Annotated in this window: 54 protein-coding genes; 35 read left to right on the top strand and 19 right to left on the bottom strand. The window is 69.3% G+C overall.

All coding sequences use genetic code 11. From position 1 onward, the window contains the following. Window positions 1-96: 96 nt before the first annotated feature. Window positions 97-1428 carry a diguanylate cyclase domain-containing protein gene (locus tag NS4_RS21265; RefSeq protein ID WP_063061280.1) on the bottom strand — a complete coding sequence of 444 codons (1332 nt, stop codon included), beginning with the start codon at window positions 1426-1428 and terminating at the stop codon, window positions 97-99. 155 nt (window positions 1429-1583) lie between these two features. On the opposite strand from NS4_RS21265, the gene NS4_RS21260 reads away from it, so the two are divergent. Then, entirely contained in the window at window positions 1584-2756 is a 1173-nt protein-coding gene (locus NS4_RS21260; protein ID WP_245665607.1) for a beta-ketoacyl synthase N-terminal-like domain-containing protein, read from the top strand. Window positions 2757-3143: 387 nt separating this feature from the next. Continuing rightward, window positions 3144-6176: an excinuclease ABC subunit UvrA gene (gene uvrA, locus NS4_RS21255; RefSeq protein WP_063061279.1), complete on the top strand. Its 3033-nt coding sequence runs from the start codon at window positions 3144-3146 to the stop codon at window positions 6174-6176. A 324-nt stretch (window positions 6177-6500) separates the two neighbouring features. Here uvrA and NS4_RS21250 read toward each other — a convergent pair whose 3' ends face one another. Both NS4_RS21250 and NS4_RS21245 read right to left on the bottom strand, forming a co-directional pair. Further along, window positions 6501-6842, bottom strand: coding sequence for a DUF1844 domain-containing protein (locus NS4_RS21250; protein ID WP_030523712.1), 342 nt, complete (start codon window positions 6840-6842; stop codon window positions 6501-6503). A gap of 9 nt (window positions 6843-6851) precedes the next feature. Further along, complete coding sequence (locus tag NS4_RS21245) at window positions 6852-7400, bottom strand: DinB family protein (RefSeq protein WP_063061278.1); 549 nt, start codon at window positions 7398-7400, stop codon at window positions 6852-6854. A gap of 334 nt (window positions 7401-7734) precedes the next feature. Between NS4_RS21245 and infC the strand changes: the two genes are divergently transcribed. The 5 genes from infC (at window position 7735) to NS4_RS32335 (ending at window position 9971) form a co-directional block, all read left to right on the top strand. Then, on the top strand, window positions 7735-8376 hold the full coding sequence (infC, locus tag NS4_RS21240) for a translation initiation factor IF-3 (RefSeq protein WP_063061346.1): 642 nt from the start codon (window positions 7735-7737) through the stop codon (window positions 8374-8376). A 143-nt stretch (window positions 8377-8519) separates the two neighbouring features. Further along, window positions 8520-8714, top strand: a complete 195-nt coding sequence (gene rpmI, locus NS4_RS21235) for a 50S ribosomal protein L35 (protein WP_063061277.1) — start codon at window positions 8520-8522, stop codon at window positions 8712-8714. Window positions 8715-8827: 113 nt separating this feature from the next. Then, a complete protein-coding gene (gene rplT / locus NS4_RS21230; RefSeq protein ID WP_039823954.1) occupies window positions 8828-9208 on the top strand; it encodes a 50S ribosomal protein L20 in 381 nt (126 codons plus the stop codon). 154 nt (window positions 9209-9362) lie between these two features. Beyond that, a complete protein-coding gene (locus NS4_RS21225; RefSeq protein ID WP_169811791.1) occupies window positions 9363-9755 on the top strand; it encodes an SRPBCC family protein in 393 nt (130 codons plus the stop codon). Window positions 9756-9773: 18 nt separating this feature from the next. Then, a complete protein-coding gene (locus tag NS4_RS32335) occupies window positions 9774-9971 on the top strand; it encodes a hypothetical protein (protein ID WP_157106156.1) in 198 nt (65 codons plus the stop codon). Here NS4_RS32335 and NS4_RS21220 read toward each other — a convergent pair. After that, window positions 9968-10339 carry a winged helix-turn-helix transcriptional regulator gene (locus NS4_RS21220; protein WP_063061275.1) on the bottom strand — a complete coding sequence of 124 codons (372 nt, stop codon included), beginning with the start codon at window positions 10337-10339 and terminating at the stop codon, window positions 9968-9970. The two genes, NS4_RS32335 and NS4_RS21220, sit on opposite strands and share 4 nt — an antisense overlap. Further along, window positions 10336-10725: a hypothetical protein gene (locus tag NS4_RS21215; protein WP_157106155.1), complete on the bottom strand. Its 390-nt coding sequence runs from the start codon at window positions 10723-10725 to the stop codon at window positions 10336-10338. The genes NS4_RS21220 and NS4_RS21215 overlap by 4 nt, the downstream gene beginning before the upstream one ends. A gap of 94 nt (window positions 10726-10819) precedes the next feature. Here NS4_RS21215 and NS4_RS21210 point away from each other — a divergent pair, with 94 nt between their 5' ends. Next, window positions 10820-11647, top strand: coding sequence for a TrmH family RNA methyltransferase (locus NS4_RS21210; protein WP_063061345.1), 828 nt, complete (start codon window positions 10820-10822; stop codon window positions 11645-11647). A gap of 49 nt (window positions 11648-11696) precedes the next feature. On the opposite strand, the gene NS4_RS21205 is transcribed toward NS4_RS21210, so the two are convergent. Continuing rightward, window positions 11697-12266 carry a TetR/AcrR family transcriptional regulator gene (locus tag NS4_RS21205; RefSeq protein ID WP_063061273.1) on the bottom strand — a complete coding sequence of 190 codons (570 nt, stop codon included), beginning with the start codon at window positions 12264-12266 and terminating at the stop codon, window positions 11697-11699. A gap of 98 nt (window positions 12267-12364) precedes the next feature. On the opposite strand from NS4_RS21205, the gene NS4_RS21200 reads away from it, so the two are divergent. Then, the gene (locus tag NS4_RS21200; protein WP_245665605.1) at window positions 12365-13681 is read left to right on the top strand and encodes a DHA2 family efflux MFS transporter permease subunit; all 1317 of its coding nucleotides are present in this window, start codon (window positions 12365-12367) and stop codon (window positions 13679-13681) included. A gap of 215 nt (window positions 13682-13896) precedes the next feature. Here NS4_RS21200 and NS4_RS21195 read toward each other — a convergent pair whose 3' ends face one another. After that, complete coding sequence (locus tag NS4_RS21195) at window positions 13897-15183, bottom strand: glycosyltransferase 87 family protein (RefSeq protein WP_084487559.1); 1287 nt, start codon at window positions 15181-15183, stop codon at window positions 13897-13899. Between the two features lie 168 nt (window positions 15184-15351). Between NS4_RS21195 and pheS the strand changes: the two genes are divergently transcribed. The 4 genes from pheS to NS4_RS21175 all read left to right on the top strand — a co-directional run bounded on the left by pheS (window position 15352) and on the right by NS4_RS21175 (window position 20688). Then, the gene (gene pheS, locus NS4_RS21190) at window positions 15352-16425 is read left to right on the top strand and encodes a phenylalanine--tRNA ligase subunit alpha (protein WP_063061272.1); all 1074 of its coding nucleotides are present in this window, start codon (window positions 15352-15354) and stop codon (window positions 16423-16425) included. Between the two features lie 30 nt (window positions 16426-16455). Beyond that, window positions 16456-18957, top strand: a complete 2502-nt coding sequence (pheT, locus tag NS4_RS21185; RefSeq protein ID WP_063061271.1) for a phenylalanine--tRNA ligase subunit beta — start codon at window positions 16456-16458, stop codon at window positions 18955-18957. A gap of 68 nt (window positions 18958-19025) precedes the next feature. Beyond that, on the top strand, window positions 19026-19538 hold the full coding sequence (locus NS4_RS21180) for a hypothetical protein (RefSeq protein WP_063061270.1): 513 nt from the start codon (window positions 19026-19028) through the stop codon (window positions 19536-19538). 106 nt (window positions 19539-19644) lie between these two features. Further along, window positions 19645-20688: a hypothetical protein gene (locus tag NS4_RS21175; protein WP_063061269.1), complete on the top strand. Its 1044-nt coding sequence runs from the start codon at window positions 19645-19647 to the stop codon at window positions 20686-20688. Window positions 20689-20850: 162 nt separating this feature from the next. On the opposite strand, the gene mscL is transcribed toward NS4_RS21175, so the two are convergent. Then, window positions 20851-21285, bottom strand: a complete 435-nt coding sequence (mscL, locus tag NS4_RS21170; RefSeq protein ID WP_063061268.1) for a large conductance mechanosensitive channel protein MscL — start codon at window positions 21283-21285, stop codon at window positions 20851-20853. A gap of 260 nt (window positions 21286-21545) precedes the next feature. Here mscL and NS4_RS21165 point away from each other — a divergent pair, with 260 nt between their 5' ends. The 7 genes from NS4_RS21165 to NS4_RS21135 all read left to right on the top strand — a co-directional run bounded on the left by NS4_RS21165 (window position 21546) and on the right by NS4_RS21135 (window position 29185). Further along, window positions 21546-21902, top strand: a complete 357-nt coding sequence (locus tag NS4_RS21165) for a PNPOx family protein (protein ID WP_063061267.1) — start codon at window positions 21546-21548, stop codon at window positions 21900-21902. A 264-nt stretch (window positions 21903-22166) separates the two neighbouring features. Continuing rightward, window positions 22167-23327, top strand: a complete 1161-nt coding sequence (locus NS4_RS21160; RefSeq protein ID WP_063061266.1) for a Cmx/CmrA family chloramphenicol efflux MFS transporter — start codon at window positions 22167-22169, stop codon at window positions 23325-23327. Window positions 23328-23685: 358 nt separating this feature from the next. Beyond that, the gene (locus NS4_RS21155) at window positions 23686-24255 is read left to right on the top strand and encodes a GNAT family N-acetyltransferase (RefSeq protein ID WP_169811790.1); all 570 of its coding nucleotides are present in this window, start codon (window positions 23686-23688) and stop codon (window positions 24253-24255) included. Window positions 24256-24438: 183 nt separating this feature from the next. Then, entirely contained in the window at window positions 24439-25119 is a 681-nt protein-coding gene (locus NS4_RS33690) for a hypothetical protein (RefSeq protein ID WP_063061264.1), read from the top strand. A gap of 125 nt (window positions 25120-25244) precedes the next feature. Further along, window positions 25245-25664: a VOC family protein gene (locus NS4_RS21145; protein WP_063061263.1), complete on the top strand. Its 420-nt coding sequence runs from the start codon at window positions 25245-25247 to the stop codon at window positions 25662-25664. A 125-nt stretch (window positions 25665-25789) separates the two neighbouring features. After that, complete coding sequence (ppc, locus tag NS4_RS21140) at window positions 25790-28591, top strand: phosphoenolpyruvate carboxylase (protein ID WP_063061262.1); 2802 nt, start codon at window positions 25790-25792, stop codon at window positions 28589-28591. A gap of 102 nt (window positions 28592-28693) precedes the next feature. Beyond that, window positions 28694-29185: a pyridoxamine 5'-phosphate oxidase family protein gene (locus NS4_RS21135; RefSeq protein WP_063061261.1), complete on the top strand. Its 492-nt coding sequence runs from the start codon at window positions 28694-28696 to the stop codon at window positions 29183-29185. A gap of 34 nt (window positions 29186-29219) precedes the next feature. On the opposite strand, the gene NS4_RS21130 is transcribed toward NS4_RS21135, so the two are convergent. Both NS4_RS21130 and NS4_RS21125 read right to left on the bottom strand, forming a co-directional pair. Next, a complete protein-coding gene (locus NS4_RS21130) occupies window positions 29220-29543 on the bottom strand; it encodes an AzlD domain-containing protein (RefSeq protein ID WP_063061260.1) in 324 nt (107 codons plus the stop codon). Beyond that, complete coding sequence (locus NS4_RS21125) at window positions 29540-30214, bottom strand: AzlC family ABC transporter permease (protein WP_063061343.1); 675 nt, start codon at window positions 30212-30214, stop codon at window positions 29540-29542. Before NS4_RS21125 ends, NS4_RS21130 begins: the two co-directional genes overlap by 4 nt. A 16-nt stretch (window positions 30215-30230) precedes the next feature. Here NS4_RS21125 and NS4_RS21120 point away from each other — a divergent pair, with 16 nt between their 5' ends. Continuing rightward, complete coding sequence (locus NS4_RS21120; RefSeq protein ID WP_084487571.1) at window positions 30231-30860, top strand: helix-turn-helix domain-containing protein; 630 nt, start codon at window positions 30231-30233, stop codon at window positions 30858-30860. Between the two features lie 22 nt (window positions 30861-30882). Here the strand turns inward: NS4_RS21120 and NS4_RS21115 are convergent, their stop codons facing one another. Next, the gene (locus NS4_RS21115) at window positions 30883-31683 is read right to left on the bottom strand and encodes a crotonase/enoyl-CoA hydratase family protein (protein ID WP_063061342.1); all 801 of its coding nucleotides are present in this window, start codon (window positions 31681-31683) and stop codon (window positions 30883-30885) included. Window positions 31684-32205: 522 nt separating this feature from the next. Between NS4_RS21115 and argC the strand changes: the two genes are divergently transcribed. Genes argC through NS4_RS21085 form a run of 6 tightly spaced genes read left to right on the top strand, consistent with a single transcriptional unit; the run spans window position 32206 to window position 38041 of the window. After that, window positions 32206-33258, top strand: a complete 1053-nt coding sequence (gene argC, locus NS4_RS21110; RefSeq protein WP_063061341.1) for an N-acetyl-gamma-glutamyl-phosphate reductase — start codon at window positions 32206-32208, stop codon at window positions 33256-33258. After that, window positions 33255-34466, top strand: coding sequence for a bifunctional glutamate N-acetyltransferase/amino-acid acetyltransferase ArgJ (gene argJ / locus NS4_RS21105; protein WP_063061258.1), 1212 nt, complete (start codon window positions 33255-33257; stop codon window positions 34464-34466). Before argC ends, argJ begins: the two co-directional genes overlap by 4 nt. Then, entirely contained in the window at window positions 34463-35377 is a 915-nt protein-coding gene (gene argB, locus NS4_RS21100; protein WP_063061257.1) for an acetylglutamate kinase, read from the top strand. The genes argJ and argB overlap by 4 nt, the downstream gene beginning before the upstream one ends. Further along, a complete protein-coding gene (locus NS4_RS21095; protein ID WP_063061256.1) occupies window positions 35374-36573 on the top strand; it encodes an acetylornithine transaminase in 1200 nt (399 codons plus the stop codon). The genes argB and NS4_RS21095 overlap by 4 nt, the downstream gene beginning before the upstream one ends. Beyond that, the gene (gene argF / locus NS4_RS21090) at window positions 36570-37535 is read left to right on the top strand and encodes an ornithine carbamoyltransferase (protein WP_063061255.1); all 966 of its coding nucleotides are present in this window, start codon (window positions 36570-36572) and stop codon (window positions 37533-37535) included. Before NS4_RS21095 ends, argF begins: the two co-directional genes overlap by 4 nt. Beyond that, the gene (locus NS4_RS21085; RefSeq protein ID WP_063061254.1) at window positions 37532-38041 is read left to right on the top strand and encodes an arginine repressor; all 510 of its coding nucleotides are present in this window, start codon (window positions 37532-37534) and stop codon (window positions 38039-38041) included. The genes argF and NS4_RS21085 overlap by 4 nt, the downstream gene beginning before the upstream one ends. Before the next feature lie 27 nt (window positions 38042-38068). Here the strand turns inward: NS4_RS21085 and NS4_RS33490 are convergent, their stop codons facing one another. After that, the gene (locus tag NS4_RS33490; protein WP_157106153.1) at window positions 38069-39577 is read right to left on the bottom strand and encodes a serine/threonine-protein kinase; all 1509 of its coding nucleotides are present in this window, start codon (window positions 39575-39577) and stop codon (window positions 38069-38071) included. Window positions 39578-39718: 141 nt separating this feature from the next. Next, the gene (locus NS4_RS32330) at window positions 39719-39865 is read right to left on the bottom strand and encodes a hypothetical protein (RefSeq protein ID WP_157106152.1); all 147 of its coding nucleotides are present in this window, start codon (window positions 39863-39865) and stop codon (window positions 39719-39721) included. A 310-nt stretch (window positions 39866-40175) separates the two neighbouring features. Between NS4_RS32330 and NS4_RS21075 the strand changes: the two genes are divergently transcribed. Together NS4_RS21075 and argH are read left to right on the top strand one after the other, a co-directional pair. After that, window positions 40176-41378: an argininosuccinate synthase gene (locus tag NS4_RS21075; RefSeq protein ID WP_063061252.1), complete on the top strand. Its 1203-nt coding sequence runs from the start codon at window positions 40176-40178 to the stop codon at window positions 41376-41378. A gap of 39 nt (window positions 41379-41417) precedes the next feature. Further along, complete coding sequence (gene argH, locus NS4_RS21070) at window positions 41418-42827, top strand: argininosuccinate lyase (protein ID WP_439955799.1); 1410 nt, start codon at window positions 41418-41420, stop codon at window positions 42825-42827. Between the two features lie 522 nt (window positions 42828-43349). Here the strand turns inward: argH and idi are convergent. Next, entirely contained in the window at window positions 43350-43919 is a 570-nt protein-coding gene (gene idi / locus NS4_RS21065; protein ID WP_245665603.1) for an isopentenyl-diphosphate Delta-isomerase, read from the bottom strand. Between the two features lie 165 nt (window positions 43920-44084). Between idi and NS4_RS21060 the strand changes: the two genes are divergently transcribed. Next, window positions 44085-47021 (top strand): AMP-binding protein, encoded by a 2937-nt coding sequence (locus NS4_RS21060; RefSeq protein WP_084487558.1) that lies wholly within the window; start codon window positions 44085-44087, stop codon window positions 47019-47021. A 21-nt stretch (window positions 47022-47042) separates the two neighbouring features. On the opposite strand, the gene rffA is transcribed toward NS4_RS21060, so the two are convergent. Continuing rightward, window positions 47043-48179, bottom strand: coding sequence for a dTDP-4-amino-4,6-dideoxygalactose transaminase (gene rffA / locus NS4_RS21055; protein ID WP_063061249.1), 1137 nt, complete (start codon window positions 48177-48179; stop codon window positions 47043-47045). Beyond that, window positions 48176-49189, bottom strand: a complete 1014-nt coding sequence (locus NS4_RS21050) for a glycosyltransferase (protein ID WP_063061339.1) — start codon at window positions 49187-49189, stop codon at window positions 48176-48178. The genes rffA and NS4_RS21050 overlap by 4 nt, the downstream gene beginning before the upstream one ends. Before the next feature lie 340 nt (window positions 49190-49529). Between NS4_RS21050 and NS4_RS21045 the strand changes: the two genes are divergently transcribed. Genes NS4_RS21045 through NS4_RS21035 form a run of 3 tightly spaced genes read left to right on the top strand, consistent with a single transcriptional unit; the run spans window position 49530 to window position 52512 of the window. Beyond that, window positions 49530-51809, top strand: coding sequence for a hypothetical protein (locus tag NS4_RS21045; protein ID WP_245665601.1), 2280 nt, complete (start codon window positions 49530-49532; stop codon window positions 51807-51809). Next, the gene (locus tag NS4_RS21040) at window positions 51806-52276 is read left to right on the top strand and encodes a GtrA family protein (RefSeq protein WP_063061248.1); all 471 of its coding nucleotides are present in this window, start codon (window positions 51806-51808) and stop codon (window positions 52274-52276) included. Before NS4_RS21045 ends, NS4_RS21040 begins: the two co-directional genes overlap by 4 nt. 5 nt (window positions 52277-52281) lie before the next feature. Continuing rightward, window positions 52282-52512: a Trm112 family protein gene (locus tag NS4_RS21035; RefSeq protein WP_063061247.1), complete on the top strand. Its 231-nt coding sequence runs from the start codon at window positions 52282-52284 to the stop codon at window positions 52510-52512. Window positions 52513-52521: 9 nt separating this feature from the next. On the opposite strand, the gene NS4_RS21030 is transcribed toward NS4_RS21035, so the two are convergent. Genes NS4_RS21030 through NS4_RS21020 form a run of 3 tightly spaced genes read right to left on the bottom strand, consistent with a single transcriptional unit; the run spans window position 52522 to window position 54730 of the window. After that, window positions 52522-53166, bottom strand: coding sequence for a TetR/AcrR family transcriptional regulator (locus tag NS4_RS21030; RefSeq protein WP_063061246.1), 645 nt, complete (start codon window positions 53164-53166; stop codon window positions 52522-52524). Continuing rightward, window positions 53163-54002 (bottom strand): ABC transporter permease, encoded by an 840-nt coding sequence (locus NS4_RS21025; protein ID WP_084487556.1) that lies wholly within the window; start codon window positions 54000-54002, stop codon window positions 53163-53165. The genes NS4_RS21030 and NS4_RS21025 overlap by 4 nt, the downstream gene beginning before the upstream one ends. After that, complete coding sequence (locus NS4_RS21020) at window positions 53999-54730, bottom strand: ABC transporter ATP-binding protein (protein WP_063061245.1); 732 nt, start codon at window positions 54728-54730, stop codon at window positions 53999-54001. The genes NS4_RS21025 and NS4_RS21020 overlap by 4 nt, the downstream gene beginning before the upstream one ends. A 177-nt stretch (window positions 54731-54907) precedes the next feature. On the opposite strand from NS4_RS21020, the gene NS4_RS21015 reads away from it, so the two are divergent. Both NS4_RS21015 and tyrS read left to right on the top strand, forming a co-directional pair. Further along, on the top strand, window positions 54908-55528 hold the full coding sequence (locus tag NS4_RS21015; protein WP_063061244.1) for a DNA-3-methyladenine glycosylase: 621 nt from the start codon (window positions 54908-54910) through the stop codon (window positions 55526-55528). A gap of 309 nt (window positions 55529-55837) precedes the next feature. Further along, window positions 55838-57127, top strand: coding sequence for a tyrosine--tRNA ligase (gene tyrS / locus NS4_RS21010; protein ID WP_063061338.1), 1290 nt, complete (start codon window positions 55838-55840; stop codon window positions 57125-57127). The last annotated feature ends 326 nt before the right edge of the window (window positions 57128-57453 follow it).

Raw genomic sequence — 57453 nt, 5'->3', positions numbered from 1 at the left:
AGGCTCGGCGGGGCGCGGCGGGATGGCGTGCACAGAGTTGTCGAGTCTACTGCGGGTTCGTATCGGATGTTGTTCGCGCAGGTCACGCCGGTGCGATCACGAGACATGCGAGTTGTCGCCGCGCAATCCGCGCCCGCGCGTGCCATCGCGGCGGCTCGGCGATTTGGCCTCGTACATGGCCACATCGGCATCGTGCAGGACCGCTTCCGGGGTGCGCGTATCGCCGGGTTCCAAGGTGGTCACCCCGATGGACGCGTTCACCGCGATCCGGTGCCCCCGCGCCACGATCGGTTCGGCCATGGCCGCCCGCAATCGCCGGACCAGCGGTTCGAGCTCCTCGTCGCCGGGCCGCCCGGCCAGCAGGACCAGGAATTCGTCACCGCCGAGCCGGCCCACCAGATCCTCGCTGCGTAACGCGCGCTGTAGCCGGTGCGCGACGATCCGCAGCACCGTGTCGCCGATGGCGTGGCCCATCGTGTCGTTGATGGATTTGAAGCCGTCGAGGTCGATGAACATCACCGTCGACACCTGGTGGGTGCCCGTGGCCTCGAGTGCTCCGGACAGCTGGGACAGGATCAGCGACCGGTTGGCCAGTCCGGTGAGCGGATCGTGGGTGGCCTGGTATTCGAGCTGCCGGCGACTGGCCAGGTATTCGGTGATATCGGCGAACGAACACACCGCGGCCGTGCCCTGTTCGTCGGGGTTCAGCAGCCGGCTCGATACCGCCAGCCAGCGCCGCTGACCGTCGGGACGGACGACCGCGAAAACGTAGGCGATAACGGTTTCGCCGGTGGCCAGGGTGCGTGCCACCGGATGCTTCTCCTTGGGCATCGATCGGCCGTTGGAGTCCAGCAGTTCCAAGGGGAGCGTCGTGATATTGGAACCCACCAGCGGTGTCCGGTCGTCTATTCCGAAGATCCGGCGGGTGGCGGGATTGGCCGAGGCGATGGTGCCGTCCCGGTAGATGACCGCCACACCTTCCTCGAGCTGGGAGACCACCGTGGTGAAGTGCTGCTCGGCCCGCCGCTGGGCGCGTTCGGCCGCTTTCTGGGCCGTCAGATCGTGGATCACCACCTGGTAGGCGAGGCGATCGTGCCAGGCGGTGAGCACCGAGACGGTCTCCACCGGTACCTCGCGCCCGTCCAGTGCCAGTAACACCATCTCGGTGGGTTCGGACGCGTTACCTGTCGCGGTCAGACCGGCGATGCGCTCGTACATGGGCTGGCGGTAATCGGGGTGCACGAAACGGGCGATGTGCTGGCCGAGGACCTCGGCCAGGTTCTTGGCGCCCATGATCCGCAGGGCCGCCGGATTGGCGTAGACCACGATGCCGCGTTCGTGGACACAGATGCCGTCGGGGGAGTGCTCGACCAGGGAGCGGTACCGATGCGCGAGTTGCTCGGCGGCGGACGCCCTGCGCTCTCCCATACCAACCCCCATCGTCGGCGGACCCGGACATTCAAACACGGCTCTACTCCGGTATCCACACGCATAAAATCGGACATAGTGGACGTGATCTCGATTGATCACGCCAAGACGTGTTCCCGGCGGTGCCGAGGGCGGGGACCGGCGAGGAGATTGTCATGGCGGGGACCGGTTTCAGCATCGATCTTATGTCGATCACCGGGATCGGTGCGGTCACCGGATACGGCTGGGGGCGCGAGACCTTCTGGGAGGGAATTCTGAGCGGGCGTTCCGCGGCCCGGTTCGAGCCCGGCTACGGAATCGACCCCGCGACCGGGGGCTGGGCCGCGCTGGTGCCCGAGGGTGGCGATCCCGCCTACGGCACCCGGTACGGGCGCGCGGTGTTCGCGGCGGTCGGCGAGGCGGTCGCCGACGCCCGCGCCCGCGGGTGGGAGCCCGGCCCGCGAGTCGGACTGGTGCACGCGGCCGTCCTGGGCGATGTCCGGCATCAGCGGGACTTCTCCGGTCCCGCCGGTGCCGGGTTCGGGGGCCGGGACTTCTTGCGGCTGCTGCCGTCCACCCCGGTCTCGGTGGTGACCCAGGCGTTCGGCTTCACCGGCCCGGTGATGGGAGTCTCGGCCGCGTGTAGCTCGGCCAATGTGGCGATCCTGCAGGCGCGACTGTGGCTGGCTGCCGGTCTGGTGGACGATGTGGTGTGCGTGGCCTCGGATCTGTCGGCCACCCCGGAACTGGTGCGGCAGTTCGCGAAACTGGGCGCCGCGGCGGTCGACGTCGAATCACTGCAGGGATGCCGGCCGTTCCAGGAGGGCAGCCGCGGATTCAGTGTGGGGGAAGCGGCGGTGGGGTTCGTGCTGAGTCGCGGCTCCGGCCGGGCCTACGCCCGGGTCCTCGGTGGGGCGATGAACAGCGAAGCCCACCACGTGGTCTCGGTGGAGCCGAGCCACGACCGGATCGTGGACTGCGTGCGGGGCGCCCTGTCCGACGCCGGCGTCGGCGCGGTCGATATCGGTTACCTCAACGCGCACGGCACCGGTACCGCCCAGTGCGACCGGGCCGAACGCGATGTGCTCGCCCGCGTGTTCGGCGACCGGCCCGCGGTGTACTCGATGAAGCCGCTGGCCGGGCATTGCCAGTCCGCGTCGGGTGCCGTGGAGATCGCCGCCGCGGCGCTGGGGTACGAGCGCGGGATCGTCCCGGCGCCGCCGACGGTGGCGCCGGCACATCCGCGGCTGCTGAACGGGCCGACCCCGGCGGGGCCGGGGCTGACCGCGAAGCTGTCGCTCGGGATGGGCGGGATCAACTCCACGATGATCCTGGGTCCGGCCGTCTGACGGCGGCCGGGACCGGGAGGAAGTGGCCGGTGCCACGCCCCCTGGACACCTCGGGTTGGCCTACTCTGGATTGGTGAGCCCGTCCGGCCGGCGCGTGCCGCCGACTGCCGGCGCCCGCTCCGGGACCTGGTAGGGGCGCCCCCGAGCGAGGGTGGGCGCGGTCGTCGTGCCACGCTCCGTGAACCGTCAAGGTCGGCTGTCCGGCGAAACTTGTCGGTGGTCGGTCCTACCATCACCGCGGGCCCGCTCTGTGGCCCGGGCCGCGGATACCGGCCGGGCGGATCGGGCCGTTCACCGCGCTGTCGCGGACACGGTGTGACCCCACACGGTGCGAACGGGCGCGGCGGCACTATCGACGACGAACGATGACGAGAAGGGACCGACCTGGTGGCGGAACGCCTGACTGTGCGCGGAGCACGGGAGCACAACCTCAAAGGGGTCGACCTCGACCTGCCCCGCGACAGTCTCATCGTCTTCACCGGTTTGTCCGGGTCGGGTAAGTCCAGCCTGGCGTTCGACACGATCTTCGCGGAGGGGCAGCGCCGCTACGTGGAATCGTTGTCGGCCTACGCCCGGCAGTTCCTCGGCCAGATGGACAAACCCGATGTGGACTTCATCGAGGGGCTCTCACCCGCCGTCTCGATCGACCAGAAATCCACCAACCGCAACCCCCGGTCCACGGTCGGCACAATCACCGAGGTCCACGACTATCTGCGGCTGCTCTACGCCCGCGCCGGCGTCCCGCATTGCCCGGTGTGCTCGGAGCTGATCGCCAAACAGACCCCGCAGCAGATCGTCGACCAGGTTCTGGCCATGGAACCGGGTGTCCGGTTCCAGGTACTGGCGCCGGTTGTGCGCACCCGCAAGGGCGAGTTCGTCGACCTCTTCGACCAGCTGCACGCGCAGGGCTACGCCCGGGTCCGGGTGGACGGGGTGGTGTATCCGCTCACCGATCCGCCGAAGCTCAAGAAGCAGGAGAAACACGATGTCGAGGTGGTGGTGGACCGCCTCGCCGTGAAACCGACCGCCAAACAGCGGCTCACCGATTCCATCGAAACGGCGCTGCGGCTCGCCGACGGCATCGTGGTGCTCGATTTCGTCGATCGCGACGAGCACGCGCACGACCGCGAGCGCCGTTTCTCCGAGAAACTGGCCTGCCCCAACGGCCATCCCCTCGATATCGAGGACCTGGAACCGCGCTCGTTCTCCTTCAACTCGCCCTACGGCGCCTGCCCCGACTGCACCGGTCTGGGTATCCGCAAGGAGGTCGATCCGGAACTGGTGGTGCCCGATCCGGAGCTGAGTCTGGCCGACGGGGCGATCGCGCCGTGGTCGCGCGGGCAGAGCGCCGAATACTTCCTGCGGCTGCTGTCCGGATTGGCGGCGGCGCAGGGTTTCGATCTGGACACCCCCTGGCGGGACCTGCCCCCGCGGGCGCGCAAGGCCGTCCTCGAGGGCAGTTCCGACCAGGTCCATATCGTCTACACCAACCGCTACGGCCGCAAACGCTCCTACTACGCCGATTTCGAAGGGGTCATGCCGTTCCTGCAGCGGCGGCTGGACTCCACCGAGTCCGAGCAGATGAAGGAGCACTACGAGGGCTATATGCGCGATGTGCCGTGCCCGGTCTGCAACGGGGCGCGATTGCGGCCGGAGATCCTGGCGGTCACCCTCACGGCGGATTCGGAGCGGAAGTCGATCGCCGAGGTCAGCGAACTGTCCATCCGCGACTGCTCGCAGTTCCTGAACGCGCTGACGCTGGGCGAACGGCAGGCGGCCATCGCCGGCCAGGTGCTCAAGGAGGTGCAGGCGCGCCTGGGCTTCCTGCTCGACGTCGGCCTGGACTACCTGACCCTGTCCCGGGCCGCGGCCACCCTCTCCGGCGGGGAGGCGCAGCGTATCCGGCTGGCGACCCAGATCGGGTCGGGCCTGGTCGGGGTGCTCTACGTGCTCGACGAGCCGTCGATCGGTCTGCACCAGCGCGACAACCGGCGCCTCATCGAGACGCTGACCCGGTTGAAGAACCTCGGCAACACCCTGATCGTGGTGGAACACGACGAGGACACCATCCGGGCCTCGGACTGGGTGGTCGATATCGGTCCGCTCGCCGGCGAACACGGCGGCCGGGTGGTGCACAGCGGCACCTACGCCGACCTGCTCACCGACGAGAACTCGCTGACCGGTGCCTACCTGTCGGGCCGGGAACGGATCGAGATCCCGCTGGTGCGGCGCCCGGTGAACAAGAAGCGGCGGGTCACCGTGGTCGGGGCGACCGAGAACAATCTCCGGGGTATCGATGTGGCGTTCCCGCTGGGTGTGCTCACCGCGGTCACCGGTGTTTCCGGGTCCGGTAAGTCCACGCTGGTCAACGACATCCTGGCGACCGTGATGGCCAACAAGCTGAACGGGGCCCGGCAGGTACCGGGCCGGCACACCCGGGTCAACGGCCTCGATCAGCTCGACAAGCTGGTGCGGGTGGATCAATCGCCCATCGGGCGTACGCCGCGGTCCAATCCGGCCACCTACACCGGGGTGTTCGACAAGATCCGCAGCCTGTTCGCCTCCACCACCGAGGCCAAGGTGCGCGGGTACCAGCCGGGCCGGTTCTCGTTCAATGTGAAGGGCGGCCGGTGCGAAGCCTGCTCCGGCGACGGCACGCTCAAGATCGAGATGAACTTCCTGCCGGATGTGTACGTGCCGTGCGAGGTCTGTCACGGCGCCCGCTACAACCGGGAAACCCTCGAAGTGCACTACAAGGGCAAGACCATTGCCGAGGTCCTCGATATGCCCATCGAGGAGGCCGCCGAGTTCTTCGAACCGGTGACCTCCATCCACCGCTACCTGTCGACCCTGGTCGATGTGGGGCTGGGGTACGTGCGACTCGGGCAGAGCGCGACCACATTGTCCGGTGGGGAGGCGCAGCGCGTGAAACTCGCCGCAGAACTGCAGAAACGCTCCAACGGGCGGACGGTCTACATTCTCGACGAACCCACCACCGGCCTGCACTTCGAGGACATCCGCAAACTGCTCGCGGTGATCAACGGCCTGGTGGACAAGGGCAACACGGTGATCGTCATCGAGCACAACCTGGACGTGATCAAAACCGCGGACTGGGTGATCGATATGGGTCCCGAAGGCGGCTCGGGTGGCGGCACAGTGGTCGGTGACGGGACACCCGAGGACATCGCCGCGAATCCGGACAGCTACACCGGTCAGTTCCTGAAGGAGATCCTGGCCGAGCCCGCCGCCCCGGCGCCCGCGGCCGCCGGTAAGGGTGCGGCGAAAAAGTCTGCCCCAGCGGCCCGCAAGGCCGCGGCACCGGCGAAGAAGAAGACCGCCGCCTCAGCGGAAGCCGCTGCGGGGGCGCCGGACCCACAGAAGGCGAAACGTCTCGCCCGCAAGGCCGCTGCCCTGCGCTGAGGACGGAGTCGGGCCCGTCCGGCACGATGCCGGGCGGCCCCAACAGCACCCGCTCCCGATCTCGCGGCGTCGGCGACTGCTCACACCGGGGCCGGTTGCGCCCATTCGCCTGGACCGGCGGAGAAGTCGGTTACCGGTGTCCAGCTCGGAGCGTCGAGGTACGCACTGCCGTGACCGGGTCTGGGACATGGCCCGGGTGCGGAGCCGTAAATCTTGGTCGTCGGTGGTCGCCGGGCCTATCGGGCAGCCAACGGATGGTCCCGGCGAGCGGCGATACTCGGTTGCCGCCCACCTGTCGGCCGACGCCGGGAGCATCCGTGGAGGTCAGTAGACCGGGCCGGTGTACTTCTCTCCCGGGCCGGCGCCGGGCGCGTCGGGGACGGCCGAACTCTCCCGGAACGCCTTCTGCAGTGACTGCAGCCCCTCCCGCAACGGTCCCGCGTGGGGACCGAGGTATTCCACCGAGGCGGTGATCAGCCCGGCCAGTGCAGTGATCACCCGCCGCGCTTCGTCCATATCGCGGCGCGGGCTGTTGTCCGGATCGTCGTCGCCGAGCCCGAGTTTTTCCGCCGCCGAGCTCATCAGCATCACGGCGGCACGGCTGATCACCTCCACGGCGGGGATTTCTGCCAGTTCGCGCACATCGCCTTCGGGCTGTTCGGTCATGATCCCAGGCTAGAGAACCGCCGACGGGGGCCGGTGCACCGGTCCGGCGGCGCGCAGCATCCGCAATTGGCCGATCTCGGTCACGTTCTTCATGAGTTCGGCGTCTACCCAGGCGGCCAGATGCGCGACGGTCAGGCCGGCCTCAGCCGGCCACGGGTAGGAGGTGGCGGCGTCGAGCTCCGCGTCGCCGGCGCGGTCGAACACCGCGAGCCATTGCTCACGCAGGGTGTGCAATCGGTCCCGCGCCGCGACGATATCGCCCGCCCAGTAGACCTCGGTTCGTTCCGGTACCGGCCTGCCCTCGGCGTGTGCGACGGCCGAACTCCACCACCAGTCGATATGCCAGGTGAGCCAGCCGATGGTCGGCACCGGCACGGGGTCGGGTTCGGTCTCCGCGAAATCCGGGCGCCAGCGGCCGTCGGCACCGCGGTGCACCGTCCAGCTCGCCGCGGCCGGCGTCCAGTGCGTATCGTCGTCGGTCAGGGGCTCGAGATGCAGCTGGGCCAACGACCAGACGAGGTCGAATTGCCAGCGCAGCAGGTCACGTCGGCTGCTCACGGCCGTCGAGCCTGGCACGGTGCCGGCGGCGGGGCAAGCGGTTTACGCCGGGGCCCGGGACGCGATTCGCCGGATCGAGACACCAGCTGTTAGAATTTTCGGCGACGACCGCCCCGGTCCTGTCCGGGGCAGACAAGTGGAGCCCGACTCCCACCGTTGCCGGCGAGTGATCGCCTGGTCAAACGGTCCGGTCACCCGCCTTTCACAGGTGGGTTCGCGGTCCGCCTCCGGCGTGCTCGCGGCGCAGGCGGGTACGACCTGCGCGGACCGGTCGACATCGGGCCTCGTGGCGGCGAAATACCGCAGCGGGGCCTTTGTGTTGAACAAGGGGTTCATTTCGAGCGGTCGTCGGACGACACCGCTAGACCTAGGAGGCCCCATCAGCACTGAGACCCGCATCAACGATCGCATCCGTGTTCCCGAGGTCCGGCTCATCGGACCCGGCGGTGAACAGGTTGGGATCGTGCGTGTTGAAGATGCACTACGCGTCGCCCTGGAAGCAGACCTCGACCTCGTAGAGGTCGCGCCGGACGCACGTCCGCCGGTCTGCAAGATCATGGACTACGGCAAGTTCAAGTACGAGACCGCGCAGAAGGCGCGCGAGTCCCGGAAGAACCAGGTCCAGACCGTGATCAAGGAACAGAAGCTGCGGCCCAAGATCGACGATCACGACTACGAGACCAAGAAGCGCAATGTGGTGCGCTTCCTGGAAGCCGGGTCGAAGGTCAAGGTCACCATCATGTTCCGGGGGCGCGAACAGTCCCGGCCCGAACTCGGTTTCCGGCTGTTGCAGCGGCTGGCCTCCGATGTGGCGGAATTGGGTTTCGTCGAGACCTCGGCCAAGCAGGACGGCCGCAACATGACGATGGTCCTCGCCCCGCACAAGGGTGCGAAGACGCGGGCCAAGGCCGCCGAGGATTCGGTCCGGTCGCAGCCCGGCGCGGCGCCGAATGCCGGTCGGCCGGTCGCGCAATAACAACGGCTTCTGCCGTGAACACTGCGGCGTCCCGCCGCACATATCGCGGCGAACGCCGCAGCGGTATTGCGTCGAGCCCGCAATAACGCTGATCAGTACACCTGGTCCGCCCCTGCGCGGGCACGACACAGATTGAGGTTGCCATGCCGAAGATGAAGAGCCACAGCGGCGCTTCGAAGCGTTTCAAGGTGACCGGTAAGGGCAAGCTGCGCCGTCAGCAGGCCAACCGCCGGCACCTGCTCGAGCACAAGCCCACCCGCCGGACTCGTCGTCTGGACGGCACGGAGTCGGTCGCCGCATCCGACATCCGCCGTGTGAAGAAGCTGCTGGGTATCTGATCCCCTTCCCGGGATCGATACCGTCCGGTACCGCCTCCGCGACCGGACGCCGAAGAACCGACCCACTCGGGTGCGCTCGACGGGGCACCCCCAAGATCGATTAGGACTGACCAGTGGCACGCGTCAAGAGGGCCGTCAACGCTCAGAAGAAGCGCCGTTCCATCCTCGAGGCCTCCAAGGGCTACCGCGGGCAGCGCTCGCGCCTGTACCGCAAGGCCAAGGAACAGCAGCTGCACTCGCTCACCTACGCCTACCGGGACCGCCGGGCCCGCAAGGGCGATTTCCGCAAGCTGTGGATCGCGCGGATCAACGCCGCGGCCCGCGCCAACGACATCACCTACAACCGTTTCGTGCAGGGCCTGAAGGCCGCCGGTGTGGAGGTCGACCGCAAGATCCTCGCCGAGCTGGCCGTCTCCGATGCCGAGGCGTTCGCCGGTCTGGTTGCCGTCGCCAAGGCCGCGCTGCCCGAGGATGTCAACGCCCCGGCTGCCTGAGTTGTGATTCCGGGTCCGGACCACTGTCCGGCTCGTTGCGGAAGGCCCCCTCCTTCGGGAGGGGGCCTTCCGCGTTTTCCGTGTCTGTGTCACCGATGGCGGTGGCCGAGTCGAACGGGTGGAGGTCTGCCCGGGCGGCGCCTTCGTGACCAGGATGAGCGCGGACGGCGGCGACTTCGCCCCGCATCTGGACGCCTGTTTCCCCGACGAACGGGAACGCCTGGCCTTCACCACCGCGCTCGACAGCAGCCGGCGGCCGGCCACCGGGGAGATCTGGATGACCGCGGAGATCACTGCGCGTGACGACCCGGACGGTACCGGCTATCGCGTCCTGGTCCGGCACGGCGATCCGGACACGCGGGCCCGGCACGAGGAGCTCGGTTTCGCGCGGGGGCACGGTCACCGATCAGCTCGCCGCGCTCGTCGAGAGCGAGGTGCGGGCATGAAACTCGTGCTCACCGAATTCCTCACCCTCGACGGTCGCGCCCGGGTCCCGAATCCGGGGCGGTGGGTGCGGCCGGGTTGGTACGGTGGCTGCTCGCGATGATGGGGCCGAGGAGTGACCATGAACCGTAGAGTGCGCAACGTTGTTGCCGCGGGCGTGTTTTCGCTGTCGATCGGCCTGCCGCCGGCCTCGGCGGCCGCGGAGGGAATCGCGGTGCGGCCCGCCCCGCCCACCGAGCGGATCGACGCGACGACGGCCCCGTTCGATCCGATCTGCCCGTTGTGTTTCGTCCGCGAATTCCTGGAGACCTTCTCCTAGTCCTCTCCGGGATGCTCGACGTCGAGTTCCGCGGACCAGCCGTCGGCCCACGCCGAGATCGGCCGGAGATGGCCGAGCAGCCGATTTCCGGACTCGGTGAGCGTGTAGCCCGCATCGGCCCGCTCCACGAGGCGGGTTTCGGTGAGTTCGCGCAACCGGCGGGTCAACAGGCTGGAGGACATGTTGTCGCACCGTGCCCGCAGATCGCGGAAGGTCACGGGATGTGCGGCCGAGTGCAGTTCCCACAGCACGCGCAGCGCCCAGCGCCGGCCGATCAGATCCAGTAGCGCCATGACCGGCCGGCCGGTGGACGATCCGCGTACCGGCCTTCCGGGGCCGGGGATCGAGGACGCCGATTCGGCTCTCATTCGGGCCGCACGGGCAGCGGTGCGCGCTCGAGCCGGGCGCGCATTCCGGCCATCGCCGTGCGCAGGACTGCGAACGGCCGCAGGAACAGTGTGATGTGGACGAGCCGGCCGGTCGAATCGCGCTCTTCGTGGAGGACACCGTGGAGCTCGTCGCCGCCTGTGGATGCGGCGAAGCGACTGAACGTGGTGGTCTCGCCCTCCTGTTGTTCGATCAGGGTGGGGTTTTCGATGACCTCGCCGATCAATCCGAGTATGTGCAGTGCCGCGTCCCGACCGCGATAGTCGGTCACCGGGCTGGAGAACACCACAGCGTCGGCGACGGCCGCCGCCAGGACGTCGATTCCGCCGGTCTGCCATGCCGTGAGCACAGGTGAAGTAGTCCGCATGCCTCTAAAATAGAGGCATGCGGACGGATTGTCACCGAGCGGGCGGCGGTGGCGGCTCGGTGAGGCGCGCGCCGGTACCCTCTACGATCTCCTGGTGCCCGACCGATATGAACCCATCGACGTGCGGAATCCCCGCGTGGTGGCCGCCGTCAAACTCCATCGTGGCGTAGCGCGCAAGCGGGCCGGGAGATTCCTGGCCGAGGGCGCGAATTCGGTCGGCGCGGCCCTCGGGGCCGGCCGGGTCCGCGAACTCTTCTACTCCGCCGAGGGCGCCACTCGCGAGCATGCGCTGATCGCCGGAGCCGAGGCCGGCGGTGTGCGCACCACGCTGGTCTCCGACCGGGCCGCGCAGGCGCTGGGGGAGACGGTCACGCCGCCTGGTCTGGTGGCCGTCTGTGATCTGGTCGATGTGCCGCTGGAGCGGATCGTGCCCACGGACTCCGAGGCGAGCGTTCCGCGCATCCTGGCGGTGCCGGTGGCGATCGCCGATCCGGGCAACGCGGGCACCCTGATCCGGGTGGCCGACGCGGTCGGCGTGGACGCCGTGGTGCTGGCCGGTGACAGTGTGGATCCGCACAACGGCAAATGCGTACGTTCCTGCGCGGGCAGCCTTTTTCACGTGCCGATCGTTCGCGCCCGCGATACCGCCGCGGTGCTCGACCGCATCGAGGCCGCGGGTATCACCACCGTGGCAACTGCCGCCGCCGGTGAGGTCGATCTCGAAGACGCCGGCGAACTGTTCACCCGGCCGGTCGCCTGGTTGTTCGGTAACGAGGCCCACGGCCTGGAGCCGGAGGTCGCTCGCCGGGCCCGGCACCGTATCCGGATCCCGATCCGGGGGCGGGCCGAAAGCCTGAACCTGGCCACGGCCGCCGCGATCTGCCTCTACGCGAACTCGCGTACCCGCTTCGGACCCGGCTGATCACGGCGTCGGCCGAGGTGCGCCGATCCCGGTCCGGAGCGGCGCGGATTCACATTCCGTGCTCGTCCAGATCGGTGAGGATGTCGCGGGCCCAGTCGGCCGCGATGGCATCCGGGCCGGTGACCCGCAGCGCGGCCATCACGGTGAGCAACATGCCGGTCGAGAGGAATCGTCGGGTGTCGGCGATCGAGGCGCCGGTGAGTTCCCGGACGAGCCGGTAGATGCGGCCGTACCGGTCGCGGATGACCGGGCCGATCTCGGGATCGCCGGCTGCCGCGAAGGCGTGCAGGAGCACCTGCAACAGTGTGCGCTCGGCGAGGAAGTGTTCGTAGGCCTCCGACAGCGCGTCCAGGGCGGTTTCGGGTCCGGCACCCGCGGCGGCCCCGGAGAAGACCTCCTCGATGCGATCGCAGACCTGGGCGACGGCGGCGAGAAATAGGCGCTGTTTGGAGCCGAAGAGGCGGATGACGTACGGCTGGGAGACGCCGGCCCGGCGGGCGATCTCGTCGGTCCGGGTGGCCGCGTAGCCGGCTTCTGCGAAAGCCTCGATCGCCGCGGTCAATACCTGAGCCCCCCGTTCACCGGCGGTCATCCTGGTCCGGCTCGTCGATTCCGGCATGGTCCTCCTCGTCGTTCCGTGCGCTCTTGACAGGTTATCAGTCGATGCATACCGTCGTGACAAGACTAGTTATCAGTCGATTACAACAAGGACTGGATATGACCGAGATACTGAGCCAACCAGCTGCGCCACCACCCGCGGCGGCCTCGGCGATCACACCGCCGGCCGACATCGGTCGGCGGCCACTGGCCGCCGTGCTCGCCGCGGTCGGTATTCCGATGTTCATGGTCACGCTCGACAATCTGGTGGTCACCAACGCGCTTCCGGTGATCCGTGCCGAACTGAACGCCTCACTCGGCGACCTCCAGTGGTTCGTCAACGCCTACACCCTCTCGTTCGCCGCCCTGCTGCTCACCGCCTCCGCCCTCGGCGACCGGCTGGGCCGCCGCCGCGTGTTCCTGGCGGGTATCGCGGTGTTCACCGCCGCCTCGGCGGCCTGCGCGCTCGCCACCGATCCGGCGATGCTGGTCGCAGCGCGGGTGGTGCAGGGCTTCGGCGGCGCCGCGGTGATGCCGCTGTCGTTGACCCTGCTCTCCGACGCGGTACCGGAGCGGCTGCGCAGTGCGGCCATCGGGATCTGGGGCGGTATCGCCGGGCTCGGCGTGGCCGTCGGACCGCTGCTCGGCGGCGCCGTGGTCGACGGATTGAGCTGGCAGTGGATCTTCTGGGTCAATGTGCCCATCGGCGTCCTGGTGCTGCCACTGGTGGTCTGGGCGCTGCGTGAATCACCCGGCGGTGGCGGGCGCCTGGACCCGATGGGACTGGTCCTGGCTTCGGCGGGCGTGCTGGCGGTTGTCTGGGGCATCGTGCACGGCGCCGACGACGGCTGGGGGTCGGGCGGGGTGCTCACCGCACTGGTCGGCGGCGCGGTGCTGCTGGGCGCGCTCATCGTCTGGGAGCACCGGGCCGCGGCCCCCATGCTGGCGCCCCGGCTGTTGCGGATCCGCGCCTTCGGCGTCGCCAATGTGGTGGCCTTCGCCTTCTCGATCGGCGTTTTCGGGTCGATTTTCCTGCTCGCCCAGTTCTTCCAGGTGGTGCAGGGATACAGCCCGCTCGAATCCGGTATCCGGACCATGCCGTGGACCATGGCGCCGATGGTGGTGGCCCCGCTCGCGGGCCTGGTGATCGACCGTGTGGGTGCCCGGGTCCTGCTGGTCACCGGCCAGGCACTGCTCGCGGTGGCGCTGGCCTGGATGGCCGCCATCACCTCGGTGGACGTCGGCTACGGCACGTTCGTGGCGCCGCTGCTCCTCGCGGGAGTGGGGATGGGCCTGACCTTCGCGCCGCTGGCGACCGTGGTGATGGGGGCTGTACCGGATGCGGACCGCGCCGTGGCCTCGGGTACCAACAACACCGTGCGCGAGGTCGGCGTGGCGGTGGGTATCGCGGTCCTGGCCTCGGTGTTCGCCTCGTAAGGTGCGTATACGGACCCGCAGAGCTATGTGGACGGACTGGTACCGGCGGTCTGGGCCGGAGCGGGGATCGTCGCGGCCGGGGCGCTGGCCGCCGCAGGGCTCCCGGGCCGGGCAAGTGTGCGGGAACCGGTGAGCTGACGAGTACTGTCCGCCGCGGCGGGTGGAACTCCGGTACGGGATGGATCGGTCGGCGGCGCGCACCGGCGCGTCGCCGCTCAGCGTTCGCGGACCGAGACCAGCGATTCCGTGGCGCCCACAGCAACGGCCGGGCCGGGCGTGCGCTGCCGCCGGCTCGCCGTCGCGTACAGCACGACCAGCAGCAGGCTGAACCAGACGTAACCGTTGCCGATCACCTTGTCCCAGGCCGACCAGTCCAGCTCCCGGCCGTCGTTACCGGGCAGGTCGCTGTGTTTGGCCAGCACGAAGACCACCGCGGTGACAACTGCCGCGGCATACCAGCCACGCGCCCGCGGCCAGGGCCGGGTCGTCGCGTAGCCGATCATCGCCAGCAGCGCGGGTGCCACCCATACCCAGTGATGCGACCAGGAAATGGGCGAAACGAGCAGCGCCACCACCGCGTTCACCGCCAGCGCGATCACCGGGGGTGTCCCGGTGCGCCGGATGGCCGCCACCGCCACCGCCACGAGCGCGAGGGCGGCGAGCAGCCACAGCGCTGTTGCCAGGGTGCCGGTGACCTCGAAGCGGGCCAGGACGGCCTGAATCGACTGGTTGGTCTGGAACTCCGAGCCGCTCAATCCACCGACATTGCCGAACCCGCCGAACCAGTACCGCACCGACTCGTCGGGCATCACCGCGAAACCGATCGCCGTGGCGATCGCACCGCTGATCGCGGCCGTCACCGCGGCCTTGTAGTCCTTGCGGATCAGGAAATACAGGATGAAAGCCGCCGGGGTCAGTTTGATCGCCGCCGCGATACCGAGCAGCATCCCGCGCGGCCAGCGCGGATTACGGGTCAGGCAGTCGGCGGCGACCAGACCCATCAGGATCAAATTGACCTGGCCGAAATCCAGGGTGGACCAGACCGGCTCGAGCAGCAGCGCGAGCGGGGTCGCGGTTGCGGTGACCACCAGGGCGAGTTTGCGCTGGTCCTGACGCGGCCAGACCTGCCGGGCCACCAGGAACAAAGTGATCGCCAGCGCGCCGATCGAGACCACCAGATAGGTGACCACCGACGCGGCCCACGGCAGTAGTGCGTAGAGCCCGAGCGCCAGCGCGGCGAACGGCGGGTAGATGAACGGAAGGCTGATATCGGCGGCCGTCTCCGGGAGATGTCCGTAGAGATCGCCGCCTGCCCGCCACTGTTCGACCCCGAGCCGGTAGACCTCGAGGTCGATGTACTCGCCGCTGATGGCGCGGAACGGATCGATCGGGTGTGACATACACACCCACGTCACGACCACCGCCAGCGGCGGCAGCAGCCAGACCGCCTGCCGGCGGGCACGCCCGGCGAGCGTCTCGGTGCGGGTCAAGGCGTTCGTCATCGGAGGGGACTTTACCGGTTGACGGTGCCCGCGTACCGGGCAGTGAGCGGCGGGGGATATCGACGTGAGTCCGATCCCGGCCATCTAATACGATTCCACCAGCAGCAATACGGGCGCCGGAGCCGACCGGGCCCGCTCACCGATGCCCAGGGGAGAGACGAGTAGACCGTGGCCGACGACACCGACGCAGGCGCAGCGACCGGCGGGCAGGAATCCGCCCTCACCGAAGAAGCCCTGGCCGCCGCGGCCGCGGCAGCCGAGAAAGCCTTCGCGGCCGCCGCCGACCTGGACGCCCTCGCTACCGCGAAAACCGAGCATATGGGTGGCCGGTCGCCGATCGCGCTGGCCCAGCGGTCGCTGGGATCGCTGCCCAAATCGGAGAAGGCCGACGCCGGTAAACGAGTGAACAAGGCGCGGGCACGAGTCTCGGAGGCGTTCGAGGAACGGCAGCGGGTGCTGCTGGCCGAACGCGATGCCGCGGTGCTGGTCGCCGAGGCCATCGATGTCACGCTCCCGGCGAACCGGGGGCCGGTGGGTGCCCGTCATCCGATCACCGTCATCTCCGAGCAGGTAGCCGACGTGTTCGTCGGAATGGGCTGGGAGGTCGCCGAGGGCCCGGAGGTGGAGACCGAGCATTTCAACTTCGACGCGCTCAACTTCCTGCCCGATCACCCCGCGCGCACCATGCAGGACACCTTCCATATCGCACCGGCCGGTTCGCGCCAGGTTCTGCGCACCCACACCTCCCCGGTCCAGGTGCGGTCCATGCTGGCACGCGACCTGCCGATCTATGTGGTGTGCCCGGGGCGTACCTTCCGCACCGACGAACTCGATGCCACCCATACCCCGGTGTTCTCCCAGGTCGAGGGCCTGGCCATCGACAAGGGCCTGACCATGGCACATCTGCGCGGCACGCTGGACGCGTTCGCGCGCGCCCTGTTCGGGCCGGAGACCACCACCCGGATCCGGCCCAACTACTTCCCGTTCACCGAACCCTCGGCCGAGGTCGACGTATGGTTCCCGGACAAGAAGGGCGGCGCCGGCTGGGTCGAATGGGGCGGTTGCGGCATGGTCAACCCCAAGGTGCTGATCGCCAGCGGGATCGACCCCGACGAGTACAGCGGCTTCGCGTTCGGTATGGGGCTGGAGCGCACGCTGCAGTTCCGCAACGGCATTCCCGATATGCGCGACATCGTCGAGGGCGATGTGCGGTTCACCCTGCCCTTCGGTATCCGGTCCTGACCTTTTTCGAGCGAGAGAGCGAACGTCACAGTGCGAGTAGCGCAGTCCTGGCTGACCGAAACGATCCGCCGTACCGTCCCCGACTGGGAGGTGACGCCGGAGGAACTCGACGCCGGATTCGTCCGGGTCGGGCTCGAAGTCGAAGAGGTCGACGAGCTGGAACGGGTGGGCGGGGATATCGAACACCCGCTGGTGGTCGGCCGGGTCGCCGAGATCACCGAACTCACCGAGTTCAAGAAACCCATTCGGTTCTGCAAGGTCGATATCGGCGCGGAAGAACTCCAGGAGATCGTCTGCGGGGCCACCAACTTCGCGGTCGGTGACCTGGTCGTCGTGGTGTTGCCCGGCGGTGTGCTGCCGGGCGGTTTCGCCATCTCCTCCCGCAAGACCTACGGCCATATCTCCCACGGCATGATCTGCTCGGTCGCCGAACTCGGTATCGGCAAGGACCATTCGGGCATCCTGGTGCTGGAACCCGGCACAGCCGAACCCGGTACCGACGCCAACGAACTGCTCGGTCTCGGCGATACCGTGATCGAGCTGAACATCACTCCCGATCGCGGCTACTGCTTCTCGGTCCGCGGCCTGGCCCGCGAACTGGCCTGCGGTTTCGATCTCGAATACGCCGACCCGGCCGTGCGCACCCTGCCCGAGGGGCCCGAGGCGTGGCCGGTGGACGTGGCACCGGAATCGGGCTGTACCCGCTTCGGTGTCCGCCGGGTCACCGGTGTCGATCCGCACGCGGTGAGCCCGTGGTGGTTGCAGCGCCGGTTGCTGCTGGCCGGTGTGCGGCCCATCTCCCCGGCGGTCGACGTCACCAACTACGTGATGCTGGAACTCGGGCAGCCCCTGCACGCCTTCGACGCGGCGAAACTCAGCGGGGGTCTGGTGGTGCGCCGCGCGCGTCCCGGTGAGACCCTGCGCACGCTCGACGAGGTCGAACGCGAACTCGACGCCGAGGATGTGGTGATCGCCGACGACACCGGGGTGGTCTCCCTGGCCGGTGTGATGGGTGGCGCGTCCACCGAGGTGGACGCCGCGTCCACCGATATCGTCCTCGAGGCCGCCACCTGGGATCCGCTGTTCATCTACCGCACCGCCCGCCGCCACAAGCTGGTGTCGGAGGCGAGCAAACGCTACGAGCGGGTGGTGGACCCGGAACTGAACCTGGCCGCGCTGGACCGGGCCGCGTCCCTGCTCGCGGAGATCGCCGGCGGCACGGTGGAGCCCACGCTCACAGATATCCGGCTGCCGCTGACCCCGCCGGAACCGATCCGGATGGATATCGACCTGCCCGACCGGGTGGCCGGTGTCCAGTACGCCCCCGGCACGTCCGCGCGCCGCCTCACCCAGATCGGTTGCCATGTCGAGGTGGCGGTCGATGAGGCCAGCGGGCACGGTCAGCTGGTGGTGACCCCGCCGAGCTGGCGGCCGGATCTCGCCCAGCCGGCCGACCTGGTGGAAGAGGTGCTGCGGCTCGAGGGCCTGGAACAGATCCCGCTGGTGCTGCCGCAGGCGCCCGCCGGTCGCGGCCTCACCCCGGTGCAACGCCGCCGCCGTGCGGTGAGCCGGGCGCTGGCCTTCGCCGGCTGTGTCGAGGTGCCGCCGCCGGTGTTCCTGCCCGCGGGTGTCTTCGACACGTGGGGACTGGACGCCGACGATCCCCGCCGCATCACCACCCGGGTCCTGAACCCGCTGGATGTCGAACGCGCCGAACTCGCCACCACGCTGCTGCCGGGTCTGCTGGAGATCGCGGCCCGCAATATCTCTCGCGGCGCCCGCGATCTGTCGCTCTACGGGATCGCCCAGGTCGTACTGCCCGGTCCGGATACCGCACCGGTGGCACCGCTGCCGGTGGACCGCCGCCCGACCGACGCCGAGGTCACCGAACTGCTGGGCTCGCTGCCGGATCAGCCCCAGCACGTCGCGGTGGTGCTCACCGGTCGCCGGGAACCCCGCGGTCCGTGGGGTCCGGGGCGGGCCGCCGAGGCCGCCGACGCCTTCGCGCTCGCCGATGTGGTCGCCGAGGCCGCCGGGGTCGAACTCGAACGCCGGCCCGGCAAACACCTGCCGTGGCATCCGGGACGGTGCGCCGAGCTGACGGTGGACGGTGTGGTGATCGGCTATGCCGGCGAGTTGCATCCCGGGGTGCTGGAACGCTCCGGCCTGCCGCCGCGCACCTGTGCCCTGGAACTGGATCTGGACGCATTGCCGCTGCGCGAAGCGCGGCCCGCGCCGGCGATCTCGCCGTTCCCGGCCGTGCTGCAGGACGTGTCGGTGAGTGTCGCGCACGATGTTCCGGCGGCGGAGGTCGAGAGCGCGCTGCGGTCCGGCGGCGGGGAACTGCTCGAGGATATCGCGCTGTTCGACGTGTACGCGGGCGCGCAGGCCGGAGAGGGGCGGAAATCGCTCACCTACGCCCTGCGTTTCCGGGCCGCCGACCGCACCCTCACCGAGGACGAGGCCAGTGCGGCGCGCGATGCCGCCGTGGCCGCCGCAACGGATGCGGTGGGCGCGGTGATCCGTTCCTAGGAGAGCCGTTCTCGGGCAAGGTGGTCGGTCCGTCCGAACGGGGGGACCGGACGTCGTAGGCTGGTCGCATGACTGAACCCAGCACAGGCGATCCGGGCGCGCTCGCCGCGCGGTTGGCGGCCCTGCCCGACGAGCAGTTGCTGGCCGTCCTGGTGGTGGCCGCGGCGGGTCGCGACAAGCTGGCCCCGCTGTACGAAGCCGCCACCCGGCTGCTGTCGGAAACCGGGCGTAGCGCGTCGGTGCCTGCTGTGATTCCGGGCACCCCGGAGTCTCCCGGCTATGGGCCCGGAGCCGACCTGGGTTCGTCGTCGCAGGTGGACGGGGGTGTCGGCGCGGCAGCCGGGCCGGGTGGGAAGGCGGCCGGTTCGGTCGGCGGTTACAGCGCTTCCGGGGTGCCGACGTTCGGGTCCGTTCGCGATAAGGTCGAGCGGCGTTTCGGTACCGCGTTCGGTACGCGGGCACTGGGTAGGCAGAGTCCGGCCGGCCGTGGCGCCGACGAACAGTGGGAAGCGCGTGAACAGGCCGCGCGGGAACGTCTGGCACAGATTCGCACCTCCTTGCACGAGGGCGAAGGGTCCTGATCCCGCCCGGCCCGCGCCGGAGCGACAGGGTGGAGCCGATGATGCGATACCTGCGCCGACGCTGCGCCCCGCGCCGACCGCACGAAGCTGCTCCGAAGGAGAATCTGTGACCGAAACCGCCGCCGATACCGCACGCGTACTGGCCGGCCGGCTGCTCGACGCCCAGGTGCGCTGGCTGCTCGACGAAGTGAGCGGGGACCGGTTCGCCGAAGTCGTCGCCCGGGACGTGGCTGCCGCGCTCGAGATCGCGGACACGGTGCGCGCGGGCGAGGTCGTCGAAGTCGAACAGCTCGAGCAGACCGTGGCCACCCTGGTCGACAAGGCCGGCGGCAGCGCGGTGCTGGCCGACACCGCCGGTCTGTTCGCCGACGCGATCTACGACAGTATCGCGGCCAACGAGGACCACACTCTGGGCGAACTGGTCGAACGCGAACCGGTCGAAGCGCTGCTGCAGAAGATCGTGGATATGCACCAGACCCAGGAACGGGTCCTGCAACGACTGACCGACAGTCCGCTGGTGGCCACCGTCGCCTCGAAGTTCGTCGACAAACTGGTCGGTGATTTCGTAGAGGCCAACCGGCAGCGCGCGGAGAAGATCCCCGGTATGGGAGCGCTCATGTCGATCGGGCAGTCCGCCGCCGACCGCGCCCGCAAGGTCGCCGAATCCAACTCCATTCTCGGCGATATCGCGGGGAAGGGCGCCCTGTACGCGCTCAAACGCACCAACAACGCGATCCGGGAGATGCTGCGCGATGCCCCGGTGCACGACGCCACCATGGAGTTCTGGGATCTGCACGCCGACGAACCGATCAGTGGCCTGCGGGAGTACCTGACGAAACAGGATCTCCACGAGTTGGTCGGGCTCTGCTACCGGATCGCGGTGACGACCCGGGAGAAGGAGTATTTCGGCCTGCTGGTGGCCGAATGCGTGCAGGTGTTCCATGAGAAGTACCGCGACCACACGCTCGCCGCGCTGCTCACGGAACTCGGGCTCACCGGCGAGGACATCGTCACCGAGATCCTGCGCTACGGTCCGGCGGTGGTGGAGGCCGCGAAACGGGACGGTGTGCTGGCGGGGTTGATCCGGGAACGGCTGGAACCGTTCTACTACTCCGACGAGGTCCTGGCCCTCCTGACGCCGGCCGCGTAGGTACGCGGGCGTCACGACTGTGGGTCGTCTCCGAAGTCGAACCGGTATCCCGCGGGAGGAGTGCGCGGGTCCGCGGCTCTACGGACGGTGTGGCGTTCGCCCGGCCCGACAGGATGAGTCGGCGCGCCGAGAACCGGTGTGACCGGCGCGGAGGTCGTCGGCTCAGGAGGAGCGCACCTGTTCGGTGTCCTTCTTGTCCAGTTCGGCACGCTCGGCGAGTAGATCGCGGATCTCGGTCAGCAGGGCGATATCGGCCGGTGTCGACGGTTCGGCGTCCACGTTGTTCCGGGCGTAGAAGCGCTTCTGCATGGTCTTCATCGGCAGGATGAGCGCGAAGTACAGCACCGCCGCGACCATGACGAAATCGATGACGGCGCTGATGATCGGACCGAGCGCGATGAAGGTCGCGGGTTTGCCGGCGAGCAGCGTGACACCGAAACCGAACTGGCTGCTGCCGCCGAGAACGGCCAGCAACGGCTCCACTACGCCCTTGGTCACGGAGCTCACCACCGCGGTGAACGCGGTGCCCATCACGACGGCCACGGCCAGGTCGATGACGTTCCCGCGCATGAGAAAGTCTTTGAAACCTTTGAGCATCAATCCACTCCGTATCGAACGCTGCTGTTCACCGCCGTCCCGGCCCCGGCCGCTGATCGGTATCGCTGCGATCGAGGTCCCCGGCGCTACACCGCAGGTGATAGTGGCAGCCGGGATTGCGCCGCGCAAACCGACGGCGATCGGATGCGCGCTCTGCCCGCTGTGATTCGCCCCCTGAGGGGGCGTCGCCGAACCGCGGCCCGCGCCGCGCCGCGCTAAGGTCGAGGCATTGCCGGGGCGAACAGCTACCAGGAGGAACCGTGGCATCGACGTCACTGCTGGGCCGAGCGGTCCGGGGCTTCAACACGGGAGTGGTCGCATTGCTCGACGCCCCGGTGCTGGGCCCGCTGCTGGGCAAGGGGTTCGTGGAGATCGAGTACGTGGGGCGGCGCTCGGGCCGCACGTTCCGGACTCCGGTGAACTATGTGAAGAAAGACGGCGGCCTGCTGATCGGCGTCGCTATGCCCGACAAGAAGACCTGGTGGCGCAACTTCCTCGGCGAGGGCGCGCCCATTCTGCTGCACATGCGCGACGGTGATCGGCGCGGCCACGCGACCGCCCGGCGCGACGAGAAGGGGCGCGTCGGCGTGCGAGTCCGGTTCGACGAACCCGGCTGAGTCCGGGCGCGGGTATCCGGGCGCAGGTGGGAGGTTCGTCGCGGGGCGCGAAAACCGCGGTGCGGTAGAGCGAGCGAGCCGGTAGTCTTCCTGCCGTGTCGAGCCCCGAGGCATCCAGAGCAGGGCTGTCGGTCATCCCCGTCAGCCCCTGAACTTTCGCCACCCGATTGCCGTGCCGCCTTTCGCCGCACGGTCATCCGGTGATTCCCGGTCGCTGACCGGGGTGACGAGACGTTCCCTGTCTCTTCCACCTCGGAGTCCTTCATGCCTTTCGCTCTCTACCTGCTCGCCCTGGCCGTTTTCGCCATGGGCACTTCCGAATTCGTACTCGCCGGTCTCGTCCCGGACATAGCGGCCGATCTCGGTGTGGCCCTCGGTGCCACCGGTCTGCTGACCTCTGCGTTCGCAATCGGAATGATCGTCGGCGCACCGCTGATGGCGGGTCTCGCCCGGAACTGGCCGATCCGGACGAGCCTGCTGGGTTTCCTGCTCCTGTTCTTGGCCGCGCATATCGCCGGCGCGGTGACCGGTAGTTTTCCCTTCCTGGTGGCCACCCGGGTGGTGGCCGCCTTCGCGAACGCCGGATTCCTCGCGGTCGCGTTGACCGCGGCCGCCGCGCTGGTCTCCGCCGGGCAGCAGGGCCGGGCGCTGGCGATCCTGCTGGGCGGTACCGCCCTGGCCACCGTGGCGGGGGTGCCGGTCGGTGCGCTGCTGGGGGCGGTGCTCGGCTGGCGGGCCACCTTCTGGGCACTGGCGCTCTTGTGCCTGCCCGCGGCGGTCGGGGTCCTGGCCGGAATCCCCGGGCGTAGGCGAGGAACCGCCGCCCCCGACCTCCGTCACGAACTCGCGCAGTTGCGACGTCCGCGGTTGCTCGCGGTCATGCTGCTGGGGGCGCTCGTGAACGCGGCCACTTTCGGCAGCTTCACCTTTCTCGCGCCGTTGGTCACCGGGACGGGCGGTCTCGGCGCGCTCTGGGTGCCGGTGGCGCTGGTGCTGTTCGGGGCGGGGTCCTTCGCCGGTGTGACGGTCGCCGGGCGTTTGTCCGACGAGCACGCCGCGGTGGTGCTCGCGGTCGGGGGCCCGCTGCTGTGTGGTGGCTGGTTCGCGCTCGGGCTGATCGCCGACCGTACCGTTGCCCTGCTCGTCCTGGTGTGCGTGCTGGGTGCGCTGTCTTTCGGGGTGGGCAGCACGCTGATCGCGCGAGTGCTCTACGAGGCCGCGGGCGCTCCGACCATGGCGGGTTCCTATGCGACGGCGGCGTTGAACGTCGGTGCCGCGGCGGGGCCCGCGATGGCGGCGCTCGCCCTGCAGGCCGGTTGGGGTGATCGGGGGCCCATGTGGGTGAGCGGTGTCCTGGTGGGGGTGGCGCTGCTGCTCGCACTGCGGTTCCGCGCAATACTCACCGCGGCCGTGGCGACTCGGTAACCGGAGCCGTCCCCCGGCCGAGCGTCGAGGGGCTCGTATGTGCTGATCGCCGCGCCCGATCCGGCCGATCGGGCCGGTGTGCGGCTCCTCGATCCGCCGGGCGCGGATCGAGGAGCCGTGACCCTACCGGATGTCGCGGCACGTGTGACCGAGCCGGGCGAGCGGCAGAACCGTTGTGCGAGAGTGGTTATCGGAGGGTGAACGGCGAGTGGTGTGAACGGAACGTAACAGTGTCCAGAGTTCGACGACACGCGACCGGAATCGGTGTGCCGACCCCTGCCGTTCGTTAACCTCACCAGACCATCCGGATCGGCCGAATGGTGTGGCGCAACGGCCAAGGGTGATGGAGGTACCGAGCGTGGGTACACCGTCGGCGATCGGTACACGGGCCCGCGGCCCGCGGCTGTATCACGTACACCAGGATCATCCGCTGGCCGTCGCGCTGCTCGCGGAACTCGCCATCGACCACAGCATCCGCTACGGGGGCACCGCCGGTGCGATCCACCGGCGGCTCCGGGACTGCCCGGCCGCCGATTACTCCGCCCCCGACGGTGATCTGCTGGTGCTGGTGGATCACGGCGACCCGGTCGCGGGCGGCGGCTTCCGCCGCTTCGATACGACAACTGCCGAGATCCAACGCGTCTGGACCGCGCGCGAGCACCGGCGCGGCGGACTCGCGACCCGGGTACTCGCGGAACTGGAAGCCGAGATGGTGCTGCTGGGCTACCGGGAGGCTCTGGTCACGGCCGGAGACCGGCAGCCCGAAGCGCGTGCGCTGTACAAGGCGGCGGGCTATACGGAGGTGGGTTCCGCTGCCGCGCGTCTCGTCCGGTTCGCCAAAGCGCTCGGTGCCGGAGCGCGGCAACTCGGCCCGGCGGCGCCGGGTACCGGGACGCGAATCCGCGGCCGGGGTCGCCGCCGCGGGTGAGCCGAGCAGGCCACCGCCGACGTGGGCGCGCCGAGCAGGCTACCGCCGATGGGAGTGAGCCGAGCAGGCGACAGCGGCGCCGCGAATCCGCAGGGCCGGGACCGGCCGCGGGCGAGGTCCGATGGTCGCCGCGGCAGTATCCTGGCCATCGGTCCCGGCCCACCGCGGCCGGAAAGGATTCCCGTGCTCGCATCCGTACTCTTCGCCGTGCTCGCCGCCGGTCAGCTGGCGCTCGGCAGCCGGTGCGTTCTGCGGTTCCGGGCAACCGCCGACCGGCTGTTTCTCGTACCCGCCGTGGTGTGCGCGGCGTTGGCCTACGATAACGCGGTCCTTGCGGCGGGCCGCTGGGTCGGCGCCGGTACGACGCTGGAAAGCTGGTCGGCGCCCCGCTTCGTCGCCCATATCGTGCTCACCCCGCTGTTGATGCCGTGGGCGTGCGCCGCCGCGGCCCGGGCCGGCGTCGGGTGGGCGCGGATTCGGTGGGTACAAGCCGCGGTCGCGGCGGTGACGGCGGTGGTGATCGTGGTGGGGGTGGCCGGCGAACTGACGCCGCTCACACTGGAACCGCGGGAGTGGGCGGGCACCGTGCGCTACACCACCGCGCACGCGTCGGCGGCCGGCCTGCTGGCGCCGGTGGTGACGGTGGTGGTCGTGCTGTTGGCGGCTGTGGCGGTGTGGCGGGTGCGGGGTTACCGGCGCTGGACCGTGACCACCGTGATCATGACCGTGGTCTCGGCGGCGATGCCACCCATGCTGCTCACCAACTGCGCCGAACTGGTGTTCACGGCAGGCGTGGTCGCTACCGCCATCTGGCTGGCGGAGCAGTCCCGGGTGCCCGGCGCCGTGGCAGGCGCGGTGCGCTGAAGTATTTTCCGGCCGTGCGATGAATTCCGGTCCCGGGGCCCGTCGTGTGTGATGTCCATACCGGCCGGGGGCGAATCATCCGGCCGGACCCGGTACGGGCATGCCCCGCAGCGAAGGAGAATCGGATGGCCAACGGTAAAGACCTCGCACTGTCGCATATCGGTGTGCTGGTCGGCGATCAGCAGGAAGCGCTGGAGTTCTATCGAGACGTGATCGGCCTCGAGGTCCGCGCGGATCTGCCGCTGGGCCCACTGCGCTGGGTCACCGTGGGGCCGGCCGGACAACCCGGTATCGAGTTCATTCTGGAGACCCCGTCCATGGTGCCCGACCCCGAGCAGAGCGCCGAGGCACAGCGCCGGCTGGCCGCGGGGGCACACGGCACGCTGATCTTCGTCACCGAATCGGTGGACGAGACCTTCGCACGGCTGCGCGACGCCGGGGTCCGGGTCACCCAGGAACCCGCCGACCAGCCCTACGGGGTGCGCGACTGCGGTTTCGCCGATCCCTGGGGGAACTTCCTGCGTTTCTCCCAGCCACTGGGCTGAGGCGGTAAACGAAAGGCTTCACCTGTGCCGATAGCCGGGTTCCGCGGCATCCGGCGCATACAGTCGGGGTCCGGCCGTGTGCGTCGTCACAGCTACCGGCACGGTGGCCGTCCATACTTCTGATCATGGGCGATGCGCAGACCGGTGAAGGAAACGACGCGACCCTGCCGCTGCGCGAGGACATCCGGTTCCTCGGCGGCGTGCTCGGTGACACCATCCGCGACCACGAGGGCCCTGAGGTCTTCGACCTCGTGGAACGGGTCCGGGTGGAGGCCTTCCGTGTCCGGCGGGAGGAGGTGGAGCGCAGCGCGGTCGGTGAAATGCTGGCCGGGGTCGATATCACCGTGGCACTACCGCTTATCCGGGCGTTCAGTTATTTCGTTCTGCTGGCCAATCTCGCCGAGGACATCCAGCGTGACCGCCGCCGCGCCGCGCACGAGGCAGCGGGAGAAGCTCCGCAGGACTCCTCCCTGGCCGCGACCTACCGGAAGCTGGACGCGGCGGCGGTGCCGGGGGAGCGGGTGGCCGAACTGCTGGCCGACGCGCTGGTGTCCCCGGTGATCACCGCGCATCCGACCGAGACCCGGCGCCGTACGGTGTTCGACACCCAGACCCGGGTCACCGAGTTGATGCGCCGGCGGCAGCGCGCCCCCGAATCCGAACGGGAACAGCTCGAGCTCGAGATCCGGCGCCAGGTGCTCACCCTCTGGCGTACGGCGCTGATCAGGTTGTCGCGCTTGCGTATCCAGGACGAGATCGCCGTCGGCCTGCGGTACTACGAACTCACCTTGTTCGATGTCATTCCCGCGATCAACGCGAGCGTGCGCACAGCGCTGCGGTCGCGCTGGCCCGAGCAGCGATTGTTGCCGAAGCCCATGCTGCGTCCCGGTTCGTGGATCGGCGGGGACCGCGACGGCAACCCGTTTGTGACGGCGGAAGTGGTGCGTACGGCGGCCGCGCAGGCCGCGGGGGTGGCTTTCGCGCGCTACCTGCGCGAACTGGTGCAGCTGGAGAAGACGCTGGCGCTGTCGGCGCGGCTGGTCCCGGTGACCCCGGAGCTGCGCGCACTCGCCGATCGCGGTTATCCGGATCCGAAGACCTACGCCGACGAACCGTACCGGCGGGCGCTGTACGGCATCCGGGTCCGGCTCACCGCGACCGCGCGGCGGGCCGTCGCCGCGCTGGCTCCCGAGGCGGCGGGTCCCTGGGAGTTCGAAGCTTCCGCTGCCGGTGAGGGCGCCTCCGGCCCTCCCTACGGCACGCCCCAGGATCTGCTCGATGATCTCGACGCCGTGGATGCCTCGCTGCGCGCCGGCGGGGACGCACTGCTGGCCGACGACCGCCTCGCGGCGCTGCGCTGCGCGGTGGAAACCTTCGGGTTCCATCTGCAGGGCCTGGATATGCGCCAGAATTCCGAAACCCATGAACAGGTGGTCGCCGAACTGCTGGCCTGGGCGGGCGTGCATCCGGATTATCCGAGCCTGTCCGAGTCCGACCGGGTGGACCTGCTCACCCGGGAACTGCGTACCCGCCGGCCGCTGCTGGGACCGCGAGCGCGGATCGGTGAGCCGGCGGCCAAAGAGCTGGGGGTCGTGCGCGCGGGCGCCGCCGTGGTCGCCGCGCTGGGTCCGGACGCCGTCCCCAACTACATCATCTCGATGTGCACCTCGGTCAGCGACCTGCTCGAGGCCGCCCTGCTGCTCAAGGAAGGTGGGCTGCTGGACCCGGGGGACGCGGACAGCGGACCCTCCTGCCCGGCCGGGATCGTGCCGCTGTTCGAAACCATCGAGGATCTGGCAGCCGGGGCGGCGACGCTGGCCGCGGCGTTACGGGTGCCGGAGTACCACGAGCTGGTGGCAGCGCGCGGAATGCGGCAGGAAGTGATGCTCGGCTACTCCGATTCGAACAAGGACGGCGGATATCTGGCCGCCAACTGGGCGTTGTACCGGGCGGAACTGGACCTGGTGGAGCTGGCGCGCGAACACGGGATCCGGTTGCGGCTCTTCCACGGCCGGGGCGGCACCGTCGGGCGCGGCGGGGGCCGCAGCTACGACGCGATCCTCGCGCAACCCGCCGGCGCCGTGCGGGGTTCCCTGCGGCTGACCGAACAGGGCGAGGTCATCGCGGCGAAATACGCCGAGCGCGGGGCGGCGCACCGCAATCTCGAATCGCTCATCGCGGGCACCCTCGAATCGACGCTGCTGGACGTCGAGGGTCTGGGTGCCGACGCCGAACCCTCTTACGCGCTCATGGACGAACTCGCGGCCCGGGCCCGCGCCGCCTATGCGCGCTTGGTACACGAAACACCCGGCTTCGTGGCGTACTTCCGGCAGTCGACCCCGGTCGCCGAGGTAGGCGACCTCAATATCGGCAGCCGTCCCGCGTCCCGCAAACCCACCAACTCGGTCGCGGATCTGCGGGCCATCCCATGGGTGATGGCCTGGAGTCAGGCCCGGGTGATGCTGCCCGGCTGGTACGGCACCGGAACCGCGCTCGAGGAGTGGATCGACGGCGACCCCGAGCGGCTCGCCCGGCTTTCGGACCTGTACCGCAGGTGGCCGTTCTTCCGCACCGTGCTGTCGAATCTCGCCCAGGTGATGGCCAAGAGCGACCTCGATATCGCCGCCCGCTACGCCGAACTGGTCGACGATATCGATCTGCGTGAGCGCATCTTCGGGATGATCGAGCGCGAACACGCCCGGACCGTCGCCGTGCATGCCGCCATCACCGGAAACGATCACCTGCTGGCCGACAATCCGTCGCTGGCCGAATCCATCCGCAACCGGTTCCCGTACCTGGAACCGCTGAACCAGATGCAGGTCGAACTGTTGCGCCGGTTGCGGGCCGGGGACGATTCCGAACTGGTGAAACGCGGCATCCTGCTCACGATGAACGGTTTGGCCACGGCGCTGCGCAACTCGGGCTGACCACTGCCGGCCTACCGGGCCGGTACCGGTGCGGGCTGGTGCTCGTCTCGGAACGGGCTCGACATCACCCGCGGCGGCGCCGGTCGTCGTACCGTCGGCTGTATGACGACCTGGAGTGAATTCACCGCCGAGGCGCCGCGGATCAGCGAGATCTTCCGTCGTCGCCACGCCGCGACCAGCAATCTGTGCATGCTCGCCACCCTTCGTTCGGACGGGTACCCCCGGATCAGCCCGGTGGAGCCGCTCATCTTCGAGGAGAAACTGGTGATCGTCGGAATGCCACGCACCACCAAGTTCCGGGATCTCGCGCGCGATCCGCGCTTCTGTCTGCACACCGCGACCGAGGACACGATGGTGGCCGACGGGGACGCCAAACTGTTCGGTCTGGTGATCGATGATCCGGATACCGCGTTGCACGCGCGTTTCGCCGAATACCTGTACGAGGACAGCGGCCTGGATCTGCGGAATCAGCCGTTCGAGCACTTCTTCGTGGCCGACCTGACCTCGGCGTCGGCGGTCGAGGTCGACGACGATCTGTTGCGGGTCATCATCTGGAAACCGGGCGAAGGCGAGCGCGTGGTCGAGAAGCGTTAGACCCGCGGTTTCAGGCTCGCGGGTCGCCGCGTTGTCACGGCACGCCCGCCAGCCGCAGCGCTGCCGTGGTCGCGGCCGCGGCCATGAGGGCCGCGGGCAGGGGTGCCCGGAACCGGTAGAGCACACCTGCGGTCAGGACTCCCGCCGGACGCGCGATTCCGGCCGCGCTGCCGTCCTCGGTCAGGGCGGTGGTGCACACGAGGGCAGCGAGTACGGCGACGGACGCGTTCTCGAGAAGCGCGGTCGTCCGGGCGGAGACAGCGATCCGTGACTTCAGTACGGGTCCGGCGAGGCGGAACGCGAATGTTCCGGCCGCCAGTGCGAGGGCGGCGCCTACCAGGTATCCGAGGTCGTTCATCGCGCCCGCGGCGGGAGAATTGTGCAGGCGGCGGCCACGGCGGCCAGCAGAATCGGCAGGCCGGCGGGCAGCAGCGGAGTCGTGAACAGTGCGAGAGCGGACCCGGTGAGGGCGCCGCGCCGGACCGCGGGTTCGCGCAGCGCGGGCATGATCAGCCCCAGCAACACCGCCGGTAACACGGCATCCACCCCCAAGACACCGGGGTCGGGCACCGCGGTGCCGAGCAGTCCGCCCAGCAGTGCCCCGCCGGGCCAGACCGCCAGAAGGCCTGCTCCGCAGGCCAGGTAGGCGGCCCGGCCGTGGCCGGTGGTGCGCTGGGCCAGCGCCACCCCCACGGTCTCGTCGTTGAGCAGGTGCGCGTCGCGGAGGCCGCGCCACCCGGTGCCGAGGACCTCGGCGACCGCGAGGCCGTAGCCGATATGGCGTGCGTTGATCAGCAGGCCCGCGCACAGGGCGGCGAGCGGGCTGCCGCCGGCGGCGACGATCCCGACGAACAGGAATTCCGAACCGGCGGCCAGGACGAGCACACCGAGCGCGACCGGGAACCACAGCGGGAAACCGGCCGCGACCGCCGTGGCCCCGTAGGACATACCGGCCACCGTGACCGCGGCACAGAGCGCGGTGATCAGTGATCGGGTCGGCGGATCGACTGTTCGCCATAACGAACGCATGACTACCATAGTGAACATGGATGGCGCTGTTCGTCAAAACGAACAAGATAATGCTGAACCGAACAATCGGCCGGCCGGTCGCCCCGGAGCGAGTGGCGACCGGACCCCGCAGCAGGTGATCGCCGCGTCGCTGCGCCGCGAGCGCCTGCGCGCGGAGCTGTCGCTGACCGAGGTGGCCCGGCGGGCCGGTATCGCGAAATCGACCCTCTCGCAGCTCGAATCGGGCGGCGGCAATCCCAGCCTGGAGACACTGTGGGCGCTGTGCCTGGCGTTGGAGGTGCCCTTCTCGCGCCTGCTCGACCCGCCGCGTCCGCAGATCCGGGTGATCCGGGCCGCGGAGGGGCCCGCGGTGTTCTCGGCCGAGGCCGACTACCGGGCCACGTTGCTGGCGGTCGGCCCGGCGGGGATGCGCCGCGATATCTACCGCGTCGCCGCGGAACCCGGGCCGCGGCGGGCCTCCCGGCCACATCTTCCCGGGACCGTCGAACATGTTCTGCTCGGCGCGGGTCGCGCGCTCGTCGGGACGGCCGACGAGCTCGTGGAACTCACCCCGGGCGACTACATCGCCTATCCGGCGGATGTCCCGCACGTATTCGAAGCCCTCGCGCCCGCGACAGTGGCCACGCTGATCTCCGAATATCCCTGACGCGCCGGTGCCCGGCCGCTCGTCACCGTCCGGTGAAACGGGGCGTGCGCCGCTCCAGCATGGCGGCGACGGCTTCGTCGTGATCGGCGGTGTGGTGCGTGAGTGCCTGCATCGCGGCGGAGAGCTCCAGCAGTGTTTCCAGGCTCTGCTGCTGGCCCTCGCGCAACAGCCGTTTGGTCATCCGCAGCGCGTGCGGTGGATTGACCGCGATCTCGGCGGCGAGCCGGTGTGCGGTCTCGAGCAGTCGATCGGGTTCGACGACTTCGTTGACCATTCCCCAGTCGAGTGCGGTGGCGGCGTCGATGGCGGCGCCTGTGAACGCCAGCTGGCTGGCGCGGGCCATCCCCACTGCCCGCGGCAGCAGCCAGGCGCCGCCGTCCCCGGGGATGAGGCCCAGGCGGACGAAGCTCTCCGCGAAGGTGGCGGTGGTCGCGGCGATCCGCATATCGCACATGAGGGCGAGGTCGCAGCCGGCGCCGATCGCCGGGCCGTTCACCGCGGCGATGGTGGGGATCTCGCAGTGGTACAGCGCCTTGGGAATGCGCTGGATACCGTGCCGGTAGCCCTGGCGTAGGTCGGCCGGAGCGCCGCCGAACATTCCGGCCTTGTCCCGCATGTGCTTGACATTGCCGCCGGCGCTGAACGCGCTACCCGCTCCGGTGAGGATGGCCACCCGGATCGAATGGTCGCGGTCGGCGGCCCGGACGGCGTTCTCCAGTGCCTCGATCGTCGCCTCGTCGGAGATCGGGTTGCGCTGCTCGGGATTGTCGATGGTCCAGACGACGACGTCGCCGGTGCGCTCCACGCGCACGGGTGCGGTCACGGTAACTCCTCGGGCCACGGTGCTGCGGTCATCGGCAACAATGCCGGATCCGGTCGGGCGGGGCGAGCGTGAGGTGCGGTTCGGCGCGGCGGCCCGGGTCTCGGCGGGGCGCCCGGCTTCTCGGGCGGGTGCGTTGCCGGGAGCCGCCGGAACCGGTCCGTTCCGGTGGTTGCGTTCGTGGGCCAGCCGCGCGGTGAGGCCGACGAGGGTGCGGGTCCGTGACTCGAGCCGTGCGAGTGCGGTGCCGAGTTCGCTGTCCGGGACCGTGGTGAGGTCGCAGGAGAGCAGTGCGTCGACGGCCTGTTCCAGGGCGCCGAGCCGGTCCCGAAGCCCACCGTTCGAACACATGTTCTAAATGCTAGCGGAAGAAGCGGCGGTCCTACTGCTGCACCACCGCGAAGAGCCGGCCAGCGGTGGTCCGGGGCGCTGCTGGTTCCGCCTGTCGGCAGGAGGTGTGCGGGGACCGTTTGTGAATGAGATTGCATGGTCGTGCATAATCATCACATGGCTGATCTCACGGATATGCCCGACCGGAACGGACCCCTGCGCGTGGCCGTCGCCGGTGCCAGTGGTTACGCGGGCGGGGAAGTGCTGCGTCTGTTGCTGGGGCATCCGGAGTACCGAGCCGGGCGCCTCGAGATCGGGGCGCTGACCGCCGGTAACAACGCGGGCACCGCCCTGGGCGCGCTGCAGCCGCAGTTGCTGCCACTGGCGGACCGGATCCTCGCCCCCACCACGGCCGCCGAACTGGCCGGCCACGACATCGTATTCCTCGGCCTGCCGCACGGGCAGTCGGCGGCGCTGGCGGCCGAGCTACCGGAATCGACGGTGATCATCGACTGCGGTGCCGACTTCCGGCTCACCGACCCGGCCGCCTGGGACCGCTACTACGGCGGACCCCATGCCGGAAGCTGGCCGTACGGTCTGCCGGAGCTGCCCGGAGCGCGCGAGGCATTGCGGGGCGCCACCCGGATCGCGGTCCCCGGCTGCTACCCGACGGTCAGCAGTCTGGCGCTGGCTCCCGCGGTCGCCGCGGGCATCGTCGAGCCGACGGTGCACGTCGTCGCCGTCAGCGGTACTTCCGGGGCGGGCCGCAAACTCGATGTCGGCCTGCTCGGGTCCGAGGTCATGGGGTCGGCGCGGGCCTACGGCGTGGCCGGTGCGCACCGGCACACCCCGGAGATCACACAGAACCTCTCGGCGGTCGCCGGCACGCCGGTGAAGGTGTCGTTCACCCCGGTGCTCGCGCCCATGCCGCGCGGCATTCTGGCGACCTGCACCGCGCCGGTACGGGTGGACGCGGCGCAGGCGCGGGCCGTCTACGAGAAGGCCTACGCGGACGAGCCCTTCGTGCATCTGCTGCCCGAGGGTGCCCTGCCCCAGACCGGATCGGTGCTGGGTGCCAACTCGGTCACGCTGCAGGTCGCCGTCGACGCCGACGCGGGCCTGCTCGTGGTGATCGGGGCGATCGACAATCTGACCAAGGGCACCGCCGGCGGCGCGGTGCAGTCCATGAATCTCGCGCTCGGCTTCGACGAGACCGCCGGGCTGTCCACCGTAGGAGTGGCACCGTGACCACCGCACAGAACGGGAACCTCGTGCACAACCAGGGTGTCACCGCACCGCTGGGCTTCCGGGCCGCGGGGATCGCCGCGGGTATCAAGGCCAAGGGCGGCCCCGACCTGGCCCTCGTCTTCAACGAGGGCCCCGACTACGCGGCGGCAGGTGTGTTCACCAGTAACAAGGTGAAAGCCGCACCGGTGCTGTGGTCACAGCAGGTTCTCAAGGCCGGACGGCTGCGCGCGGTGATCCTGAACTCCGGTGGGGCCAATGCCTGCACCGGGCCGGAGGGCTTCCAGGACACCCACCGCACCGCGGAGGAACTCGCCGCGGCACTGAGCAACTGGGGCACCGAAACCGGAGCCGGGGAGATCGCGGTGTGTTCCACGGGCCTCATCGGAGACCGGTTGCCGATGGACAAACTACTGCCCGCGGTCACCGAGATCGTGCACGAGATGGGCGGCGGGATGTCCGGCGGGACCGATGCCGCGCACGCCATCATGACCACCGACACCGTGCCGAAAGAAGCCTCGCTGCACCATCCGGACAAGTGGAATGTCGGCGGGATGGCCAAGGGCGCGGGCATGCTGGCCCCCGGTCTGGCGACCATGCTGGTCGTGCTGACCACCGATGCCGTGGCGAGCGCCGGGCAACTCGACACTGCGCTGCGGCGGGCCACCAGGCTCACCTTCGACCGCCTCGACGTGGACGGTGCGATGTCCACCAACGACACGGTCCTGTTGCTGGCCAACGGAGCCAGCGAGGTCGCGCCCACTCAGGACGAACTCGACGCGGCCGTGCTCGCGGTCTGCGACGATCTGGCCGGTCAGCTGATGGCCGATGCCGAAGGTGTGACCAAGCGGGTGCTCGTCACGGTCGAGGGGGCGCGCAGCGAGGACGAGGCACTCGTCGCGGCCCGGATCATCGCCCGCGACAGCCTGGTCAAAACCGCCATGTTCGGTTCCGATCCGAACTGGGGGCGAGTGCTGGCCGCGGTGGGCACCGCACCCATCGAACTGGACCCGGATCTGATCTCGGTGTCGTTCAACGGTTTCCCGGTCTGCGTCGACGGGACGGGCGCGCCCGGCGCGCGTGAGGTCGACCTGTCCGGCGCCGATATCCATGTGGTCGTCGATCTGCGCCTCGGCGACGGCACCGCCACGGTCCGCACCACCGATCTGTCCCACGGATACGTCGAAGAGAACTCGGCCTACAGCTCATGACCGACGCGTTGCGCGAACTTTCCGCGCTGGACAAAGCCCATATCCTCGCCGGTGCGCTGCCCTGGCTGCAGAAATTCCGCGACAAGGTCGTGGTCGTGAAATACGGCGGCAACGCCATGATCGACGACGGCCTCAAACGCGCCTTCGCCGCCGATATGGCCTTCCTGCGCACCGTCGGCGTGCACCCGGTGGTGGTGCACGGGGGCGGGCCGCAGATCTCGGCCATGCTGAAACGCCTCGGCCTCACCGGGGAGTTCCGCGGCGGCTTCCGGGTCACCACGCCCGAGGTGATGGATGTGGTGCGGATGGTGCTGTTCGGCCAGGTCGGCCGGGAACTGGTCGGGCTGATCAACGCGCACGGGCCCTACGCCGTCGGGATCTCCGGTGAGGACGCCCGGCTGTTCACCGCGACCCGCCGCACGGTTTTCGTGGACGGGGAGGCCACCGATATCGGACTGGTCGGCGATGTGACCGATGTGCACCCGGACTCGGTGCTCGACCTCATCGGCGCGGGACGGATTCCGGTGGTGTCCACCATCGCCCCCGATGCCGACGGGGTGGTGCACAACATCAACGCCGATACCGCGGCCGCCGCGCTGGCCGAAGGGATCGGCGCCGAAAAACTGGTGATGCTCACCGATGTCGAGGGCCTGTACACGAATTGGCCCGACCGTTCCTCGCTGACCAGCGTGATCGACACCGACGCGCTGGCCGACCTGCTGCCGTCTCTGGACGCGGGGATGGTCCCCAAAATGGAGGCATGTCTGCGCGCGGTCCGCGGTGGCGTATCGAGCGCACACGTCATCGACGGTCGCGTACCCCATTCGGTACTGCTGGAGCTGTTCACCGGGGAGGGAATCGGGACCATGGTCACACTGCCGGCGAACGAGGAAAACGGAGTCAGAGCATGAACACTGCGCAACTGCGGCAACGTTGGTCGAACGTGATGATGCGCAACTACCCCACTCCGGAGGTCGTGCTGACCCGGGGGACCGGCGCGGTGGTGTACGACGCGGACGGCAACCGCTATGTCGATTTCGTGGGCGGGATCGCGGTCAACAGCCTCGGTCACGCACATCAGGCCATCCTGAACGCGGTGATGGACCAGCTCGGCACGCTCGGTCACGTCTCGAACCTGTACGGCAGCGAACCGGTGATCGAGCTCGCCGAGCGGCTACTCGGACATTTCGGTGACGGTGACGGCCGCGCCTTCTTCTGCAACTCCGGCACCGAGGCCAACGAGGCGGCCTTCAAACTGGCCCGGCTCACCGGCCGTCGCAAGATCATCGCCTGTGACGAGGCGTTCCACGGCCGTACCATGGGCGCGCTCGCACTCACCGGTCAGCCGTCCAAACGCGCGCCGTTCGAACCCATGCCGCCGGGAGTGGTGCACATTCCCTACGGAGATGCCCGGATCCTCGAGCGCGCGGTCGATGCCGATACCGCCGCGGTCTTCCTCGAGCCGATGCTCGGGGAGAGCGGTGTGGTGGTACCGCCGCTGGACTATCTGGTGCGGGCCCGGGAAATCACCGCGCGGGCCGGGGCGCTGCTGATCCTGGACGAGGTCCAGACCGGTATCGGCCGTACGGGCAAGATGTTCGCGCACCAGTCGTTCGGTATCACCCCGGATGTCATCACCCTGGCCAAAGGACTGGGCGCGGGTCTGCCGATCGGGGCGGTGCTGGCCACCGGGCCCGCGGCCGAACTGTTCACGCCCGGTATGCACGGCACCACCTTCGGCGGTAATCCCGTCTGCGCGGCCGCGGCCCTGGCCGTGCTGCGCACACTCGAGGACGACGGCCTGCTCGAACATGTCGAATCGGTGGGTAAGCGGCTCAGCGACGGCATCGCGGTGCTCGAGCATCCGCTGATCGCCGATGTGCGCGGCGCCGGACTGCTGATCGGGATCGGACTCACCGCCGCGGTGGCGCCCCGGGTCGAGGCCCGCGCGCGTGCCGCCGGATATCTGGTGAACCCGGCCAAACCCGATGTGATCCGGCTGGCGCCGCCGCTGGTCCTCACCGAGACCCAGGCCGACAATCTCGTGCTGGATCTGCCCGGGATCCTCGACGAGGTGCTGGCCGAAACGAAAGGACCGCGCGGATGACCGCCTCCCTACAACCGGCCACCGCTGTCCGCCATTTCCTGCGTGACGACGATCTGACACCGGCGGAACAGGCCGAGGTACTGGCCCTGGCGGCCGAACTGAAGAAGAACCCGTTCGCGCACCGGCCGCTTGAGGGCCCGCGCGGAGTCGGGGTGATCTTCGACAAGAACTCCACGCGCACCCGGTTCTCCTTCGAGCTGGGTATCGCCCAGCTCGGCGGGCACGCGATCGTGGTGGATGGGCAGACCACCCAGCTGGGGCGCGACGAAACGCTGGCCGATACCGGTCGGGTCCTGTCGCGCTATGTCGAGGCCGTCGTCTGGCGGACCTTCGGCCAGCGGCGGTTGGAGGAGATGGCCTCCACTGCCACGGTTCCGCTGGTCAACGCGCTGTCCGACGAATTCCATCCCTGCCAGGTGCTGGCCGATCTGCTCACCATCACCGAGCACAAGGGCGGGCTGCGCGGGTTGCGGCTGGCCTACTTCGGCGACGGCGCCAACAATATGTCCCATTCGCTGCTGCTGGGCGGGGCCACCGCCGGACTGCACGTCCGGATCGCCGCACCCGCGGGTTTCCTCCCGGCGCCCGCGGTGGTCGCGGCCGCCGAGGCCCGCGCCGCCGAAACCGGCGGCAGCATCGTCGTCACCGAGGATCCGATGATCGCGGCCGACGGCGCCGATGTGCTGGTCACCGATACCTGGACCTCCATGGGCCAGGAGAGCGACGGCCTGGACCGGGTCGGCCCCTTCCGGCCGTACCAGGTGAACACCGAGTTGCTGGCCCGGGCCGGTGCCGATGCCATGGTGTTGCACTGTCTGCCCGCGCATCGCGGCGAGGAGATCACCGACGAGGTACTCGACGGGCCGCACAGTGTGGTCTGGGACGAGGCGGAGAATCGGCTGCACGCGCAGAAGGCGCTGCTGGTGTGGCTGCTGGCACGCAAGGACGCACCACGACGATGAGCGAGGCCCGGATACATTCGACGGGACCGGTCACCGCCGCCACCCGCGCCGGCCGGCAGTCGCGGATCATCGCGCTGCTGGCCGCGCATCCGGTGCGCAGTCAGACCGAGCTCGCCACCCTGCTCGCGGCGGAGGGGATCGAAACCACCCAGGCGACGCTGTCGCGTGATCTGGACGAATTGGGTGCGGTGAAACTCCGGGCCGCCGACGGCGGCGCCGGCGTGTACGTGGTGCCCGAGGACGGCAGCCCGGTGCGCGGGGTAACCGGTGGCACGGGGCGGTTGGCCAAACTGCTCGGCGATCTGCTGGTCTCCACCGATGCCAGCGGTAACATCGCGGTCCTGCGCACCCCACCCGGCGCCGCGCATTTCCTGGCCAGTGCCCTGGACCGCGCCTCGCTGCCCTATATCGTCGGCACGATCGCGGGGGACGACACCATCGCGGTGATCGCGCGCGAGCCTCTCACCGGCGCCGAACTGGCCGCGAAGATCGAGAACCTCGCCTGACCCGTGCGTCCGCGACCCTGCGCCCGGTCAGTACCTGGGTCCACCGGCCCGCACCGACGTGCGATACGACAGCCACCGCCCGGTGGCACGTGAGGCGACGCAGACGAACGCCACCGCCGACAGCAGCAGCAGTGGGCCGGTGAGCGCCAGGACCGCCAACTCATGCGTGGCGACGGCGGCTACCGCTCCGGCGATCGCCGAGAGCACCCCGATCACCGAGCTCACCAGGGTCAGCACTCGACCCGACCGTCTGCCCGTCAGCAGCAGCAGGCCGCCGCTGACCCACAGCAGGGAAACGACTCCGATGAACCCGAGCGCGAGTACGGAATAAACGAGATCCGCACGCCCGGCGGGATCGCCTGCCACGAGCATCCGAACGGTCTCCACCAGCCCGACGCAGAAGATGAATACCGGGAACACCGCGACGAGCAGGGTGGCGAGACCGGCGGTGAGGGCGGTCCCGCGGCCGGGGCCGGGCGCGGGTGCCTGCGGCCACGGCCGGGCGTCCGCCGCCCACAGGTCGGCGACCGGCGGCCGCGGATCGGTCACCACCCGGGGCGGCGCCGGAAGCGGTTGCGGCCGGGAGACGGGGTCGGCGCGGAATTCCGGCGGAGTGGGGACGGGCACCGGCCGTGCGACCGGCACGGGCATCGCCGGGGTGGCCGGTGGTGCCGCGGTATGCCTGCCGTGCAGGGCATCGCGTACGGCGGTGATGAACTCACCGCAGCTGTCGAACCTTTCGTCGCGCTGTTTGGCCATCGCGCGGGCCACCAGCGCGTCGACGGCGGTGGGCAGGTCGGGGCGGGTGGCGGTCAGCCGCGGCGGTGGTTGCGAGATATGCCCCATCACGACCTGGCCGGGGTTCGTGGAGGCGTACGGGGGCCGGCCGGCGAGCACCGCGAACAAGGTGCAGGCCAGCGAGTACTGATCGCAACGATGATCGACCACCGCACCGGACAACTGCTCCGGGGAGCCGTAGGCCAGCGTGGCGGTGAACGCGCCGGTGGCCGTCAATTTGGTATTGGCGTCGGTGAGCCGCGCGATGCCGAAATCGGTCAGCACCGAATGCGATTCACGCAGTGATTCGGCATCGGCGATGAGGATATTGGCCGGTTTCACATCGCGGTGCAGCACGCCCCGGCTGTGTGCGTAGTCGAGCGCCGCCGCGGTCTCACCGAGCAATCGGACCGCGGTCTCGGGCGGATGCGCGCGAGCGTCCCAGCTCGCCGCGTCGGTGCCCCGGATGTATTGCATGGCGATCCACAGGTGCCCGTCGTCGGTCCCGCGGTCGAATACTCCGACTATGCCCGGATGTTCGAGCCGGGCGACGACATCGGCTTCCAGCTCGAACCGGCGGGTGAGTTCGGTATCGCTGCCCACCTCCCGGTTCAGCAGCTTCAACGCGACATTGCGCGGCAGTCGCGGATGGCGGGCGAGGTACACCGTGCCCATACCGCCCTGCCCCAGCACTCCTTCGATCCGGTATCCGGCGAAGGTCGCGCCCACCCCCAGCACGGCTGCTCCCTCCACACTCATCGGAATGCCGTGACGCTACCGCATGTGCGGTGAGGTGTTCCGGGCGCCGGACTTCCGGGCGCTTGCGTACCCGGGGCCGCTGTGGGTCGGTCACGAGCTGCGGGGGCATCGGCCGGTACCGGGCCGGCCGGGGGCAGCCGCTCAGTGGTTGTTCACCAGATCCCGCAGGAGAGGTGTGGCCATTTCGATACCCGATTTGCCGAGGGCCAGGGCCGCGTTGCCGTAGGTGACGACGAAATAACCGATCGTCTCGTAATTGTCCTGCGCCCACTGCTGCAATGTCTGCACGGTTCGTCCTCCTCCACCTGTCGAGCGCCGATCGGTGTGACCAGCGTCTCATAAGGTAAGTAGGCGAGGAAGGGGCGACCACTTATCGCAACCATTCTCCGGCCCGGTATAGCGCCAGGTAGCGGGCGTGACCACCCCGATTATGAATGAGATTGCACCATCGTGCATAATCATTTGTAGTGGCGGCGCGAGCCGAACCGGCAGCGGGTCAGCATACTGCTGAGAAGACGGCGGGCCGCGCGCGCAACATCGCCCGCACCACCCGAACATCATCAGCACCACCCGAACATCATCCGAGGAGCACCAGAACATGTCCGATCGCGTCGTACTCGCCTACTCCGGTGGGCTGGACACCTCCGTGGCCATCAGCTGGATCGGCAAGGAGACCGGCGCCGAGGTCGTGGCCGTGGCCATCGACCTGGGGCAGGGCGGCGAGGATATGAACGTGGTGCGTCAGCGTGCGCTGGACTGCGGCGCCGTCGAAGCCGTCGTCGTGGACGCCCGCGACGAGTTCGCCGACGAGTACTGCCTGCCCACCATCCAGGCCAACGCGCTCTACCAGGGTGAATACCCGCTGGTTTCGGCCATCAGCCGCCCGCTCATCGTCAAGCATCTGGTGGAGGCCGCCAAGTTCCACGGTGCGGACACCGTCGCGCACGGCTGCACGGGTAAGGGCAACGATCAGGTCCGCTTCGAGGTCGGCATCGGTGCCCTGGCCCCCGACCTGAACGTGATCGCCCCGGTCCGCGACTACGCCTGGACCCGGGAGAAGGCCATCGCCTTCGCCGAGGAGAACAAGCTCCCGATCAATGTCACCAAGAAGTCGCCGTTCTCCATCGACCAGAACGTCTGGGGTCGCGCGGTCGAGACCGGGTTCCTCGAGGATCTCTGGAACGCGCCCACCAAGGACGTCTACGACTACACCACCGACCCGACCGTCAACTTCGAGGCGCCCGACGAACTCATCGTCACCTTCGAACGCGGCATTCCGGTCGCCATCGACGGCCGCCAGGTCAGCGTGCTCGAGGCGATCACCGAACTGAACAGCCGCGCGGGCCGGCAGGGCGTGGGCCGGCTCGATATGGTCGAGGACCGGCTCGTCGGTATCAAGAGCCGCGAGATCTACGAGGCCCCCGGTGCCATCGCGCTGATCACCGCGCACCGCGCGCTCGAGAACGTGACCCTGGAGCGGGAACTGGGCCGCTACAAGCGGCAGGTCGAGCAGCGCTGGGGCGAGCTGGCCTACGACGGCCTGTGGTTCTCACCGCTGAAGCGGGCGCTGGACGCCTTCGTCGCGGAGACCCAGCAGCATGTGTCCGGCGATATCCGGATGGTGCTGCACGCCGGGAACGTCGTGGTCAACGGCCGGCGCAGCGACCAGTCGCTCTACGATTTCAACCTGGCCACCTACGACGAGGGCGACAGCTTCGACCAGTCGCTGGCCAAGGGGTTCGTGCAGATCCACGGCCTGTCCTCCAAGGTCGCGGCCAAGCGGGATCTGAACCAGAAGTAGCGCGCAGCCGGTACAGCCGACCGAGACGTGGGAGAGGTAGTGGGCACCAACGAAGGCGCGTTGTGGGGTGGGCGGTTCGCCTCCGGTCCCGCCGAGGCGATGGCGGCGCTGAGCAAATCGACCCAGTTCGACTGGGCGCTGGCGCCGTACGATATCCGCGCTTCCAAGGCGCACGCCCGAGTGCTGAACAAGGCCGGGCTGCTGTCGGAGGGTGATCTGAGCGCCATGCTCGCCGGCCTGGACCGGCTGGCCGCCGATGTCGCATCCGGCGCCTTCGCGCCCGCGGAATCGGACGAGGACGTGCACGGCGCGCTCGAGCGTGGCCTCATCGAGCGGGTCGGCCCGGAGCTCGGCGGGCGGTTGCGCGCCGGACGTTCCCGTAACGACCAGGTCGCCACGCTGTTCCGGATGTGGCTGCGGGACGCGGTACGGCGTATCGCGGCCGGGCTGCTGACGGTGGTGGACGCCCTCGCCGATCAGGCCGCGGCGCATCCGGACGCGGTGATGCCGGGCAAAACCCATCTGCAGGCGGCGCAGCCGGTACTGCTGGCCCACCATCTGCTCGCCCACGCGCATCCGCTGGTACGCGATATCGACCGACTGCGTGATTTCGACAAGCGGGCCGCGATCTCGCCGTACGGGTCCGGTGCGCTCGCCGGGTCCTCGCTCGGCCTCGATCCCGAGGCCATCGCGGCCGAACTCGATTTCACCGCCGCGGCCGCCAATTCCATCGATGCCACCTCGGCCCGGGATTTCGCGGCCGAGGCCGCCTTCGTCCTGGCGATGATCGGGGTCGACCTCAGCCGGATGGCCGAGGAGATCATTCTGTGGAGTACGCCGGAATTCGGCTACATCACCCTCGCCGACGCCTGGTCGACCGGTTCGTCGATCATGCCGCAGAAGAAGAACCCGGACGTTTCCGAGCTCACCCGCGGTAAAGCGGGCCGGCTGATCGGCAACCTCACCGGACTCCTCGCCACCCTGAAGGCCCAGCCGCTGGCCTACAACCGGGACCTGCAGGAGGACAAGGAACCGCTGTTCGACTCGGTGGCCCAGCTGGAACTGCTGCTGCCCGCCATCGCCGGACTGGTCTCCACCCTCACTTTCCACACCGATCGGATGGCCGAGCTGGCGCCCGCCGGTTTCACCCTGGCGACCGATATCGCCGAATGGATGGTCCGGCACGGGGTGCCGTTCCGGGTGGCGCACGAAGCGGCCGGCGCCTGTGTGCGCACCGCCGAGGCGCGGGGTGTCGGGCTGGACGAACTGACCGACGAAGAGTTCGCGGCGATCGATCCGGCGCTCACCCCGCAGGTCCGCGAGGTGCTGACGGTGGCGGGCTCGGTCGCCTCGCGTAATGCCCGGGGTGGGACGGCGGGGGAGCGGGTCGCCGAACAGCTCGGCGAGATCCGCGCGGCCGCCGGGCAGATCCGGAGCTGGCTCGACTGATCCGGCGGCCGGGCGGCCGGTCGTCCGGGGACCGGCCCCGGTGCACCGGCCTGCCCGCCCGGCCGGCGCGGAAACGACACCGGTACGCGCGCGCCAGGCGACCCGGCCGCCGTTGCCGGCCTCGCGATCGTTCCGTGGTGCGTCGAGCGAGGCCATCCTCGACGGCTCACAGTGAAAGATTCGACTACATAGATATGCGCATCTGACTATTAGTCGGCCACCAAGCGGACCCGGTCGGAACGCTGCGCGATAAGCGAGCGCCACGACCGGTCCGGGGATATCCGGCCCGGTCGCCTACCGGGCAACCTCCCCGGCCACGCGATGAGACAAAGTAAGGGGACCGGGATAACGGCCGGTTGCTGTCGGCCGATGAAGCCGGCATGGAATTCATACTGGTCGCACTCGCGGTGGCCTATATAGCTGTTTCCGATTTTCTCGGCAGTATCGCGCAGGCGCTGGGCTCCGCCGGGATGTAGAAGCATGGTGTCGTCGACGACATCCGGTGCCGCACCGGCTGCGGGCTCAGGCCGGAACCGGCGGCCCGGCGGCGGCGATCTCCAGTACTCCGGCGAGCCAGGGACTGAACCCGTCCGGGTCTTCCCGTAGCCGGGTGCGTAACTCGTCCGGGCGCATCCAGCGGTAGTCGGCGACCTCGGCCGGGTCCGGCTCCGGTCGCGCATCGTCGAGCACACCCACCAGCACGTGATCCCATTCGTCCTCGACGAACCCGGTGCGTGGGTCACCCGCCCGGTAGCTGTAGACACCGACCTCGGTCAGCGGTACACGCAGACCCATCTCTTCGGCCAGGCGTATGCCGGCGGCCTCGATCACGGGAACGCCGGGGGCCGGATGTCCGCAGCACGTATTCGACCAGCGTGCCGGGAACCGAGTCTTACCGGGGGCGCGCTGCTGCAGTAAGGTCCGGCCCGCGGTATCGAAGATCAGCACCGAGAACGCCCGATGTGGGCGACCCGGGGCGCGATGGGCCTCGGCCACCGGGCACGCCCCGACCGTATTGCCGGTGGAGTCGACAAGTTCGACGGGCAGGGTTTCCCGGTCGGTGGTGGCGGGTGGGAGGGTCGGGTCGGTCACGATCCTCACCCTATCGGCGCGGGCGCGGGGTTCCGCCGAGGTGGCGGGTACATGATGTAGATGTCACAACGGACCTCACAGGTACGGGGTGCGATATGGCAGGCTTTGGGCATACCGCAGAGTTTGTGAGGTATGCCACGCCACAGGTAGGGCTGGGAGCGGAACGTGAAGTTGAGTGTGCGAGGTCTGGCGGGGACGGCGCGGCGGGTGATGTCGACCGCGCAGAACGGGCTCGAGGTGATCCGTTTCGGCGGACTGGGCAGGGATACCGAGTCCTCGCCGTTCGAGATCGCCGAGCGACGGCCCATGTACCGGCTGCGCCACTACTTCCCCGCGGCCCCGACCTCCGGCCCGGTGGTGCTGTTCGTACCGCCGCTCATGGTCAACGCCGATATCTGGGACGTCAACGGCGACGACGGCGCGGTCGGGATCCTGCACCGCAGCGGTATCGACTGCTGGGTCATCGATTTCGGTTCGCCGTCGGTGGAGGAGGGCGGCTGGAAACGGGACCTCGCCGACCATGTACTCGCGGTCAACACCGCCATCGACACGGTATGCGCCGCGACCGGGCGCGATGTGCACCTGATGGGGTACTCGCAGGGCGGTATGTTCGCCTATCAGACCGCGGCCTTCCGGGCGAGCAAGGGGATCGCGAGCATCGTGACCTTCGGCAGCCCCGTCGATATCGTGGCCGGGATGCCGCTGGGCCTACCGCATGCCGCGGTATCGGATCTGGTGGACTTCGCCGCCGACCATGTTGTGCCCCGGCTGCCGATCACCGATCGAATGGTGCGTATCGGGTTCCAGCTCCTCGACCCGGTGAAGACCGCCAAGGCCCGGATCGATTTCCTGCGCCAGCTGCACGACCGCGAGGCACTGCTGCCGAAGGAACGACAGCGGCGCTTCCTGGCCAACGAGGGCTGGATCGGCTACGCCGGGCCCGCCGCGGCCGATCTGCTCAAACAGTTCGTCGTGCACAACCGCATGATGCTGGGTGGTTTCGTCATCCGCGATCAGCCGATTTCGCTGGCCGACCTCAAATGTCCGATCCTGGCCTTCGTCGGTGAGGTCGACGAGATCGGCCAGCCCGCGGCGGTGCGCGGTATCGTGCGCGCCGCGCCGCGCGCCGAGGTCTACGAGTCGACGCTGGTCTCGGGGCATTTCGGATTGGTCGCGGGATCGGTCGCCACCAAGTTCACCTGGCCACAGGTGCGCGACTGGGTGGGCTGGGTCGAGGGTGGAAATCCGCTGCCCGAAGAGATCGTGCCGATGACCGACCACGTCGCGGAGGGAGTGCCGCGTACGGCGCTGCGGCGTGCCGTGCACACCGCGGCTGCGCTGGCCGAGGTCGGCGCCGAGGTGGGCCGCACTTTCGAACATCTGGCCGCCAATACGCTGCGTGGATCGGTGGGCGTGGTCGAGGGCGCGGCGCGCACCTTGCCCAGGCTGACCCGTCTGGGCACGATCGAATCGACGACCCGGATCTCCATCGGCCGGCTGCTGGCCGAACAGGCCCGCCGGTCGCCGCGCGGCGAATGCTTCCTCTTCGACGACCGGGTGCACACCAATGCCGCTGTCGATATCCGGATCGACAATGTGGTGCGCGGCCTGATCTCGGTCGGGATCCGGCCCGCCACCCGGGTCGGGGTGGTGATGGAGACCCGGCCCAGCGCGCTGGTGACCTTGGCGGCGTTGTCGCGTCTGGGTGCCGTCGCGGTGCTCATGGCCCCCGAGAGCGACCTGAACACCGCCCTCGCGCAGACCGGGACCACGGTGCTGGTCTCGGACCCGGAGAACATGCACCACGCCGTCGCCACCGGGGCCCGGGTTTTCGTCCTCGGCGGCGGCGACGCCCGCGGCCTGGCGGTGCCCGCGGGCACCGATGTCGTGGATCTCGAACAGATCGACCCCGAGCGGGTCCGGGTGCCGGGCTGGTATCGCCCCAACCCGGGACGCGCGCGGGAACTGGCCTTCATCCTGGTCGCCGGCGCCGGTGACCGGCTGGACATCAAATACATCACCAACCACCGGTGGGCGTTGTCGGCGTTCGGTACCGCTTCCGCGGCCGATCTCGACCACAAGGACACGGTGTACTGCCTGGCGCCGTTGCACCATTCGTCCGGTCTGCTGGTGAGTCTGGGCGGAGCCATCGCCGGCGGGAGCCGGATCGCGCTGGCCCGGTCCCTGGACCCGGGTCGCTTCGCCGAAGAAGTCCACCGCTACGGGGTTACGGTCGTGACCTACACGTGGACGATGCTGCGCGATATTCTCGACGCGGACGTTTTCCCGGAGGGACACGCGCATCCGATCCGGCTGTTCATCGGCTCGGGAATGCCCGCCGGCCTGTGGCGTCGCACCGTGGAGCAGTTCGCCCCCGCCCGAGTACTCGAGTTCTATGCCTCCATCGAGGGCGATGTGGTGCTGGCGAATGTGCCGGGGGTGAAATTCGGCTGCAAGGGACGGCCGGTGCCGGGGACCGCACGGGTGGAACTGGTGGCCTATGATCCGGTCTCCGGCCAGGTCCAGGTCGACGACAACGGGTATGCCAGGCGGTGCGCCGATAATGAAGTCGGGCTGCTGATCGGCTCGGCCGGGGCGAGCGTGGACCTGTCGCTGGGCGGATTGCGCGGGGTCTTCGAACCGGAGGACTCCTGGCTGCCCACCGAGAATCTCTTCCGACGCGACAGCGACGGCGACTACTGGCTGGTCGACCGGATCGACACCGTGATCCGGACCCGCCGCGGCCCGGTGTTCACCCAGCCGATCGTGGATGTGCTCAACGATATCGCCGCCGTCGATATGGAGGTGGCCTACGCGCTGCCCGCGCGCGACCGGGTGCTCGCCGTCGCGGCGGTGAGCGTACGACCGGGGTTCCGGCTCGACGCCGGCGATATCACCGAAGCTCTGCGCTTGCTGGCGCCCGACCAGCGCCCGGACGTCGTCTATGTCGTCGACGATATTGCGCGCAGCCCGTCCTTCCGGCCGTCGGCGCACGCGGTCAAGGCGGCCGGGGGGCCGCAGCCGGGCCCGCTCACCTGGTGGTACGAACCGGAATCGGAAACCTACGAAGTGCTCGACGAGGCCGACCCGACCAGATTGTGATCGTCGCCGGCCCGGTATTATTCAGCACCGGTACGCGGTGACCGCGTCGAGCACCCGGTGGATCTGGTCGCGGGTGAGCATGGGCCACAGCGGTAACCGGACAATGCTCGCCGCGAACCGGGCGCTGCGAGTGCACGGATAGGGGGTCCGGCCGTACTTGAGCCCGGCCGCACTGGAGTCGAGCGGGACATAGTGGAACGGCGCCACGATTCCGCGGTCGGCGAGATGCCGGATGAGGCCGTCGCGGGCCTCTTCGGTCGGCATCCGCAGATAGAACAGGTGGGCGGTATGGCGCCGGTCCGGTGGCACCGACATCGGCACCACCCCGCACTCGGCCGCCCAGGAACCCAGCCCGGCCGCATAGGCGTGCCACACCCGGTGCCGGGCGCGCTGAATGGTGTGGAATTCGGCGAGCTGGGCGTCGAGCACGGCGGCATTGAGCTCACTGGGCAGATAGCTGGACCCGAGGTCCTGCCAGGAGTATTTGTCCACCTGACCGCGCAGGAACCGGGCGCGGTCGGTGCCCTTCTCCCGGATGATCTCGGCGCGGCCCATCAGGATGTCGTCGGAGAGCAGCAGCGCGCCGCCCTCGCCGCAGTGCACGTTCTTGGTGTCGTGGAAGCTCTGGGTACCCAGTGTGCCGAGAGTGCCGAGCGCGCGTCCCCGCCAGGTTCCGCCCAGGCCGTGGGCGTTGTCCTCGATGAGCGCGAGACCGTGCCGGTCGGCCAGGTATTGCAGGGCGGCCATATCGGCGGCCACGCCGCCGTAGTGCATGACCACGATCGCCTTGGTGTGATCGGTGATAGCCGCCGCCGCGGCCTGGGGGTCGATATTGCCGGTGGTGCTGTCGATATCGACGAAGACGCAGGTCGCACCATGGACCGCGAAGGCCGCGGCGGTGGAGGTGAACGCGAAGCTCGGGACGATCACCTCGTCGCCGGGACCCAGTTCGAGCAGGAGCGCGGCCAATTCCAGCGCGTGGGTGCACGAGGTGGTCAGCAGCACATGGCGGGCGCCGGTGATCTCGGCGAGTTTCGCGGTGGCCGCGGCGGTGAACGGGCCGTCACCGTGACAGTGGTCGGAGTCGAGAACGGCGGTCACATTCGACAGTTCCGCGGCCGACCGATAGGGCCGGCTGAAGATGATCCGCCCGCTCACCGCGCCGCCGCCTCGGCGGGCCGGTGCCCGGCCGCGGCCGTCATCTCCTCCGGGGACCGGGGCGTCGGTGATTCCACCGTCAGATACAGCGGTTTGCCGACCAGGATGTGCAGAACCACCCCGAGGTATTCGGCGATGAGGCCGAGCGAGAACAGCACCGCCCCCGAGCACAGCAGCAGCACCACGATGATAGAGGCCCAGCCCTCCGGGTCGGCGCCGTCACCGGTCAGCGCCGTATAGATGATCACGCCGGCCGGCACCGCCCCGGCCAGTGCCAGCGTCACACCCAGCAGGCTCACCAGGCGCAGACCGCGTGTTCCGGTGCACAGCACCATCTTCCAGAACAGGGAGAACAGTCGCCGGTAGTTGTAGCCGGATTCGGCCCGGCCCTCGGTGCGCAACAGCACGGGGACCGACGCCGTGCGGCCCACGACCCAGGTCAGCGCGACATCGAGATAGGCGCCGTTGGCCGCGACCTCGGCGAGCCGACGCCCGATATCGCCGCGGATCAGCCGGAAACTCTCGAATCTGGTGGAGGCGGGGAAGGCGAAGAGTGTGGCCAGTACGAGTTTCGCGCCGCGCGAGGTCAGGTTGCGCAGCGGCCCGTGCGGCCGGGTGTTGGTGGGCCGGGAATAGACCAGGTCGGCGCGTTCGCGATACGCGGCATCCAGAAACGCGGCGAGACAGGCGGGGTCGTGCTGGCCGTCCTCGTCCATGGTCACGACCCAGCGACCCCGAGCGGCGGCCAGCCCGGCGATGGTGGCCGCGTCCTGTCCGTAGTTGCGGCTCAACCAGATCACTCGGACCTGCGGGTATTCGCGGGCCAGCCGCTGTAGCACGAGATCGGAGCGATCGGGACCGTGATCGTGTACCAGCACTATCTCCGCGACGCGGAAGCCGATCCCGCCGGGCGTCACGGTGGGCACGCCCAGTGCGGCCAATTCCCGAACGAGGGCGGCGACGGTCTGTTCGCCGCGGTACACCGGCACCACAACCGAAATACCGCACACTCCGGGCGAATCGGATTCGAAGCCCTGGGGCGGGGAGTCGGTGCCGGGTCGTAGGGCCGCGGTGGCGAGATCTGGGACGGAGCGGGCCGCCGGTGGCCGATCGGCGGCCCGGGCGGACGCGAAGCTGGGAGAAAACGGCATTGGCGAGATCGACTTTCGACGGTGGATAACGCGTGCCGGGTCTCGATGACGCTGGTGAGCCCGAGAAATGCGAACTCTAGCAGGTGCGGTGCCGACGATGGGGCCGGATTCGCAAGCGCGTCGTTCCGGCCGCGGAACCCACTGTGGGCGGTAGGGTCTGGGACCCGTGGCGGATGGTCGAGCCGAGAGTCGGCGGGATGTGTTCCGATGGGGTCTGGTGTGCGCGGCGGGGGTGGTCGCCGCCTATCTCGCTGTCCTCCTGGCGAATTCCCGGCATTTCTACACCGACGACACCGAGTCCCAGTACGCGCCGCTGTGGGTGATGACCGGCCGGGCCCTGCGGGAGGGGAGATTTCCGGTATTGGTGCCGGAGAACTGGCTGGCCGGCAACTACGCGATCGAGGAAACCGGTCTACTCAATCCGCCACAGCTGCTGATCGATCTGCTCGCGGTTTCGGTGGACGATCTCGCGCTGTACGCGACGCTGGTCAAACTGCTGTTCGCGGTCGTGCTGGGACTCGGCGTATACCGGATCTGCCTGGCCTACGGCGGCCGCCCGGCCTGGTCGGCGGTGGCCGGAGTGGCCTTCCCCTGTAGCGGATTCCTGCTGTTCTTCGACGCCGCCAGCTGGATGACCGCGTTCACCGGCACCGCCTGGCTGGTGCACGCCTGGGCGTCGGGTGTGCGCTACGCCCGCGGTCGCGGGGGGCCCGTCCCGGTGTTCGTCTTCCTGTACCTGACGATTTCGGTGCAGTACGTGTTTCCCGCGGTGGAAGCGGCCGTGCTGTTCGCCACCGTGCTCATCGGCGAATTCGTGTACCGGCGGCAGTGGGCGCCGGTGGTCCGGCTCGCCCTGGTGGCCGGGTGCGCCGCGGCGGCCGGTCTGGCGACCTATCTACCGAGTCTGCTCACCGCGGATGTCACCTGGCGCGGTGCGTCGGAGATTCGCAACGACCAGTTCCTGACCGTGCCGTGGTCGGAATCGCTGAACGCCAGCCTGCCCAGTACATTGCCTGCCTTCACCTCCTGGTGGGGGTATGTGCAGCCGCTGCCCATGGTCTATATCGCCTGGTTCCTGATTCCGGCGCTGGCTTTCGTCGACTGGCAGCGCGCCGCGGGTGCGGCGCGGGAGCTGAGCGGGCCCGCCCTGTTCGCCGTCGTGACCCTGCTGTGGACCGCCGGGCCCGGAACCATGGGCCCGCTGCGCTGGCCGGCCCGCGTACTGCCGATGGTCGCGCTGGCGCTGCTGGTTCTCGTGTGCGTCCTGCTCGGCCGGTTCGGCTCGGTGGCCGGAACCCGCCGCCGCGGTATCGCCGCCGCGGCACTGATCGGCCTCCTGCTGGCACGCTCCGCCGCGGCCGCGCCGGAGGAGGTGCTCGGCCACCTGGTGGCCGCGGCGGGAGTGGGTGCGCTGGGGGCGGTCGTGGTGTGGCTGGGCCGGACCCGTGGGCGGGCCGCGGCCTGCCTGCTCACGCTGGCCGCGGTGGCACCGATCGCCTATCTCCAGGTGCACGCGGCCCAGCCCACACCCATGAGCTGGAATCTGCCCACGAAACGGTCGGAGATGAAGGCGGCTTTCCCCGACTTCCCTGGTACCACCCTGCAACTGGGCGACCGGGCACTGATCGCCCCCGGCGAACGCACCCTCGACGGCGCCTACGGTTCGCTGGCCTTCGGTAACTACGCGAAGAACCTGGAAGTCGACTATGTGGGCGGCTACACCCCCAACGGTCACTTCTATTTCGGCCATCTGCTGTGCATGCGCTGGGACGTGAGCGTCTGCCCCGACGCCTATCGGCGGGCGTTCGCACCGGAACCCGAGACCGGGCGGGCCCCGGTGGATCTGATGCTCGTCGACCGCGTGGTCCTGCACCGTGCGCTGTTCCCCGGGGCGCCCGAGCAGCCCGCGCCCGCGGGGTGGAAATGGGTGGCCTATCCGGGGCACGAGCGGTACATCGCGGTCCTCGAACGCGAAACCGGCCCGGTCTCGGGACGCACCGGCCGGGTCGCCCATACCGACGGTGTCATCGTCGGCGCCACCGCCGAATCAGCTACTACCAGCCGGGTCCGGGTCGATTCGCCCGCCGGCGGCCGGGTCGTTTTCGCGCGGCTGGGCTGGCCGGGGTACCGCGCGCACCTCGACGGCCGGCAGCTCCCGATCGATGTGGTTGCGAACAGTTTCGTCGCGGTGGATATCCCGCCCGGCACCCACGGGGGCGAACTGGAACTCACTTGGCGGCCGCCCGGCTGGAAGATCGGCGCCGTGCTCGCGGCAGCCGGACTGCTGGGTCTGGCGGTCCTGGCGACCGAGCACCGGCGCGGCCGCCGGCGTCGCGCCGAACCGGCGGCTGCACGGTCTGCCGAACCGGCGGCTGCACGGTCTGCCGAACCGGCGGGTCCGCCGACTGCCGGACCGGTGCCCACGCCGCCCGTCGAGCCGTTCACCGGCGAACCGGATACGGTCGCCGCGCCCTCGTGACCGATTCCGCCGGGCACCCGGCCACCTCCCGCGACAGCCCGCTCGCGGAACCCGCCGACCCGGGCCCGCTGCTCCGGCTCGTGCGTCGGCGGGAACTCGCCTTCGCGGTCGTCGGCGCCGGGAACACGGCGATGGGGATCGGCCTGACCGTCGGGTGGTTGTGGGTGCTCGGGACCACCGTGCCACCGTCGGTGGCGGTGGGCGCCGCGTACGCCACCGGTGTCGGGATCGCCTTCGCTCTACAGCGCAACCTCGTGTTCCGGGTCCGCGGCCGGGTCCTGCGGGATTTCGCCGCGTTCGTCGCCGTCAACAGCGGCGGCCTGGTAGCCAACGCCGTGCTGCTCGAACTCGCTGTCACAGTGCTCGGTTTTCCCCGGGCGCCTGCCACGGTCGGGGTGATGGGCACGGTCGCGGTCGGCAGCTACTTCGGCCACCGCTCTATCTCGTTCCGGCGACCGGTAGGTTGAATCCCATGTCGGAGGAAACCATTCTGGACCCCACCCTGCTGAGTCTGCTGGCGTGCCCGCAGGACAAAGGTCAGCTGCATCTGGTGCGCGCCGCCGACGGCGCGGATCTGCTGTACAACCCGCGACTGCGCCTGGCCTACCCGATCGACAGCGGTATCCCGGTGCTGCTCGCCGACGAGGCGCGGCCGGTCGACGACGCCGAGCACGCCGATTTCGCCCGCCAGTACGGGCAGTGATGCTCCGGGTCAGGGCTCACCGGTGGCGGTCGAGTCCTGACCCAGATCACCGGTGAGATAGCGCTGCACCGTGGGCCCGACGGCCGCGACGACCTGCGACAGCGGCAGTCCGCTCACCGGCTGGAGCGCCAGGATCTTCCGGGAGATCACCAGTCCCGCCATCTGCGAGGCGGCCAACGCCACCCGGAGCCGGCCGTCGTCGGTATCGGTGGCGATGCGCTGCCGCACCCGCTCCAGCACCACCGACAGCAGAAAGTCGCGAGCCAGCGAGGTATCTCCACTCGCCACCAGACTGCGGACCAGCGCCACCGCCCCGGCGCCCGCGGGGGAATCCCACAGGCCCACCACCGCGGCGACGATGGTTTCGCCGAGCCGGTCCAGTGGTACCGCGTCCACCTGCCGCAGCACGATCTCCGGGTCCACCGGGAGTTCCACCACCGCGGCGAACAGTTGCTGCTTGGTCCCGAAATAGTGGTGTACCAGCGCCGGATCCACCTCGGCGTCCGCCGCGACCGCCCGGATGGAGGTTTTGTCGAATCCGGATTTCGCGAACCGCTCCCGGGCGGCGGCGAGGATCGCGTCCCGGGTCCCGGACCGGCCGGGACGGCGGCCCGGCCGGGTCGGACGCGGGTCGGCGGGTTCCGCCGCGCTCATGCGGTACGGCGGCGTAGCGTGGCCGCACCCAGGCACAGGGCGACCGCCGCGAACGCCGCGACGATCGCAAGGTCCCGCCACATCAACCCGGTCGGGTCGGTGTGCACCGAGACTTCGTGCAGCGCGTCGACCGCATAACTGAGCGGCATGACATTGCTGATCACCTCCAGCCAGTCCGGCAGCTGAGCGCGGGGTACCAGCAGGCCGCACAGGAAGATCTGGGGCGCCGCCACCAGCGGCATGAACTGCACCGCCTGGAATTCCGTCCGGGCGAACGCGCTGCACAACAGCCCCAGCGCGACCCCCAGCACCGCGTCCACCATCGCGATCAGCACGACCCATCCGGGATTCCCGGCGGCGTCCAGACCCAGCAGGCCGAACGACACCAGGCAGGCCACCGCCGCCTGCGCGGCGGCCGCGAGGGAGAACGCTGTGCCGTATCCGCCGAGCAGGTCGAGTTTGCTCAGCGGTGTGGTGAGCAGTCGTTCCAGCGTTCCGGAGGTGCGTTCGCGCTGCATGGCGATCGCGGTGATCAGGAACATCACGATGAACGGCAGAATGCCGAGCATGCTGATCCCGATGCGGTCGAACGGGGTCGCGGACTGCGTGGGCGGGGTGGGAACATCCCGGTAGATGAAGTAGAGCAGGGCCATCAGCAGGGCCGGTACCACCAGGATCATCGCCACCGTCCGGTGATCGTTGCGCAGCTGCCGCAGAATCCGGGTTGTCGTGGCCAGATACGCCCGCCCGGGGCGGGGTCCACTCGAGTAGGGCCCACCGGACCCGGACCGGTCGGCGTCCGGGACCGCGGTCGATGCCGCGCGCTGCCCGCTCATACCGGAGCTCCCATCGTGATGAGGGCGAGAAACGCCTGTTCCAGGTTCTGTTCACCGGTGTGTTCCCGCAGTTCGTCGGGACTCAGTTGGGCCAGCAGATCGCCTTCGCGCAGGAGCAGCAACCGGTCGCAGTGCTCGGCCTCGTCCATCACATGGCTCGACACCAGCAGGGTTGTCCCGCCCGCCGCCAGTTCGTGGAACTGTTTCCACAGCTCCACCCGCAGCACCGGGTCCAAGCCGACCGTGGGTTCGTCGAGAACGAGCAGCTCGGGCCCGGCCACCAGCGCACAGGCGAGCGAGGCCCGGGTCTGTTGTCCGCCGGACAGTTCGTCGCCGCGCTGTGACTGATGGTCGAGCAGCCCGACCGCGCCGAGGGCGGTGTCGACAGCGTCTCGACCGGCTCCGGAGAGCGCCGCGAAGTAGGCGACATTGTCGCGCACGCTGATATCGGCGTAGATGCTCGGCGCCTGGGTGACATATCCGATCCGTCGCCGCAGCGCCGCGCTGCCCGCGGGTAGCCCGAGCGCGGTGATCTCCCCGGCCGCCACCAGCTGGGTTCCCACGATGCTGCGCATCAGCGTGGTCTTCCCGCAGCCCGACGGGCCCAGTAGCCCGCTGATCGAACCGCGCGGAATGGTCAACGAAATATCGCGCAGCACTTCGCGTTTGCCGCGCCGAACAGTGAGGTTGCGCACCTCCACCGCGGCGGTCGCGCCGGTATCGGGCATGGTCGGCCCCTATTCATCGGGTGTTGAATTCATTATGCGATGAATTATTCGCCGACCGGTCCCGGCCCGCAAGACCCGGGCGTGATCGATTTGTCGACCCCGCTTACCTGTGCCGGGGATCTCCTCCGGTCATGCCCCTGCGGTACCTGGTCGGCGCGGGCTGCGACAATCCACGCCGTGAGTGCTGAGGAACTGGCAGTTGATCCGCTGACCGCCGCCCAGCGTCTGCTCGGCTCGATTCTGTGGTCGGGCCCGGTCGGCGCCCGCATCGTCGAGGTCGAGGCATACGGCGGTGATCCGGCCGGCCCCTGGCACGACCCGGCCGCCCATTCCGGCCGCGGCCGGACGCCGCGCAACGCGGTGATGTTCGGTCCGCCCGGCCACCTCTACTGCTACCTGAGCTACGGCATGCACACCTGCGTCAACATCATCAGTGGACCGGACGGTGTGGCCAGCGGCGTGCTGCTGCGGGCCGCCGAGATCGTCGCCGGTCACGAGACGGTGCGCGGCCGCCGGCCGGGCGCTCGTACCGAAGCGGACCTGGCAAAGGGCCCCGGCAACCTGGGGAGCGCGCTCGGCATCGGCCTGGCCGACTACGGCACCGATGTCTTCGATCCCCGATCCCCGATCCGGCTGGAACTGGGCCGTCCGATCGACCCGGCGCGGATCTCCGCCGGACCGCGCGTCGGGGTGAGCAGCGAAGCCGATCGCCCCTGGCGCGTCTGGCTGCCCGACTCCCCGGCCGTCTCCACCTACCGCCGTAGCCCTCGCGCCCCGCGTATCGATGAATCCGCCTGATCGGCAGTCCGCCGCCCCGGGCCGGTCGCGCGCCAGGTACCACCAGGGGGCGACCGGTCCCGCCGCGAAGTCCCGGCGCACTTCGTAGCCTCGGCCGCGGGCCTCGCTCCCCGCACGTGCCGGGCAGGCGGAACACCCTGCGGGCTCGACCGGGACTCCCGGGGTCGTCCGAGCGCGGGCGCTGTCGCGGTGCCGTCTCGCGCAATGGTCCCGCCGCTCGCCGGGCTGCTCTCCGCCACGTCGGCGCACCGCGGTGGCGATGGCCGCACCGGGCGTTATGTGGTTGCGGACGTAGGCGAAGATGGAGCCGTGAGCAGCGACATCATCGACGAACTGACCTGGCGCGGGCTGATCGCGCAGTCCACCGACCTCGACGCGCTCCGGGAGGCGCTGGGCTCGGGCCCACGCAATCTCTATGCCGGTTTCGATCCCACCGCGGCCAGTCTGCACGCCGGCCATCTGGTGCCGCTGCTGGCGCTGAAACGGTTCCAGCGGGCCGGTCACCGGCCGATCGTGCTGGCCGGTGGCGCCACCGGACTGATCGGTGACCCGCGCGATGTCGGTGAGCGCACGATGAACTCCGCCGATACCGTCGCCGCCTGGGCGGATCGGATCCGTTCGCAGCTCGAGCGCTTCGTCGACCTGGACGATTCACCGACCGGCGCGCTGATCGTGAACAACATGGACTGGACGGGCTCGCTGAGCGCGATCGATTTCCTGCGAGATATCGGCAAGCACTTCTCGGTCAACGTGATGCTCGCCCGCGACACCGTCAAACGGCGCCTGGACGGGGAGGGCATCTCCTACACCGAGTTCAGCTACATGCTTTTGCAGGCCAACGATTACCTGCAGTTGCGCCGTACGCACGACTGTGTCCTGCAGGTCGGCGGCTCGGATCAGTGGGGCAACATCATCGCCGGCGTGGAACTGAACCGGCGGGTGGATGGTGCCGCCGTCCACGCGCTGACGGTGCCGTTGGTGACCTCCGCCGACGGCAAGAAGTTCGGCAAGTCCACCGGCGGTGGGAGCCTCTGGCTGGACCCGGAGCTGACCAGCCCCTACGCCTGGTACCAGTACTTCGTGAACACCGCCGATGCCGATGTCGTGCGATACCTGCGCTGGTTCACCTTCCTGGACCGCGCCGAACTGGCCGAATTGGAGCAGGCCACCGCAGAGCGGCCGCATGCCCGCGAGGCGCAGCGCCGGCTGGCGGCGGAGATGACCACGCTGGTGCACGGAGCGGAGCACACCCGCTCGGTGCAGCTGGCGAGTCAGGCGCTCTTCGGCCGCGGTGAGCTCCGGGATCTGGACGAGCCGACCCTGGCCGCGGCGCTGCGCGAGGCCGCTGTCGACGGGAAGGTCGCCGAAGTCGCGCCCGGCAACGACACGATCGTCGATCTTCTGGTGGCATCCGGCCTGTGCGAAAGCCGTGGCGCGGCCCGTCGAGCGGTCAACGAAGGGGGCGCGTCGGTCAACAACGAGCGCGTGAAGGACCTCGATTGGGCTCCCGAAAGTGGCGATTACCTGCACGGACAGTGGCTGGTCCTACGCCGCGGCAAGCGGAATTTCGCGGGTGTCCGGCGGGCCTCGGGAAATTGATCTTGGTGGGCTGGGTCACACTTTGGCGATCCGGCCCACTCGATCGCCTTCTCGCAAGCCTCTGAACTGCGCAAACGCCCTGCCGAAGTGGCGATTTGACGTAGCGTTCCCCGCCGCGTAACTTATTCAACGTCAGAGCGACACGGACACCGACCAGGGGCCCGGAGCGAGGCGGAAACGCCGAGCCGGAGGGACCAGGGACAACGAGGTAGTACGAGGAGCGCCTGGCGGACCGGCCGAAGAGCGGAGTTTGACTCTGAGCCACTGGACGGTTAAGCTAGAAAACCTGCCCCATTGAAGCCCTGGTTGAGTCCAGTCGCTGAAAT

The organism is Nocardia sienata NBRC 100364, assembly GCF_001613205.1.
Taxonomy (GTDB): domain Bacteria; phylum Actinomycetota; class Actinomycetes; order Mycobacteriales; family Mycobacteriaceae; genus Nocardia; species Nocardia sienata.
The sequence above is the reverse complement of the archived record's forward strand: the minus strand, read 5'-3'. Positions and strand labels throughout refer to the sequence as shown.

Coding starts and splice junctions, on each gene's coding strand:
- mscL (WP_063061268.1), bottom strand. CDS start 21,285: ATGCTCAAAGGTTTCAAAGACTTTCTCATGCGCGGGAACGTCATCGAC.
- NS4_RS21030 (WP_063061246.1), bottom strand. CDS start 53,166: ATGAGCGCGGCGGAACCCGCCGACCCGCGTCCGACCCGGCCGGGCCGC.
- NS4_RS21180 (WP_063061270.1), top strand. CDS start 19,026: ATGACTGAACCCAGCACAGGCGATCCGGGCGCGCTCGCCGCGCGGTTG.
- rpmI (WP_063061277.1), top strand. CDS start 8,520: ATGCCGAAGATGAAGAGCCACAGCGGCGCTTCGAAGCGTTTCAAGGTG.
- NS4_RS21205 (WP_063061273.1), bottom strand. CDS start 12,266: ATGCCGGAATCGACGAGCCGGACCAGGATGACCGCCGGTGAACGGGGG.
- NS4_RS21095 (WP_063061256.1), top strand. CDS start 35,374: ATGAACACTGCGCAACTGCGGCAACGTTGGTCGAACGTGATGATGCGC.
- NS4_RS32335 (WP_157106156.1), top strand. CDS start 9,774: ATGAACCGTAGAGTGCGCAACGTTGTTGCCGCGGGCGTGTTTTCGCTG.
- NS4_RS21120 (WP_084487571.1), top strand. CDS start 30,231: ATGGATGGCGCTGTTCGTCAAAACGAACAAGATAATGCTGAACCGAAC.
- NS4_RS21125 (WP_063061343.1), bottom strand. CDS start 30,214: ATGCGTTCGTTATGGCGAACAGTCGATCCGCCGACCCGATCACTGATC.
- ppc (WP_063061262.1), top strand. CDS start 25,790: ATGGGCGATGCGCAGACCGGTGAAGGAAACGACGCGACCCTGCCGCTG.
- NS4_RS21220 (WP_063061275.1), bottom strand. CDS start 10,339: ATGAGAGCCGAATCGGCGTCCTCGATCCCCGGCCCCGGAAGGCCGGTA.
- NS4_RS21025 (WP_084487556.1), bottom strand. CDS start 54,002: ATGAGCGGGCAGCGCGCGGCATCGACCGCGGTCCCGGACGCCGACCGG.
- NS4_RS21085 (WP_063061254.1), top strand. CDS start 37,532: ATGAGCGAGGCCCGGATACATTCGACGGGACCGGTCACCGCCGCCACC.
- NS4_RS33490 (WP_157106153.1), bottom strand. CDS start 39,577: ATGAGTGTGGAGGGAGCAGCCGTGCTGGGGGTGGGCGCGACCTTCGCC.
- argC (WP_063061341.1), top strand. CDS start 32,206: ATGCCCGACCGGAACGGACCCCTGCGCGTGGCCGTCGCCGGTGCCAGT.
- NS4_RS21075 (WP_063061252.1), top strand. CDS start 40,176: ATGTCCGATCGCGTCGTACTCGCCTACTCCGGTGGGCTGGACACCTCC.
- NS4_RS21200 (WP_245665605.1), top strand. CDS start 12,365: ATGACCGAGATACTGAGCCAACCAGCTGCGCCACCACCCGCGGCGGCC.
- NS4_RS21265 (WP_063061280.1), bottom strand. CDS start 1,428: ATGGGAGAGCGCAGGGCGTCCGCCGCCGAGCAACTCGCGCATCGGTAC.
- argB (WP_063061257.1), top strand. CDS start 34,463: ATGACCGACGCGTTGCGCGAACTTTCCGCGCTGGACAAAGCCCATATC.
- NS4_RS21160 (WP_063061266.1), top strand. CDS start 22,167: ATGCCTTTCGCTCTCTACCTGCTCGCCCTGGCCGTTTTCGCCATGGGC.
- NS4_RS21130 (WP_063061260.1), bottom strand. CDS start 29,543: ATGAACGACCTCGGATACCTGGTAGGCGCCGCCCTCGCACTGGCGGCC.
- NS4_RS21260 (WP_245665607.1), top strand. CDS start 1,584: ATGGCGGGGACCGGTTTCAGCATCGATCTTATGTCGATCACCGGGATC.
- NS4_RS21195 (WP_084487559.1), bottom strand. CDS start 15,183: ATGACGAACGCCTTGACCCGCACCGAGACGCTCGCCGGGCGTGCCCGC.
- NS4_RS21145 (WP_063061263.1), top strand. CDS start 25,245: ATGGCCAACGGTAAAGACCTCGCACTGTCGCATATCGGTGTGCTGGTC.
- NS4_RS21035 (WP_063061247.1), top strand. CDS start 52,282: ATGTCGGAGGAAACCATTCTGGACCCCACCCTGCTGAGTCTGCTGGCG.
- NS4_RS21250 (WP_030523712.1), bottom strand. CDS start 6,842: ATGACCGAACAGCCCGAAGGCGATGTGCGCGAACTGGCAGAAATCCCC.
- NS4_RS21135 (WP_063061261.1), top strand. CDS start 28,694: ATGACGACCTGGAGTGAATTCACCGCCGAGGCGCCGCGGATCAGCGAG.
- NS4_RS21020 (WP_063061245.1), bottom strand. CDS start 54,730: ATGCCCGATACCGGCGCGACCGCCGCGGTGGAGGTGCGCAACCTCACT.
- argF (WP_063061255.1), top strand. CDS start 36,570: ATGACCGCCTCCCTACAACCGGCCACCGCTGTCCGCCATTTCCTGCGT.
- NS4_RS21225 (WP_169811791.1), top strand. CDS start 9,363: ATGAGCGCGGACGGCGGCGACTTCGCCCCGCATCTGGACGCCTGTTTC.
- NS4_RS21215 (WP_157106155.1), bottom strand. CDS start 10,725: ATGCGGACTACTTCACCTGTGCTCACGGCATGGCAGACCGGCGGAATC.